This is a genomic window from Candidatus Binataceae bacterium, from assembly GCA_035650475.1.
In the GTDB taxonomy this organism is placed as follows: domain Bacteria; phylum Desulfobacterota; class Binatia; order Binatales; family Binataceae; genus JAKAVN01.
Map to the genome: position 1 here is coordinate 168,844 of DASRHP010000009.1, position 56,366 is coordinate 225,209.

Sequence of the window (56,366 nt, forward strand, 5' to 3'; positions counted from 1 at the left end):
TTGCCGGAAATGTCACGGTACCCATCACGCGCGCAATCGTTATCCGATGGTCCTCCAAGGGCTGGCGCAGGACCTCGAGCACGTTCTTGCGGAACTCGGGCAGTTCGTCGAGAAAGAGCACGCCGTGGTGGGCGAGGCTGACCTCGCCCGGACGCGGCACCGGCCCGCCGCCGATCAGACCGGCATCGGAAATCGTGTGATGCGGTGAGCGGAAAGGGCGCGTCGCGATCAGCGCCCGCCCGTCCATCAGCCCCGCCACGCTGTGTACCTTGGAGGTCTCGATAGCCTCCTCGAAGCTCATCGCGGGCAGGATCGTGGGCAGTCGCTTGGCCAGCATCGTCTTGCCCGAGCCCGGCGGACCCACCATCAGGACGTTGTGCCCGCCGGCGGCGGCGACTTCGAGCGCGCGCTTGGCCTGCTCCTGACCGCGCACCTCGCTGAAGTCGACGTCGTAGCGGCTGGCTTCGGTGAACAGTTGCTCGACGTTGGAGGAATAGGGCTCGAGCTGGCGTAGCCCCTCGCAGAAATCGACCGTTTCGCGCAGGCTTTCGACCCCGAGGATGGCCGTGCCGTCGCCCACCACCGAGGCTTCGGCGGCGTTCTGGCGCGGCAGGATGATCCCGGCGTAACGACGGGTGCGCGCGAGCAGCGCGCTGGGCAGCGCGCCCTTGACGCCCTTGATGCGACCGTCGAGCGCGAGCTCGCCCAGAATCAGGTAGTTGCGCATGCGCTCGACGCGGAGCGCGCCGGTGCCCGCGGCCAGGATGCCGAGCGCAATCGGGAGGTCGAACGACGAGCCCTCCTTGCGGGTGTCAGCAGGCGCGAGGTTGATAGTAATCTTGCGGTTAGGAAAGTCGTAGCCCGAGTTTTTGATCGCCGCCTTGACCCGCTCCTGGGCCTCGCGCACCGCGCCCTCGGCCAGCCCCACCGTCTTGAGCGCTGGCACGCCGCCGGCGATGTCGACCTCGACTTCGACAGGGAAGGCATCTACGCCGGCAAGAGCGCTGGACAGAACGCTGGCTGGCACGCGCGACTACGAGCCTCTGCTGCGGGCGGTTAGCCGCCGCGGGGTCGGGCAGCCCCGCGCTCATATTGATGCGCGCGGGGGTGGGGGAAAAGAGCGCTGGTGCGCGGTTCGGGTCGCCGAGTTGGCTAATTTGGACGCCTGCTGAGGTATTCGGGCGCCCGCTGCGCAGAAGCATCTAGGTCGTCGATCAGTTGAGCGCATGTCCGCTTCAGCCATAGGCGACCCACGTCAGGTGACGGCGCGCGTCGCACAGTGGACGTCTTGATTGATCCGTCGCCGGTCAGAACTGCCGCGGCGTCTTTTCGGTGCTACTCAGGAGCGGCTCCGCAGTGGGTCGGATTGCGCATACCGACCATGCCCGTGGCAGGCGCGGATCAGTTCCAGACGATGCCGTCGGCAACGAGCGCTGCGCGCTCGGCGCGGCTCAGCCCCAAAAGCTCGCCCAGGATGTAGTCGTTGTCCTCGCCGACGGTGGGCGCAGCCGTACGAATCGCGCCCGGCGTGGCCGAGAGCTTCATCGGTACGCCCGGCACGCGCGTTGTGCCGCCCTCGGGCAGTTTGACTTCGGCGAAGAAGCCGCGCGCGGCAAGCTGCGCGTCGCCGGTGCAGAGATCGGCGCCGTTGAGCGCGACGCCCGCGGCGACGCCCGCCGCCTGTAGCGCCGCCATCGCGGCTTCCGCGTCCTGGGAGGCGGCCCATCGCGCGACCTGCGCGTCGAGCTCCTCGCGATTGCGCAGCCTGAGGTACAGCGTGCGAAACTTGGGATCCGCGGCCCACGGCGGATTGCCAAGCGCGGCGCGGAAGCGCTCCCACTCTGCCTGCGAGCGCACCGCGATCACAAGCCAGCGATCGTGATCGGCGCCGCGTGGGCGGCATCGGTACACTCCGTGCGGCGCCGCGGGCGCCTCCTGCGAGCGCCATCCCGGCGGCTCCTGCGTGCGGCCATTGACCGCGATGTCAAGCAGGGCGGGGCCGACCAGACTCGCCAGCGCCTCGAACTGGGAGAGGTCGACGAACTGCCCGCGCCCGGTCCGTCGGCGATGCCAGAGGGCGATCAGCGCGGCCAGCGCGCCGCTGTAGCCGCCGGCCATGTCGGCGTACGAGTAGCCGTAGCCAGCAGGCTCGCCGCGCCCGTCGGTCATCAGGCGGGTGAAGCCGGCCAGCGCCTGGAGCGTCGGCCCGTAGCTGACGTAGTTGCAGCGCGGGCCGGTATGGCCCAGCCCCGACATGCTGATGCAGATGATGTCGGGCTTGACCTTGACCAAGCTCTCGTAATCCATCCCCCATCCGCGCATCACGCGCGCTGAAAAGTTGTCCATCACCAGGTCGCTGATTGCGGCGAGCCGGCGCGCCAGCTCGACGCCGCGCGGATGGGCCATGTTGATCGCGGCCGAGCGCTTGTTGCGATGCAGCTCGCCTTGGAGACCGACGCGCCGCGGCCCGAGCACGCTCATCGCCGCGATGTCGCCGCGCTCGACCTTGATCACCTCGGCGCCCTGGTCGGCGAGAATGCGGGTCGCGACGGGCCCCGCCACCACCCAGGTGAAGTCGAGGATGCGCACGCCCTCCAGCGCCATTCGCGTCATCTTCAGATCACTCCCTCGGCGGCGAGCGCGGCGAGTTCCTGCGCGTTCATCCCGAGCTCGCCGGCGAGAATTTCGCCGGTGTGCTCGCCGACCAGCGGCGGGCGGCGCCGGATACGCCACGGCGAGCCGTTGAAAAAGTACGGCGCGCCGGGGTAGCGGAAGCTGCGGCCGAGCTCCGGATGCTCGACCTCGTGGAAATAGCCGCGCGCCCTGAGCTGCTCGTCATCGAACAGCTCTTCGGGATTGCGTACCGAAGCGTAGGGCAGGCGCAGCATCTGCGCGCGTTCGAGCAGCTCGTCGCGCGCGTAGTCCTTGACCCATTCGTCGAGCACGTCGAACAGATGCTCGGCGTCGTCGCGCCGCTTGGCGACGTCGGTCCATTCGGCGCCAGTCAGATCCTGCGCCTTGCCGTCGCCGTTGACCCATTCGACCAGCGAGGTCCAGTCGCCCAGCGTGCAATGCATGACATAGCCGTCGCGGCAGCGCCCGACGCGAAAGAAGCGGCTCCAGTGCAGCGAGCCGCGCCGCGGCTCGACCTGTCCCGCGCCGAAGTAGCCCGCCGAGACGTGCTCGACCGCCGAGGCCGCCGCCTCCTGCATACTGAGGTCAATCCACTGGCCCTCGCCGATGGCGTCGCGCGCAAACAGCGCGCACATCGTCGCGATCGCGCCGTAGTAGGAGGCGGAGTGGTAGGCCTGCAAGCCGAGCGGACGCACCGGCGCGCCGTCGGGAAAGCCGTTGACGTAGAGCATCCCGCAGAGCGCGGTCAGCACGCTGTCGTCGGCCTGCCAGTCGCGATAGGGGCCGCTCTGCCCAAACGGCGCGATCGAGCACAGGACCAGCGCCGAGTTGAGCGCGTGCAGCGCGTCCCATCCGAGGCTCATCGCCGCGAGCGCCCCCGGTTTGAAGCTTTCAACCACGACGTCGGCGCCGGCCGCGAGCCGGCGGAAGACCGCCGCGCCCTCGGGATGGGTGAGGTCGAGCGTCAGTGAACGCTTGTTGAAGTTGTAGAACCAAAAGAACAGGCTGCGGTCGCGATGCGGCCGGTCGTCAACGAACGGGCCGACTCGGCGCGCGGCGTCGCCACCGGGCGGCTCGACCTTGATCACATCGGCGCCCATGTCGGCGAGCAGGCGCGCGCACAGATGGCCCTTGAGGTCGGTCAGGTCGAGCACGCGCAGGCCGGCCAGCGCGCCCGGCGCGTTCATTTGGCGCTCCTGGCGGGCGCCCGACCCAGCCTCTTGCGCTCGAACGGGCTCAGATCGCGCGTCGGCAGGACTTCCCTCAGCAGTTCGCCCCGGGGGCCGGTGAGTTTGCCGCCGCGCGCACGAATCGTCTCGAAGGTGTCAGCATTGACCCATCGGACGCCCAGCACGCAGGGCTTGGCCTGGCCATCTTCCTCGACCGGCTCGACAGCGACGCCCGGATGGTCGAACACGGTGACTTTACGCAGTGCCATGGTCAGAGAAGGTCCGTCCGCGAGCGATGATAGGGGAGCGCGGACGCGTTTTCAAATTGCGGTGTTCGGCTAATCCCTCCTATTTCGGTTGCGGGCATCAGGGAAGGGCGAGGCATTTGCTTGAGCAGCGTTACTGCCTATCGATTTGCCTATTGCACCGTCGATAGAATATCGGCAGCGCAGGGGGACGGATGTGGTAGATGTTGCCTCAGGTCCTGCGCCTTGGGGGGGCGGAGCGATGGTCGATGCTCTGATCGGCGTCGTGCAAAATCCGTGGGTCGGGATGTGGATGAGTCCGCGGGAGACGATCCGCAGAATCGTCGATCACGACCCGACCTATCACGTGCTCACGCTGGGCGCGCTCGCGGGTGGGCTGGCGATGCTCGACGCGGCGCTCGCCGCTTCGGTCGGCACGCCGCCGGTGGTGCTGCCGGGATGGTTCATTTCTTACCTGCCGATCTGCGCGCTGCTCAGCCCGTTCGTCGGCGGGGCGCTGGGAATCGCCGCAGTGTACCTGAGCGGGTTACTGTTCCTGTGGGCGGGACGCGCGCTGGGCGGCGTGGCCGACGCGCGCGAGGTGCGCGCGGCGGCGGCCTGGGCGGGGGTACCGCAGATCTGCTTTGGGGTCGCGATGCTCGCAGCGTTGCTGGGCAACGGCGTGATGCAGGCGTTGTTCCCCTCGTTACCGCCCGCCGATCCGCGCGTGGCCGCCGAGGCGGCGAGAGAGTTTACCGCGGGCAAGGGAGTCGCGGCGCTCGTCTCGCTATGGTCGCTGGTCGCCCTTGTGCACGCGCTCGCTGAGGTGCACGGCTTCTCCGCGTGGCGCGCTCTCGGCGCGTTCATCGCGGTGCTCGCGATCTTCGCGCTACTCGCGCTGGGCTTCCACGCGGCGATTGCCTAGCGGGCGCCAACGCGCGCTGGTTGATCGACCAGCGCGCGGGCGTACCTCGCGTTCGATTTGTGTGAGCCTCAGATTGAGCAAATTCGCCGTTGATCATTGATCCGGATGCTGTGTTGGCCCTTGCGTCGCGTGGGGCAGCCCAACTGTGCTCGGCGGCCGTTTGATCCCGCGCGCCGGATGGCGCTAAGAAAGCGCTGAATCCGAAAGTGGCGCGCGCGGGGCCCGACCATGGCGGACAACAAACGGCGCTGGGCGCTCGAAGGCGTCCGGGTAATCGACCTGACCTGGCTGCTCGCCGGACCCGGCGGCACGCGGATCCTCGCAAGCCTCGGTGCCCAGGTGATTCGGGTCGAATGCCGTGAGCCGCGCGCGGTCGATTTCCTGCGCTATACGCCGCCTTTCCCGCGCAAGGACAAAAGTGCGCCGGCGCAGGACCTCGGGATGCTCGCTGGCACGCCCGCCAACGGCTTCAACCGCAGCGGCAATTTCAACAATATCAACCCGGGCAAATTCGCGATCACGCTCAACCTTAACCATCCCAAGGGACGCGACCTGCTCAGACGCCTGGTCGCCCGCGCGCACGTGCTGTGCGAGAACTTCAGCCCCGAGCGGATGGACCAGTGGGGCGTGGGATACGCCGAGCTGCGCAGGGTCAATCCGTCCCTCATCTACGTGCAGACCACCGGGATGGGCAAGGCGGGAGTGTATCGCGACTATGCCGGCTACGGGCCGACCGCCCAGGCGCTTTCGGGGCTGACCGCGATGTCGGGCCTGCCTGAGCCGCGCGAGCCGGCCGGCTGGGGGTACTCATACCTCGATCATTCGCCGGGCTATTACAGCTCGATGCTGGTGATCGCGGCGATCATGCGCCGGCGCAAAACCGGCCAGGGATGCTACATCGACCTCTCGCAGACCGAGTGCGGAATCATGCTCTCGGGCACCGCCGCGCTGGCCCATCAACTGAGCGGGCAGCCGACCGCGCGCCACGGTAATCGGATGCCGTTCGCGCCGTGGGCGCCGCACGGGGCCTACCCCTGCCGCGCCGAGGGTGATCCGGGCGACGAGTGGATCGCGATCGCCGTGCAGAACGACGATCAATGGGCGGCCCTGGTGGCCGAAATGGGCTCGCCCGTATGGGCGGCCGAAGCGCGGTTTGCCGACGCCGCCGGGCGCAAGGCCAACGAGGACGAACTGGATCGCAAGCTCGCCGCATGGACATCGACGCAGGAGCGCTACGCGCTGATGGCGCGCCTGCAAGCGCGCGGGATTCCCGCCGGTGTGGTGCAGAAGTCGGTTGACCGCTTCACGCGCGACGACCAGCTCCGCGCGCGCGGCTTCTTCGTAGCGCTGCCGCAGAGCGAGATCGGCGAGTGGCCGGTCGATGGCTTTCCAGCGCGGATGACGGCCTCGCCAGCCTTCGTGGGCGGGCTGACCGCGCGCGGCGCGCCGATGCTTGGCGAGGACAACGAGCGGATCTATCGCGAAGTCCTCGGGATCGAGTCCGCCGAGCTCGAGGCGCTCAAGGCGGAGGGCGCGGTGTGAGCGCCGGGGCCGCGCCGCTGGGCGACGCGCTCGGCGGCTTCGTCGTGCTGGAGGTCGGTGACGAGCGCGGCGAGTTCGCCGGAGTGCTGCTGGCGGGGCTGGGCGCCGAGGTTATCCGCGTCGAGCCGCCCGGCGGCGCGCCGTCGCGCCGGCTCGGCCCGTTCGCCTCCGGCGCACCCCACCCCGAGCGCAGCCTCCATTTCTGGCGCTACAACCTCAATAAGAAGAGCGTCACGCTCGACCTCGGCAATTCGGCGGCGGCGCCGGTCCTCGCGCGTGTCGCCGCGCACGCCGACGTGATTATCGACTCGGGCGAAGCGGCGGCGGTGGCGCGCCGGATGGCGGCGTACCGCGAGCTGCGCGCGGCGAGTCCGCGGCTGATCGTTTGCGCGATCACGCCGTTCGGACTCGACGGCCCCTGGCGCGATTTCAAAATGACCGACCTTACGCAGCTCGCGATGGGCGGCATCATGGCGGTGTGCGGCTACGAGCCCGGCGCCGACGGCAAGTACGACACGGCGCCGATCGCGCCCGCCGCCTGGCACGCCTACCATCTCGGCTCCGAGTACGCGGCGGTTTCGATAGCCGCGGCGCTCAACTTCCGCGAGCTCAGCGGCGAAGGACAGGAGATCGACGTCTCGATCCACGAGGCGATCAACACCTGCACCGAGTTCACGATGCCGAGCTACATTTATGCCGGCGTGGTGGTGAAGCGACAAACCGCGCGCCATGCGAGCGCCTCAATCTCGCCGCCCTGGTTGCGGCGCGCCGCCGACGGCGTTTACGTCAACGCCATAATCGCGCCGACCGACCGCGAGTTCCGCGCCTTGGTGCGCCTGCTTGACGACTGCGGCGTAACGCACGATCTGAACTCCGAGGCCTTCTCCGATCCCACCCGGCGCGGCAGGCGCGAGGCGCAGCGCGAAATTTTCGCTGCCCTGGATCGCCTGGTGGCCTCGCGCCCGGCCGAGGAGATCTTCCGGCGCGCGCAGGCGCTGGGGCTCGCGTGGGCGCCGGTGCGCCGTCCCGAGGAAAATCTCGCCGACGAACATTTCCGCCGGCGCGGCAGCTTCGCCGCGATCGCCCATCCGGAGCTCGGAGGCGACCTCCTATATCCCGCGTCGGTGGCAACCGACGGCGAGCGCCCGCATTTCAACTACCGTCGGCGCGCGCCCCGCCTGAGCGAGCATACTGGGGAAATCCTCGCGCGCGCCGGCTACGCGGCGGACGAGATCGCCGCGCTGCGCGCCGCGCGGATTATATAGCGTCGATGCGAACCGCGGCGATGAAACCTGTGTGGGGCGTCCTGGTGATCTCGGCGGCCGCCTTCGTGCTCTCGGGCGCGGCGGCCGCGCTCGGCGCGATCAAAACCGAAACCGTCATCTACCAGGAAGGTCAGGTCGAGGCGCACAGCGTCCTCGCTTACGATCAGAGCGCGGCCGGCCGCCGTCCCGGCGTGCTGGTCGTGCCGGAATGGTGGGGGCTCAACGACTACGCAAAGCGCCGCGCAGAGATGCTGGCGAAGCTCGGCTACACAGCGATGGCGGTCGATATCTACGGCGACGGCAAGACCACCGTCGATCCTAAACAGGCTGGCGCATGGTCGCACGAGCTGCGCGCCGGCGATCGCCATGAGCTGCGCGCGCGAATCGCCGCCGCCCTGGCGAAGCTCAAGAGCGAGCCGATGGTCGACCCCACCCGCACCGCCGCGATCGGCTACTGCTTCGGCGGCACCACGGTGCTCGAACTCGCGCGCAGCGGCGCCGATGTCAACGGCGTGGTCAGCTTCCATGGCGGACTCGACACGCAGAAGCCGGCGCAGCCCGGCCAAATCAAGGCGAGGATTCTCGCCTGCCACGGCGCCGACGATCCCTTCGAGCCGCCCCTCCAGGTGCAGGCCTTCGAGGACGAGATGCGCAACGCCCGGGCCGACTGGCAGCTCAACATCTACAGCGGCGCCGAGCACAGCTTCACCAATCCCGCGGCCGACAGTTTCCATATCAAGGGCGTCACGTATAACGCCGAGGCCGACCGCCGCTCATGGCGGGCGATGCGCGATTTCTTCCGGGAGATTTTCAAACCAAGGCCGCGGTCAGACGGGGCTCACGACAAGCCCTGAATCGTTGCAAGCGGATTTTTACGTTCGCTGAGCAATGACCGCTTCGCTTTGGTGCGGAGCGCATCCTGAGCCAAGCGCGCGACGCGAACGCGCTCCACGCACTCGCGCGCGGCGATATGTTACGTTAATCTCTGTGCCCGACGCGCAATTAACCACGAGATGCGGAGGAACCGGCGGCGCGTCTCCTGCCGCCGACCGTCTTTAGCCAGTGGCCGAAACCGACTACAAAGCAACGCTCAAACTTCCCCGGACCGACTTCCCGATGAAGGCCAACTTGCCCAAGCGGGAGCCTGAGACGCTCAGGCGCTGGCAAGAGAGCAAGCTCTACGAGGAGCTGATGCGCGCGCGCAAGGACGCGCGGGTGTGGGTGCTCCACGACGGCCCGCCCTACGCCAACGGCCGCGTCCATATGGGCACCGCGCTCAACAAGGTGCTCAAAGACTTCGTTGTGCGCTCGCGTTCGATGATGGGCCTGCGCACGCCGTTCGTGCCGGGATGGGACTGTCACGGGATGCCGATCGAGTTCAAGGTCTCGCGCGAGCTGGGCGAACGGGCGCGCTCAATGCCGAAGCTGGAGCTGCGCAGGCTGTGCCGCGCGGAGGCCGAGAAGTGGATCGACATCCAGCGGCGCGATTTCATGCGTCTGGGATGTATCGGCGACTGGTTCAATCCGTACATCACGATGGACCCCGCCTACGACGCGGCCGAGATTGGCGTCCTGCGCAACCTGGTCGCGCGTGGCTACGTCTATCGCGGCCTGCGCCCGGTGCTCTGGTGCTTCTACGACCGTACGGCGCTTGCCGAGGCCGAGGTCGAGTACCGCGAGCACGTCTCACCGTCGATCTACGTCGCCTTTGCCTTCAACGCGAACCTGCCCGACGCTGGCGCGCTCGCGGTCGACCGGGCCGAGGGCGCCGAGCTTGCGGCGGCGCTGACAGCGGGCAGGCTCTTCGCGGTGATTTGGACCACCACGCCGTGGACGCTGCCGGCCAATCTCGGAATCAGTCTCAACCCGACTTTCGACTACGTCGCCCTGGTCGCGGGCGATCGCTACTACGTCGTCGCCGCGCGCCTGGCCGAGGCGGTCGAGCAGGCCTGCGGGTTGAAAGTGCAAAAGCGAATCGCGCTCAGCCGCGACGCGCTCAGGGCGCTCGACGGCCGCGACATCTTCCGCCATCCGTTCCTCGCCCGCGACGTCAAGCTGATGTACGGCGACCACGTCACCGCCGACGCCGGCACCGGCCTGGTGCATACCGCGCCCGGCCACGGTTACGAGGACTTCGTGGTCGGCGCGCAGTATGGGCTCAAGCCGTTTACCCCGGTCGATACCGCGGGCGCGTTCACCGCCGAGGGCGGCGAATGGGCCGGACGCAACGTCTTCGAGGCCAACCCGGCGATCGTCGCGCGGCTGCGCGAGCGCGGCGCGCTGCTCCAGGTCGAAAACTACTCGCACAGCTATCCACATTGCTGGCGCTGCAAGAATCCCCTGATCTTCCTCGCCGCCGAGCAATGGTTCATGCGGGTGGACCACGAGAAGCTGCGCGAGCGCGTGATCGCCGCGATCGACAGCGTGCAGTGGATTCCCCCGTGGTCGCGCGACCGCATTCGCAACATGACCGAGACGCGCCCCGACTGGTGCCTGTCGCGCCAGCGGGCCTGGGGCGTGCCGATTCCTGCGCTCAGGTGTCGCGGATGCGGCCACGTCGGGCTGTACGACGAGGTGATGCGCGCGGCCGAGGAGCTCTTCGCGCGCGAAGGCTCCGACGCCTGGTTCGCGCGGCCGGCCGCCGATTTTATCCCGGCGGGCGTCAAGTGCGCTGAATGCGGGCGCGCGGAGTTCGATAAGGAAGACGACGTGCTCGACGTCTGGTTCGACTCGGGCGTTTCCCAGGCCGCCGTGCTGGGCAAGCGCGCCGAGCTCACCTGGCCCGCCGACGCCTACCTCGAAGCGGTCGAGCAGGCGCGCGGATGGTTCGGCTCGTCGCTCGCGTGCGCGGTCGCCGAGCGCGGCAGCGCGCCGTTTCGCGCCGTTATTAGCCACGGGCTTACGGTCGACGAGCAGGGGCGCAAGATGTCGAAGTCGCTGGGCAACGCCGAAGACGCCGCCGACGCGGTCAATCGGCTCGGCGCCGACGTGCTGCGCCTGGTGTACGCTTCGCTCGACTACACCGGCGAGGTCACGCTTGGCGAGACAATCTACGCGGCGATCTCGGAGTCGTACCGCAAGATCCGCAACACCTGCCGCTACATCCTTGGCAACCTCGCCGATTTCGACCCCGCTCGCGACGCCCTGCCAACTGCGCGGATGGCCGAGTTTGACCGCTACATCCTGGCCCGCCTCGAGCGTCTGAAGGCTGAGGTGCGCCGCGCCTTCGAGGCCTACGACTTCCAGGCTGCCTATCACGCGATCATCAATTTCGTCGTCGTCGATCTGAGCTCGCTGTATATCGACGTCGCACGCGACCGGCTGTACTGCGCGGGAGCCGAGTCGCCCGCGCGCCGCTCGGTGCAGACCGCGCTCTGGACCGTGCTCGACACGCTGGTACGGATCCTCGCCCCGCTCATCCCGTTCACCGCCGAGGAGATCTACGCGCACATGCCCGGCGAGCGCGCCTCGAGCGTCCATTTGCTGACGCTTCATCCGGCGAATCCCGAATTCGCCGACGCCGCGCTCGAGGCGCGCTGGGAGCGCCTGCTCAAGGTGCGCACCGAGGTGCTCAAGCTGCTCGAAACGATGCGCCAGGAGGGAACGATCGGCGCCCCGCTGGAGGCGGCATTGCGAATCGGCGCGCTCGACGACGGCGCGCTGGCCGAGACGCTCGCGCGCAATCGAGAGGCGCTCAAGGAGCTGTTCATCGTTTCGGACGTTGCGATGCTTGACCGGCGCGAAGCGGAGGAGCTGCGCGGCCGCGCCGGCGGCGGCGACACGTTCAGCTTCGACGGCGCCTGGGGCCGCTTGTCGGCCGACCCGCCGATGGTTTTCGTCGGGCGGCGCGCGCCTGGGAACAAGTGCCAGCGCTGCTGGATGTACTACGACGACGGCGCCGATCCCGAGCTGTGTCCGCGATGCCGCACGGTGGTGCGGCGGCCGGCCGCGTGAAGGCCGTCGCGCCGATGGCGGCGCAGGCCGAAGCTCCCCAAGCGCAGCGCTGGAACCTGCGCCGGTTCGCCGCGATGGTGCTGGGAGTCGCACTGCCGGTCTTCGTGCTCGACCAACTGAGCAAGGTCCTCATCGAGCGCCATCTTCGCCCCTTCGAGCGGATCGATCTGATCCCGCATCTGCTCGCGATAACCTACACGCAGAATCCGGGCGCGGCCTTCAGCCTGTTCGCCGGCATGCCGCCGGCCGTGCGTAATCTGGCGCTCGGCGGACTGGCGGCGGGCGCCGTCGCGGTCCTGGGCGTGCTGCTCGCGCGCGGCTCGCGTCCGACCCTCGTTTCGGTCGCTTTCGCGCTGATCATGGGCGGTGCCGCGGGCAACCTGGTCGATCGCGTCCTGCGCGGGCGCGTCGTGGACTTCATCTACGTCCACTATTACGCCTGGAGCTACCCGGTCTTTAATTTCGCCGACAGCGCGATCACGATCGGCGTCGCGGTAATCCTGATCCATTCGCTTTTCGCCCACGACGCCTCCTGACCGCCGCGCGCGGGTCTGGCCGCCACGCTGCCATTTGACGGAAGCTGGAAACTGAGGCAACGTGGCGATGCGCACGCCGGTCTCAACCGGCGTCAGACGGGGAGCTTTGGTCATGAAGACGATCAACACCGTCACCGGAACCACCAGCAGCGACAAGCTCGGCACCACGCTGATGCACGAGCATCTGATGGTCGGCTGGGGCGGGTGGGAACTGGACTGCACGGCGCCGCGCTTTGAGCGCAAGGCCGCGCTGAAATTCGCCACCGACCGCCTCAAGGAGCTGCGCGACCTCGGCCTGGGCACGTTCGTCGATCCGTGCCCGATGGATATCGGCCGCGACATCAACTTCATGGCCGAGGTGGCGGACGGCGCCCAGGTCCAGGTCGTCTGCGCGACCGGCCTCTACAAGGAGGACCTCGGCAACACGGCCTATTTCAAGCAGCGCCCGATCGACGACATCGCCGCGGTGTACGTTGCCGAGCTGACCGAGGGAATCGCGCGCACCGGGATCAAGGCGGGGATAATCAAGTGCGCGACCTCCAAGGGCAAGATCACAGACTACGAGGAGAAGTGCTTGCGCGCCGCCGCCCGCGCCCATCTCAAGACTGGTGCGCCCATCACCACCCATACCGACGACGGCACGATGGGCCGCGAGCAACTCGACATCTTCGCTTCAGAGGGGGTCGATCTGAAGCGTGTGATCATCGGGCACAGCTGCGGCGCTTCGGACCTGCGCTACCATACCGACATGCTCGATCGCGGATGTTACCTAGGCTTTGACCGCTTCGGCCTCGACATCCTGCATCCCGACCGCCTGCGCCTGGCCGCGCTGATCGGGCTTTTGGGAATCGGCTTCGAGAAACAGCTCGTGATGTCGCACGACTCGGTGGCGTGCTGGCTCGGACGCGGCCTCGATCTGACGCCCGAGATGGAAGCCGGCATTCGCAACTGGCAGCCGACTCACATCTTCAAGAACATCCTGCCTGCGTTGCGCAGGGCCGGGGTGAGCGAAGAAAAGATTCAGACGATGATGGTGGAGAATCCCCGCCGTTACTTCAGCGAGTAGCTGGAGTGCGATCGAACTTCCGAGGGCGGGCCGCCGGCCCGCCTCTTTTTTGCTTTTGTCGTCCCCCCCCTTTTGCCCGAAATCGCCGCTCCGACCCTCTTAGCTCTTCGACAACACCTGGCCGCCGGCTTCCATCTGCGCGCGCCAGCGGTCGATCGCCTCGACGTTGAACCGCCAATCGCTGCCGACCCGGAACGCCGGCAGCTCGTTGCGCTTGAGCAACCGGTAAACCGTCGAAGGATGGACCCGCAGATAGGTGGAGACGTCCTGCACCGTCATCACGCGCGACTGAACGCTGTCGAAATCCATCAGCCCAACCCGCTCTTTCCCGTTATTGGTCATTTCCTCTCCCCTGGGAAATGAAGTGGTCCCCTGGCGAAGCTGACTGATGTGGGGCTGTTGTGGAAAAGAAGCGCTTCGTCCCACCACCGCGCCGCCTCGCCGCGCTCCTCGCTAACGCGCGCCATTCTAGCCTGCGTTTTGCTAATGTGAACCGAAAGGCAGCACAAATATCCACAAAAATCGTCGATCTGTGGATAAGCCTGGCGCATGGGCGAAAGTCCGCTTGCCTCGCTTCGCCCGGGATCGGAGTGCGCCCTGTCGGCGGACCCGCCTTGACTTGGATGACCGGGTTTGGTCGGATGGCTCGCCCACCTCGGCAAGGATCGGTCAATTCGTTCTATGGGATCGTTTGGTCAGAGGACCGCGGACTTTCTGCTCCGCTGGCGATGGTCGGTTCTGGCGCTTTACACCGTACTGACCGCCTTTTTCGCCATCGGCGTGGCGCGGATCGCGCGCAACTTTCAGGCTCAGACTTCGTTTGCCGACCTCATCCCGGGCCACAACCCGGTCACCGACGTCTTCAAGCAGTACCAAAACTTCAGCAAGCCGGCGACGGTCGAGATCCTGCTTAAGGTCAAGCACGGCACGATCTACACGCCCCAAACGCTCGCACGCATCTGGCGGCTGACGCGCGAGCTTGACCTCGTGCCCGGGATCGACCACGTCACCCTGACCTCGATCGCCTCCGAAAAAATCCGCGTGGTGCGGCCGACCCCGTGGGGCGCGGTTTCGATGCCGGTGATGACCGACGTGATCCCGCGCACCGAGGCCGAGGCGATGGCGGTGCGCGAGCGCGCGCGCCACGCTGCCGGCGTCACCGGAATTCTCGTCTCGCCCGACGAGCGGGCCGCGCTCATCGACGCCGCCTTCTTCGAAAACGTCCTCGATTACGGCGACGTCTTCGACCGCGTGCATCGCATGCTGGAGGCCGAGCACGACCCGAACGTGGAGTTTTATCCGGCCGGGCGCGTGATGCTGATCGGATGGATTTACCGCTACGGCCATCAGGCGATCTGGATCTTCCTGCTCTCGCTCGCCTTGGTCATCCTCGCCCACGTCGATTACATGCGCAGCCTCGCCGGCGCGCTCACGCCGATAATCGCGGCCGCGGTTTCGACCGTATGGGGGCTCGGCGCGGGCGGCTGGATGGGGCTTAACCTGGAGCCGTTGACCGTGGTGGTGCCGGTGCTGCTGATGGCGCGCGCGCTCAGCCACTCGCTCCAGATCACGCGCCGCTACTACGAGATCCTCTACGAGAGACACGAGCGGGTGGCCGGCGCGGCGGGCGCGCTGGCCTCGATGTTCGCGCCGGCCTGCCTCGGGATCATGTGCGACGTCGCCGGGCTCTATATGATCTGCCTTGCGCCGATCCCGATCATCCAGAAGCTCGGGCTCCTGTGCGGCACGTGGTCGCTGCTGCTGATTCCCTCGACCGTCATGCTCACACCGGTGCTGCTCGCGATCCTGCCGCCGCCGCGCGACGTGAGCGTATTCATCACGCACGAGGTTCCCTCGCTCAGCACGCGATTGATCGAACCCGTGCAGCGCGCGCTGGCCGCGCTGCTGACGCCGCGCACGCGGATGCTGAGCGCGATGGTTGCGCTGCCGATGGCGGCGCTGATCGCGTACCTGGCGATGAGCCGGCCGGTAGGCAACGTCTCGATTGGGAGCCCGCTGCTGTGGCACAACAACGAATACAACGTCGCCGAGCGCGAGATTAACCGCAACCTCGCCGGCACCTCCACGCTCAACGTGGTATGGGAGGGAAAGGTGCCGATGGCGCTGTTCCGGCCGCAGGTGTTCGACTCGATGCGCCGCTTCCAGCTTGCGATCGAGCGCGCCCACGGCGCCGAGGCGACGCTCTCGATTGCGGACTACATCCCGATAACCGGTCTCATCCTGCGCGGCGGCAATCCCAAATGGCTGCCGGTCGATCTGACCGGCCACGACGTCGGCGCCTACCTGTTCTGGACGCTCACCGGCCATTCGCTGGAGAACTTCAGCCAGCTGCTCGAGCCCAACGCGCGCAACGGCGACGTCGTCCTGTGGTACAAGGACCTGCGCGCAGGCACGGTCGAGCGCGCGATGGCCGAGGCGCGGCGCGCGGTCGCGGCGGTCCAGCCCGAGCCCTCGCCGATCTACAACATCCGCATCGGCACCGGCTTGGTCGCCCTGCAGTACGCGCTCGACCACGTGGTGCGCGCCGCCGACCTGCGCATCCTGGTCTACCTGCTGGCGACGATCTTCGTGATGTGCGTGATGACGTACTACTCGGCGGTGGCGGCCGCGATGCTGCTGGTGCCGCTGATTCTCGCCCAGTTCGCCACCGACTCGGTGATGTACCTGCGCGGGGTGGGACTCGACGTCAACACGCTGCCGGTGGTCGCGGTTGGCCTCGGCGTCGGCATCGACTACGGAATTTATCTGCTGAGCCGCATCTGCGAGGAGTTCCAGGGCGCCGCCGACGGCGACGTCCAGGGCGCGGTGACGCGCGCGCTGTTCACCACCGGCGAGGCGACCTTTTTCGTCGCTTTCACGATGGTCCTGGGTGTGCTGCCGTGGTACTTCCTGTCCGACCTGCGATTTCTGGCCGAGATGGGGCTGATGCTGGCGCTGGTGATGGCGTTCAACGGGCTGCTCGCGATGACCGTGCTGCCGTTGGAAACGGTGCTGCTTCGCCCGCGCTTTCTGGGTCGCGTCAAGTTGATGCGGCGCAAGGGATGAAGGAATTCCAGCAGGCGTGATGATTCACCCCGTCGAAGCCCGCCCGGCGGCATAACCGACTATGGGGCTTGCCGGCTTCCTCGGCTGTCATTCCCGCGCGCGTGCGAGGATTCTCAATCTGTGCGCCTGGGTCACATGCGGGCAGGGACGCCCGCCCCACTGAATGCGCGCGGGCCATCGCGCGCGGCGGCGACTTTCTCTAACCGAGCCCGCTGAGGATTTCGGCGAAGCTGAGCTTGCGGGTGAGCGCGTGGCCCAGACGGTCGAGCAGGATGAATTCGATCGCGTCGCCCGCGCGCTTCTTGTCCAGCCGCATCGCGCGGGCGAACTCCTCGCCGCCGCGCCATCCCGCGGGCATCGCCGTCGGCAGCCCCGCTCGCGAGAGCAGGCGCTCCAGACGCGCGGCATCGGCGGCGGCGAGCCCGGCAAAGGCCTGCGAGAGCCGCCCCGCCGCGACCATCCCGATCGCCACTGCCTCGCCGTGCAGCAGGCTGCCGTAGCCCGCCGACGCTTCCAGCGCATGGCCGACCGTGTGCCCGTAGTTGAGAATCCTGCGCAAGGATCCTTCGCGCTCGTCGCTCGCCACGACCGCCGCCTTGTGCCGCAGCGAGCGCTCGACGGCGTCTTCGAGCGCGGCCGGCTCGCGGCGCAGGATCGCATCCAGCCCGCGCTCGAGCGCATCGACCATCGCCGCGTCCATGATCGCGCCGTATTTGATCACCTCGGCCAGCCCCTCGCGGAACTCGCGCTCGGGAAGTGAGATGAGCGTGGAAACGTCGGCGACGACGAGCCGCGGCTGATAAAAGGCGCCGATCAGGTTTTTCGCCCGCGGATGGTTCACGGCGGTCTTGCCGCCGAGCGCCGAATCGACCTGCGCGACCACGGTGGTCGGAATCTGCACCAGAGCGATGCCGCGCATGTAGGTGGCGGCGGCAAAGCCGGCGAGGTCGCCGATTACGCCGCCGCCGAGCGCGAATACGGCGCTTGCGCGGTCGAGCTCGGCCTCGACCAGCGCGTCGTACACGCGCTCGAGCGTCGCGAGGGACTTGCTCTGCTCGCCGGCGGCGACCTCGACCATGCGCGGGATGAAGCCCGCGGCCCTGAGTGAGGCGGCCACGCGCTCGCCGTAGAGCCGCGCGACGTTGGAGTCGGTGACGAGCGCGGCGCGCCCGGGCGCCACTGCGGCCGCGCGCGCCAGCCGGCCGAGCTGTTCCAGCGCACCCGCGCCGACGTGCACCGGATGGGCGTTGGGGCCGAGCTCTACACGGAAGCTGCGCATTGATGGGCCCCTGCGGCGGCGCCGCCGTGCGCGGTGAAGATTTCGATCACGCGCTCAGCCGCCTCGGCGACGGTGAGATCGGAGGTATCGACGGTGAAGTCGGCGCGCGCGTAGGCGGTGCGCCGTTCTTCCATCAGCTCGGCGATCCGCTGCTCCAGCGGTTTGCCGCCTTCGAGCAGCTTGGGCCGCGTCTCGCGCGAGCGGCGCACGCGCGCGGCGACAACCTCGGGCCGCGCGGTCAGGCATACGATCACCCCGGCGCGCTTGAGCGCGGCGTGGTTGCGCTCATCAACCAGCGCGCCGCCGCCGGTCGAAATCACCGCCGCCCGCGCCGCGCCGCATCGCGGACAGCGCTCCGCGTCGGCGGCGAGCTCGGCGATCACCTCGCGCTCGAGCGCGCGGAAATGCGCCTCGCCGTCGCGCGCGAAGATCTCCTCGATCGGCCGCCCCGCGCGCGCGACCAGCTCGGCGTCGCTGTCGCGCAGCCGCAGCCCCAGGCGCGCCGCGACTGCCCGCCCCACCGCGCTTTTACCCGCGGCCATGAAGCCGGTCAGGATAAGCTTGGGCGCCATCGCGCTCGGCTCCCGGCCGCTCAAAAGTTGCGTACCTGTTCGAGGAAGCCCGCGTAGTTGCGCGCGATCTCGGCGCGCGAGTCGCCGCCGAATTTCTCCAGGAAGGCCGCCGCCAGCTCGAACGCCACCACCGCCTCGGCGATTACCGCGGCCGCCGGAATCGCGCACACGTCGGAGCGCTCGGTGTTGCCGACCGACTCCGCCTTGGTGCGGATATCGACCGAGCGCAGCGGACGCATCAGGGTGGACAGCGGTTTGAACGCGGCGCGCACACGCAGCGGCTCGCCCGTGCTCATCCCGCCCTCGGTGCCGCCGGAGTTGTTGGAGTTGCGAAGGAAGCGGCGCGCCTCGGCATCGTAGCCGATCTCGTCGTGCAGCGCCGAGCCGCGGGTCGCCGCCGCTCTGAAGCCCATCCCGACCTCGACTCCCTTGACCGCCTGCAGGCTCAGCAGCGCATGCGCGAGCCGCCCATCGAGCTTGCGATCCCACTGGACGTGGCTACCGAGCCCGACCGGCAGTCCGGTGGCGACGACCTCGACCACGCCGCCCAGCGTGTCGCCGGCCTTTTTGCACTCGTCGATCTCGGCGATAATTGCGCGTTCGGCCTCGGGGTCGGCGACACGCACCTGGGAGTCTTCGGTTACGCGGCGCAGCTCCGCGATACTGAGGTCGGCGGGCGTGCGCGCGACGGTCGCACCGATGCTGACAACGTAGCCGAGGACCGTTATCCCGAATGGCTCGAGGATCTGCCGGGTCAGCGCGCCAATCGCGACGCGCATCGTGGTCTCGCGCGCCGAGGCGCGTTCGAGCACGTCGCGGACGTCGTCGAGGTTGTACTTGAGCACGCCGGCGAGGTCGGCATGGCCGGGGCGCGGACGGGTGACCGGTTCGGCGGCTTCGCGGTCGCGCGGGTCGAGCGACATCCGCTTCTGCCAGTTCCTGAAGTCGCGGTTTTCGACGATGAGCGTAATCGGGCTGCCGAGCGAGCGGCCGAAGCGGATCCCGGAAACCACCCGCACCTCGTCGCGCTCGATCGCCATCCGCCCGCCGCGCCCGTAGCCCTTCTGGCGGCGCGCGAGATCGGCGTTGATCTTTGCGAGGTCAATATCGAAACCGGCCGGGAAGCCTTCGACTATCGCGACCAGTTCGGGGCCGTGCGATTCACCGGCTGTCAGAAAACGCAGCATCGTGGGATCATCCGCCGCCGGCGCGGCCTGTGTGCCGCATCCGCGTCTGAAGATTCAACCAGACTTGGCGGGGCGGGGAAAGCCGGTGCGCGGCGTCCCGCACCGACGGTTCAACCCAAAGAAATCTTGAAGTTGCGCCCGCGCAGCATCCGCTTGACCGTGCATTCCATCACCGTTTCCCCCTCCTGGTTGAGCACGGTATGGCGGAAGGTGACGAGGCCGCGGTCGCCCCGGCTGCTCGCGCGCGTCTCGATGACCTCGACCCGCACGCGCATCGTGTCGCCTGCGAACAGCGGGCGGCGAAAGGTCATGTTCTCGAGCGCCACCAGCGCAAGCCCCACGCCGTGGATACATCCGCTCAGGATGATCAGGCCCTCGGTGAAGGCGAAGATGAGCGCGCCGGGGGCGAAGCGCCGCGGGTAGAGCGAGGACTTCTTGACGTACTCCTCGTTCATGAAGAGCTCCTCGAACATCCCACTGAGCCCGACGAACTGCGAGATTTCCGCATCGCCCACGGTGCGGCCGAGGGTCTCGATGCGGTCGCCGACCTTCCAGTCCTCGAAGTAGCGCGTCTCCATCCGGTGATCCTTCCGCCTTTTGCGTTGCGCGGCGCCTCAGTCACACATCAGGCCGCCGTCCGCGTTGAACGACTGCCCGGTGATATTGTCCGACTCGGGCGAGGCGAGGAAGGCCGCCAAGTTGGCGCCCTCGCTGGCAAAGCGCGCGGCGATCGCGCGGCCCATCCCGCGCCCCGCGCCGGTGACGATTGCGACCTTGCCCTGAAGCTTCATCGCAGGATCCTCCGCCTGCGGTCGGGGCCCTGTAGCGCACCGACGCCGCCGATGTCATCGGGCGCGCGCGGACCGCCGAGCGCGCGCCGGGCGGTCGATTAGGAGAAGCGGTGCCGCAGCTGATCGAGCGGTTCGTCAACCACGATGCTCATGTCGGCGTCGAAACAGAGCCGGCTTTCCTTGCGCGTGCTGCCATCGGGTGCGACCGACTCGGCCGCTTCGAAATAGGCGACGCGATCGCTGTTGATAAAGATTGGTTGTCCGTCCCTGTTGAGCCTGATAAACGCCATCCCCCACTCCGCTCTCGATGGTTTTCGCGCCGCCTGGCGCGGCGCGGTCCGTCTCGTTTGGAAATCTGCGCGACGTGCCGCACGGAAATCCTTTACAGCTTGGCGGCGGGCTCGACCCATGCGCGCGCCGCCTCCTCGACCCGCTCGGCCGCTTCCTCAACCGTGCGCGGCGCGCGCACGTTGACGATTACGACCTCGTCCACCCCGGCGTCGCGGTAGCGCTTGAGATCGTCGGGTGAGACCGGCTTGGTGTAGGGCGAGACCGCCAGCTCGAGGTCGGAGCGTTTGCGGCGGCTTGCGCGCAGCAGCTCCTCGATACGCCTGACCTTGGCCGCCGCTTCGTCGGGCGAAAGATTGAAGCCGACCCATCCGTTGCCGTACTCGGCGACCCGGCGCAGCGCGGGACCGCTTTCGCCGCCGAAGAAGACCGGCAGCTCGGCGCCGCGCACGGGCTTGGGATAAGAGCGCACGCCATCAAAATTGACAAACTCGCCATGGTAGGAGCTGAGCGGCTCGCTCCACAGCCGGCGCATCGCCTCGATATACTCGCGGGTGCGCTGCGCGCGCCGTTCCCACGGGATCCCCAGCGCGCGGAACTCCTCTTCCAGCCATCCGATCCCGACGCCGAGGATCACGCGCCCCTGGCAGAGCGAGTCGAGCGTTGCCACCACTTTGGCCAGCACGAGCGGGTTATGCTCGGGCACCAGGCAGATGCCGGTGGCGAGGCGGATCCTTTCCGTCACCGAGCCCATCGTGCACAGCGCAAGGAACGGATCGGCGATCGGTTGATCGGTGGGCCCGGGAAGCCTGGCGTCGCTGCGATAGGGATAGTGCGAGGCGTACTGGTCGAGCAGCACCACGTGCTCGGGCACCCACAGGGTCGAGAAACCGCAGCGCTCCGCGCTCTGCGCGAACGCCTTCATCACCGCCATCCCGGTCACCCGTCCCGAAACCACTGCGAAGAGTCCAACTTTCATGCGTGTATAATCCCTGTGCAAAATAAAGGAGCGCTTCGACTGGGTTCGCGTTGCTCACTTCGCCCACGATGACAGCGAGGATGCTGCCAGCCCTACGACATCAAATCCTTCACCTTCTCGGTATCGACGTACTCGCGAATGCGCCGGATTTTGCCGTTCTCGATCTCGTAAATGAAACAGTGCTCGTTCTCGTAGTCGCGGCCGTTGCCGAGCTTGCCGCGGTTCGTCAGGTCGACGATCACAACGTCGCCCTCGCCGTAGACGCGCCGCACTTCGCTCTTAAGCCCGCTCGGAAACAGCTTCGCCGCGCTGCGCAAAAACTCCAGTATTCCGGCCTTGCCCTTCTTGAGCCCCGAGACCGGCAGGTTGCCCGGGATGAGCCAACTCACCCCGGACCAGCGCCTCCCAGGTCTGCCTCACCAGCGCCTTGTTCTGCTCGACGTTCATCACGATGGAGCCTCCTTGCGCGGCCTTGGTCTCGCCTTGCGGGCCGCCGTTCAGTAGGCGGCCTCCAGCAGCCGCAGCAGGTCGTCGCGGGTTATCGGTCGGCCGACGGTTTGCGCGCGTTCGACCTCGTCGAGCACGGTCGCCGCGATCGCGCCCAGCTCCTCGCGCGGGACGCCCGCGTCGCGCAGGCGATTGGGAACCTCGAAGTGGGCGATGAAGCGGGCAGTGCGCTCGGCGCACTCCAGCGCCGCCGGCTTCGGATTGGCAGGGTCGAAGCGCACGCCGAAGCCCTCGGCGATGGGGCCGAAGCGCTCGGGCGCGACGCCCGCCATGTAGCGCATTACGTGGGGCAGCGTGATGCATGAGGTGACGCCGTGCGGCACGTTCCACATCGGGCCGATCTGATGGCCGAGCGCATGCGAGATCCCAAAGCGCGTGTTCATTGCGCCGAAGATCGAGAACCACGCCGCGAGCTGGCATTGCCCGCGATGGGCGAGGGACTCCGCGCCGGTGGTCTTAAGCGAGGCCGTCAGATGCGTGGTCAGAAGCGCGATCGCACGCGCGGCGAGCGCGTCGGTCAGCGGCTGATGGCGCGTCGAGTAGCTTGCTTCGACCGCGTGATCGAGCGCGCGCATCCCGGTTGCCGCCCACAGCCAGGCCGGCGTCTCGACCGTAAGTTCGGGGTCGAGAAAGATCGTGCGCGGCTGAAGCCGTGGGTCGCTCACCCCGCCCTTGATGTGGCTCGCCTCGTCGGTAACGCCGCCCACCGGCGTGTACTCGCCGGCCGAGAGTGTTGTCGGCAGCGCGACATGGATCAGGTCCGGCCCGCCGGCCGCTCCGGCCATCGCGGACTCGAAGTCGATCGTATGCGCGTCGGCGCCCTTGGGCGGGGAGCCTTCGAGAATGCGCTTGGCGGCGACCTTGACCGTGTCGATTGGGCTGCCGCCGCCGAAGCTGACCATGCAGTCGGCGCCGCTGCGCTGATATTCCTCGACCAGCGCGCCCACGGTAGCCGACGGTACGTGCTGGCCGGCGCCCTTGAATACGCCGGCCAGCCGCGCGCCGGCGGCGCTCGTCACCTTGTCGAGCAGCGGCGAGCGGCCGAGCGTCTTGCCAGTCACAATCAGCGCGCGCTTAAGCCCGCGCCGCTCGAGCTCGCGGCCCAGACCCGCGACCTTGCCCGGGCCAAAGACGACCTTTTCCAGCCGCGTGAAGTTGAACTCGCCCGCCACTGGGTCCATCGCGCGCTCCTTCGCAATGCGGGTGGCGGGCGCGCCGCCGGATGCGTGGCGCCGTCCGCCTCAGGGTTTGATTACCACGAGCGCGCCCACGGGCAGAAGCGCTTCGAGTTCGTCGATCGCGCCGTTATCGACCGAAATGCACCCGGTAGTCCAGTTGATGTTGCCCGAGTTGAGAATCGGGACGTCGGTGCCGTGGATGCCCACGGCGCCCCCTTCGGGCGTTGCGCGCCCGTGGCTCTTGGGCACTTGGCCCTCAAGCAGCATCTCGTGATAGACCGCGCGGTCGTAGTCGTTGGGGTAATCGATTTGCAGGAAATAGCGCCATCGACGGTTGGGGCGCTTGCGAATTATCCGGTAAACGCCCTCGGGCGTGCGCCGGTCGCCCGACCATTCCTTGCCCCCCGCCTCCAGGCTGCGCCCGAACACCGCGTGATATTTCTTATAGAGGTGGCCCTCGAAATAGACCACCAACTCGTGGCGCGACTTATACGCCATCACCGCCCAGTTGCGGGGGTCGAGCACGACCGACTGATCCCTGGTGAGGCGCAGCGCCTCCTGCCCTGGTGTCGGCTGCTCAGCCGGGGGCGCTGCGGCCGAGCCATCGCTGGCGCCGGAGTGAGGAGGCGTGAGGCGGGTGGAGTCCTGAGTCGCGCCGCTCGAAGGAGAGCCGGGGGGAGAGAGGGCGGCGACCCGCGGGGCCGGGGCGCGCGCCGCAGACGATGTGGCCGGGGCCACCGAGACTGCCGCCGGCAGATTGGGAATCGTGTCCGCGCTTGGAGAAGGCGCCGGCTGCGCCGGCCTCAGCACGGTCCAGCTGCCGGGCTTCGGGACAGGCGCCGGGGGTTGCACTGTGGCAGCCGCGGCCGCGGACACCGGAGGCGTCATCGCGCCTGAAGCGACCGGCGCCGCGCTCGGCTGAGCGTCCATCGCCAAGGCGCCGGCCGAAAACGCCGAGCCGAGCATAACCACCCCTATCGCCGCCCCAACCAACCACCGCATCGGCTTCATCGCTTTTCTCCGCAAGATCTTCATCCTTGCGCGCCATTAATTGTGGAAGAGCTTGGCGGACGGGTCAATTGCTACTAGCTTCGCCATATGGTGCGGCCTGGAGGGCTTTGGATAACTAGTTGGAATAGGAGCCGCCTGTGATGGACACCGATTTGACCGCCGCATTCGCGTCGCTCACCACCGGAATCTACGTGCTTACGGTCGCCGACGGCGCGCAGCACCACGGGATGTCGTCATCGTGGGCGACGCAGGTTTCGGGCGAACCGCCGCTGTTCTCGGTCGCCGTGGATAACGGCCATTTCTCATCCAACGTGCTGATGCGCACGGGCTTATTCGGGCTCAACATCGTCGGGGCGCGCGGCAAGGCGCTGGAGGACTACTTCTACTCGGCGGCGGCACGGCGGCCCGACAATCTGGCAGGGATGGATTACGAACTGTCACCCAAGCTGGGCGTACCGTGGCTGGGCGCGGCGATGGTCTCAGTCGAGGCGCGGGTGGTCAACAGCGTACTCGCCGGAGATCACAGGATATTCATCGCCGAGCCGGTGGGAGTGCGGATTCGCGCCGCCGATCGGCCGCTCACCTCGCTCGACCTAGATTATGTGTATCTAGGCGGGCGTCAGGTGGTCGCGCGCGATCGCAGCGGATGGTGACGTGGCGTCCAAGAGGCGGAGCGGGTCGGCCGATTCAAATTTGACCGTCTACAAAGGCGTCTGATAGCATCCGGCGCGCGGAGAATTGCCGATGGCCATCGACAAGAACGAGCTGCGCCGCGTGATGGGACACTTCGCGACCGGCGTCACCGTGATCACTACCTGCTCCAAGGACGGCCAGCCTTACGGGCTGACCGCCAACGCCTTTACTTCGGTTTCCCTGACGCCGCCGCTGCTCCTGATCTGCGTGGACAAGAAGGCCGAGAGCTATCCCTACTTCGAACAGAGCAAAGTCTTCACGGTGAACATCCTGGCCGACGACCAGGAGGCGATTTCGCGGCGCTTTGCGGTTAGCGGCGGCCCGAAATTCGAAGGCGTCGCCTACCGCATGGGCGCGAACGGCGCGCCGATCCTCGAAGGCACCGTCGGCTATATCGAATGCACTCTTTATGCCACCTACGACGGGGGCGATCACACGATCTACCTCGGCGAAATTCAGCAGGCCGAAACCTCAGACCGCAAGCCCCTGCTCTTCTTCCGTGGCGGCTATCGCACGCTTGGCGACTGAACCCGCACGCCTTCCCGGCATTAGCGTTTTTCTCCCCTGCCATAACGAGGAGGGCAACGTCGAGCGGGTGGTGGCGGGGCTGGGCGCGCAGTTGCCCGCGCTGGCTGAGCGCTGGGAAATCGTCATCGTTGACGACGGCAGCCGCGACCGCACGGGCGCGCTGGCCGACGCGCTGGCTGCGCGCGACCCCCACGTGAGGGTCGTCCATCATCCGGTGAACCGCGGCTACGGGGCGGCAGTCATCTCCGGCATCCGCGCATGCACGCAGCCATGGGTGGTGCTGTGCGACGGCGACGGCCAGTTCGAGGCGGCCGACATCGGGCGGCTGGTTGCCGAGGCGGCGGCCAGCGATGTGGTTGTCGGGCATCGCGTGCGCCGCGCTGACCCGCTGATGCGGCGGATCAACGGCAAGGCATGGACAATACTGATGCGCCTAGTGTTGGGCGTCCGCGTGCGCGACATCGATTGCGGTCTGAAGCTGTTCAGGCGCGAACTGCTGGAAGGAATCGATCTTCAGGCCAAGGGTGCCATGATTTCGGCCGAGTTGATGGCGCAGTTGGCGGGGCGTGGCGCGTGCATTTCAGAGGTAGACGTGCGTCATCTGCCGCGCTTGAGCGGCGAGCAGTCTGGCGCCAATATCAGAGTTATCGCGCGCGCTTTCAAGGAGCTCTTCCTGCTCCACGGAAGGCTGCGCCGGGCGCGCCGCCTGGGCGAAGCCTCGCGCCACGGGACGGATTAGGCTTGGGGGCCGCTGGGGAGACTGGGGCTCCAGCCCTACCGCCTCTGGACGCAAAAGGGGTGACGAGTAGCCCAACTGCGTCGGGAAAAAGCATCGGATCGAGCAAAAGCAGCCACTTTGAACAGGTTCTGCGATGGCACGCCAATCGCACTTAATGTCAGCGAAAATGCGGCTGCACGGGTCAGCCGCCAAGTGAGGGGTAAAAGGAGAAAGGAACGAATATGAAACGGACTCTGACTATTCTGACGGCGGCACTGTTCGCGGGCGCGCTTGCGGCGCCGGTGGTGCATGCGGCGGACGCCAGTTCGCCAGCCGCGGCTCCCGCGGCGGCTGCTCCGGCTGCTCCGGCGGCTCCGGCCGCGGAAAGCGCGCCTAAGGCGGCCAAGAAGGCCACCCATCACGCCAAGCATCACGCCAAGAAGCACGCGGCCAAGAAGAAGACCACGGCGAAGGCCGAGAGCAGCACGGCCACCGACGCCGGCGGCACGGGCAACGCGAAGCAGTAAGCTCGCCCTTCCGTTCTGCCGACGTGCTCTGCGGCGCTCGAGCGGCTGTTTGGGGCCCTCGGACCACCGCAGCGGCCTTTTCTTCAAGCGCGCGGCGTCAATTTGATGCCGCGCGCTTTTTCTCACTTTCACTTTCCTGCTAAGGTCCTTGATGTCCGCGCACGTTTGACGTGCCGGCTTATGGCTCTGAGTAGTTATCGCGCGTCTGGGTTTTGGCTTGTGCTGCTGTTGTCGATAGCGGCGCTTGGGACGGACGTGATCCGCGCGCCGGCGGCCGCCGCCGACCAGCAGGTCTGCGACCCGGTGGCCGATTACTACCTCGGGATGGAGAATTACCCAGCCGCGATCCGGCGTCACCTTGTAGTCATCCGTGCTCATCCCGACAACGCGCTTGCCCATTACCATCTGGGCTTTGCGTATGGCTTAACCGGCCAGCACGCGCGTGAACTGAACGAGTATCGGCGGGCCGTCGCCCTTGGGTTCGGTGACTGGCAGCTTTTCCTCAACATGGGGCTGGCCTACGTCGAGGCCGGCCGGCTGAACGAAGGCATCGAGGTGCTGCGGTTGGCGACACTGCTGGCGCCGTACCAGAGCGAAGCGCACTTCAACCTGGGGTTGGCCTACGAACGGCGCGGGATGCTGTCGGCGGCGGAGCAGGAGGTTCTGCTTGCGCTGCGGCTGAAGCCGGGCGACCTCGACACGCGCAACACGCTCGGCTTGGTTTATGCCGAGGAAGGCCGTTACGGGTTGGCGCGCACGGAGTGGGCGGAGTTGCTCGGCGCGGATCCGGAATATACGCCGGCCCGCGAAAATCTGGCGATCCTGAGGCGGGCGGAGCAGCACGCGGGCGGCGAGGGCGCCGGCTCACATCCGGTGGCCATTTTCGCTCACAGGCGGTGAGGTTGAGGTGGTAACGATGGTGGCGAGGCCTGTGGCAGAAGGGGTGCAAAGGCGGACGGATAACGCAGCGATTCGCGGGTGGACGGCAGCGACATCCTGCACAAAATTATTGGTCCTTGTCCTCGTCGCCGTGCTGATAGCCCCCGGCGCGGCGCGTGCGACCTCTCATCGAGCTCGTCACAGACGGCACGCTACCCGCCATCATCGCAGCCACTACAGCACGCACGGCGCTCCTTACCATGCCCTGCTGCTGGAAGAGGCCGACACCGGCAAGATTCTCTACGACTACAATGGCGGCATCCAATGGCCGCCGGCGTCGATGGCCAAGATGATGCTGCTGTTGGTCGCCGAGGAGGCGATCCAGTCTGGCCGCGTTCATCTCAACGATCCGGTGACCATATCCGCCAACGCCGCGGTGACCGGCGGCTCGCGCCTTGGGCTGCTGCGCGCGGGCGAAGTCGTCCCGCTGGGCGAACTGATGAAGGCGGCGCTCATCCGCTCGGCCAACGACGCCGCCGTCGCGGTGGCCGAGAAGGTATGCGGTTCGACCGAGCGCTGCGTCGCGCTGATGAACGAGCAGGCCAAGGCGCTCGGCATGACCCACACCGTTTACCATACGGTCGAGGGGTTGCCGCCGCGCCCGCTGCACGACGTTGACACCACCAACGCCTATGACCTTGCGACCCTCGCCCGCGCGCTTATCCATCGCACCAACCTGCTCCAATGGTCGGGGATGGAGACCGCGTCCTTCGAGGACGGCCTAGTGATGCTCCATAACACCAATCATCTGGTGGGCCATTTCGAGGGCTGCGACGGGCTGAAGACCGGTTTCACGATCAGGGCCGGCTTCAATCTGACGGCGACCGCCGAGCGCGGCAACATGCGGCTGATTGCCGTGGTGCTCGGCGCGCCCAACAACTCCGCGCGCTTTGCCCAGGCGGCGCGCCTGATGGAGTGGGGGTTCGACAACTTTGCGAAAGTCACGGTGCTCAAGCGGGGCGAGTTGCTGCCGGTGCAGGTGCGGGTTGGAACGGACGAGGTGATGCAGCCGGTGGCGCAAAACACGGTTACCGTGATCGTGCCGAAGAAGGATGCCGCCTCAATTAAAATCGACTATGCGGTGCCGGCCAGCCAGTACGGGCCGCTGGTCTCGGATCAGACCGTGGGCCATGTTATCGTGCGCGACGGCGGCGAGGTGCTGGCCGAATGCAACGCGGTGTGCCCGTTTCCGGTCGGACAGCGGCCGGCGGTGCTCAACGCGATGAACGGCTCCGACCTCAACGCCCACAGCGCAACCATGCAGGTAGAGGCGCCCGCAAGGTGAATTGATGAAACCAGCTTCCCGTCAGCGCAATCGGCGCAACCGCAAACTGGCGCGTAAGCGCCGCAGCAATCCCGTCCAGGTGCGCGCGCGCAAGCGGCGGATGCGCCGCACGCGGATGCGCAAGGCGCGCACCTGAGCGCACTGCGGCCGAGCCGTCGTCAGCTAAAGTTCCGGCTCAGCGGGGCGGGCATCGTTGCCCGCCCTGTCCGCATTTGGCGGATGCGCGTCCACAGGCTGAGGGCTGTGGCGGAGTTTCTGCGCTCTGCTTGTGGAGCAAACGCGGACGGCCAAATTGACAGCCACCCGCGCGGCGGGTACCAATGATCGTGCCGTCCGGTTGCCCTTACCCCATCCCAGCGGAGGCTTCACGATGGGCGCGCCTGTGATTGTCGGCGTGATCCCGGCGCGCTATTCGTCAACCCGTTTGCCCGCCAAGGCGCTGGCAGATATCGAGGGCCTGCCGATGGTGGTGCGGGTGTGGCGTGCGGCCTCGCGAGCGCGCGCGCTCGGCCGCGTGCTGGTTGCGACCGACGACGCGCGAATCATGGACGCGGTGGCGGCGGCGGGAGGCGAGGCGATGATGACCGCGGCGACCCATCCGAGCGGCACCGACCGCATCGCCGAGGTCGCCGCCAAGGTCCCAGCCGACATCTACGTCAACGTGCAGGGCGACCTGCCGTTCATCGCGGCTGAAGACCTCGACGCGCTGGCGGCGCCGATGCGCGCCGATGAGGGGATCGCGATGGCGACGCTGGCGACGCCGATTGTCAGCCCCGAGGAGTGGTATAATCCCAACGTGGTGAAGGTCGTATGCGACGGACGCGGCGACGCGCTGTATTTCTCGCGCGCGCCGATCCCGCATCCGCGCGACGGCGCCGCGCCGCCGTCGGCGGCACGCCGGCATATCGGCGTGTACGCCTATCGGCGCGACTTCCTGCTGCGGTTCGCCGCGTTGGAGCCGGGCGTGCTCGAAGGGTTGGAGAAGCTGGAACAGTTGCGCGCGCTCGAGCGCGGCTACCGCATCCGCGTGGTTGCCTCGGTGGCGCCGTCGCTGGAGATAGACACCGCCGAAGACCTCGCGCGCGCGCGCGAGTATGCGCGGCGGATGGGTGGATGAGGGGGAAACCATGGAGCGCACCGGCAAGACCAAATTCATCTTCGTAAGCGGCGGCGTGGTTTCCTCGCTGGGCAAGGGACTGGCCGCGGCCTCGCTCGGCGCGCTGCTCGAGGGACGCGGGCTGCGGGTCACCCTGCTCAAGATGGACCCCTACATCAACGTGGATCCGGGGACGATGAGCCCGCTCCAGCACGGCGAGGTCTTTGTCACCGACGATGGCGCCGAGACCGATCTCGACCTCGGCCACTACGAGCGCTTTCTCGAAACCCGGATGAGCCGGCGCAACAACTGCACCACCGGCCAGATTTACGACACGGTGATCCAGAAGGAGCGCCGCGGCGACTATCTCGGCGCCACCGTGCAGGTCATCCCGCACATCACCGACGAGATCAAGCGGCGCATCCGCGAGGCCGCCGAGGGCTTCGACCTTGCGATTGTCGAGATCGGCGGCACCGTTGGCGATATCGAAAGCCTGCCGTTTTTCGAGGCGATCCGCGAGTTCCGATGGGACTTCGGGCGCGACAACGTGCTCTACGTCCATCTGACCTTGGTGCCGTTCATCCCCGCCGCGGGCGAGCTCAAGACCAAGCCCACCCAGCACAGCGTCAAGGAACTGACCAGCCTCGGCATCCAGCCCGACATCCTGCTCTGCCGCAGCGACCGTCCCCTCGACCGCAAGGTCAAGGCGAAGATCGCGCACTTCTGTAACGTCGAGGAGAACTGCGTGATCTCGGCGCGCGACGTCGCGTCGATCTACGAGGTGCCGCTGCACTTCCACGACGAAGGGCTGGACCAGCGCGTGGTCGAGAAGCTCAACATCTGGACGGGCGCGCCAAATCTCGGCAAGTGGCGCCGGATCGTCAAGACCGTCCAGAATCCGAGGGTGACCGTCCACGTCGCGGTGGTCGGCAAGTACGTCAACCTGGTCGATTCCTACAAGAGCCTGCACGAGGCGATCGCCCACGGCGCGATCGCCAACGAGGCGCGGGTCAATATTGACTACGTGGACGCCGAGGAGCTGGAGAAGGGCAATCCGGCGGCGCGGCTGCAGGGCGCCCACGCGATCATCATTCCGGGTGGCTTCGGCGAGCGCGGGATCGAGGGCAAGATCCGCGCAGTACGCTACGCGCGCGAGGCGGGCGTGCCAATTCTCGGCATTTGCCTGGGGCTCCAGGTAATGGTGATCGAGATCGCGCGCGACCTGGTGGGGCTCAAGCGCGCCAACTCGCGCGAATTCCAGGGCGACACGCCAGACCCGGTGATCGACATCATGGAGGAACAGAAGGCGGTCGAGCGCAAGGGCGGCACGATGCGCTTGGGCGCCTATCCGTGCGTCATCCGCCCGGGCTCGCTTGCCCAAGCGCTCTACCGCCGCAGCCGGATCGCCGAGCGCCATCGCCATCGCTACGAGGTCAACAACGCCTATCGCAAGGCGCTCGAGGAGGCCGGACTCAAGGCCACCGGCACCTCGCCCGACAACCACCTGGTCGAGATCATGGAGCTTGCGGGCCATCCGTGGTTCCTCGGCTGTCAGTTCCATCCCGAGCTACGCTCGCGGCCGTGGGACTGCCATCCGCTGTTTCGCGGACTTATCCGCGCGGCGGTCGCGCGCCGCGCGGCGCTCGCCCCGCAGCGCGCGGCCAAGGTGCGCGCGCTCAGATCGGTGTCGTGAGCACGACCCGCGTTGAGGCTGGCGGCGTCGTCTTCGGCGGCCCGCAGATCGTGCTGATCGCGGGGCCGTGCGTAATCGAAAGCCCCGGCGCGTGCCTGCGCCATGCCGAGCGGCTGGCGACGATTTCGCGCGAAAGCGGCGTGCCCATCGTCTTCAAGTCCTCCTTCGACAAGGCCAATCGCACCAGCCACAACTCCTTCCGCGGGCCCGGCCTGGAGGAAGGCCTGCGCGTGCTCGAGCGCGTGAAGGGCGAAACCGGACTGCCGATACTGACCGATATCCACGAGCCGGCGCAGGCGGCGCCCGCGGCCGAGGTCGTTGATGTTCTGCAGATTCCGGCACTGCTTTCGCGCCAGACCGATCTGGTGCGGGCGGCCGCGATGACCGGCGTGGCGGTCAATCTCAAAAAAGGGCAATTCCTTGCGCCATGGGACATGCGGGCGGTTGTCGCCAAGGCGGAAAGCTTCGGCAGCCGCCGGCTGCTGGTTACCGAGCGCGGCTTCTCCTTCGGCTACAACAACCTGGTGACCGACCTGCGCGCGCTCGTGATCATGCGCGGCTTCGGCTACCCGGTGGTGTTCGACGCGACCCATTCGGTGCAGCTGCCGGGCGCGGGGGGCGAGCGCTCGGGCGGCCAGCGCGAGTTTGTCGCGCCCTTGGTGCGCGCGGCGGTCGCCGCCGGAGTTGACGCGCTCTTCATGGAGGTGCACGAGGACCCCGACCGCGCGCTGAGCGACGGTCCCAATTCTTACCCGCTCGACCTGCTTCCCGCTTTGCTCGAAGATGTAAAACACCTCGACGCGATCGCGCGTCAAGCGCTGAGCCGCGGTTGAGCCGCGCGTGGTTGGCGCCCGCTGCGCGCGAGCTGCGCGCGCCGCTGTGGCGCGCCCGCGCGACAAAGTTCATTTACACCCCCACCGTGCGCTGATAGCCTCATCTGTTGGAAGCGCGATGAGTCCCCGGCGTGTAGCCAAAGCGATGGGGTTGTTCGGGGCTGCGGCACTGGCCGTGGTTTTCGTCGTCGCGGTTTGGGTCGTGCACCATCGCAGCTCCTCTTCCGCGGCCGCCTTGCGCCAGGCAGTGAATCTGGTGCCTGGAGCGCTGCTCCACGCGCACAACTTCAAGTGGACCCAGATGAAAGGCGGGCAGAGCCAGTGGCGGCTGAGCGCGCGCGATGCCAGCTACGCCAAGGACAAGACCTCGCTGATGCTGACTGACGCGGCGCTCTCGATGGTTGCCGCGGACGGCAAGGAGGTCGCGGTCAACGCGCCGCACGCCGAGATCTCGGTGACCGGCAATCACGTCAACAGCGCGCGCCTAAGCGGCGGGCTTACGATCAACTACGGCAATTTCGTGTTGAGCACTCCCGAAGCGACCTTCGTCCCCGACAAGGACATCCTGACCGCGCCCGGCGTGGTCAAGGTTGTGGGCGAAGGGCTGACCGTCACCGGCGTTGGGCTCAGCGGCCATCCCAAGGAACGCAGCTTCACCCTGCTTAACCAGACCAACACCGTGGTGGTTCCCAAAACGACCCGTGACAACAAATCCGGCAAGTTGTGATTGTGTACCCGCCCGGCGCCGCCGCGCACTTGCGGCCGCGTTGAACGGATTGTGCGCCGCCGCGCTGGTGCTTGCGCCAATAGGGCTTGTGCCGGGACGGGCGCGCGCCCAGGAGTCCGCGCCCGAGCCGCCGAGCACGGATGCCGGGCCCGGTTTCGCGAGCACGCTGCCCGAAGCCGGCGGCGGGCTGCCCGATGTCGGCAGCGTGACCTCCGCGTTCGCAGCGGATTCGTCCGCGACGTCCAGCCCGGCGCCGCCTGCCAACCTCGGCGACAGCGTGCGCAAGCCTGCCGGCGCGGCGGGCGCCGACGCATCGGCGTCCGCCGCGTCGGCGGCAGCCTCCACCCCGGCGGGCGCGGCTGGCTCCGTCGCTGGCGGCGGCGCCCCCGCGACCGGCTCAATCACGCAGGCGGCGGCCACGCCGCCTGCGCCTGCGACGGCGCAGAAGGGCGAACGCAGCCCCGGCGATCGGGCGCATCCCGTGGCCGCCGCCAGCGCGCCGTCCGCAGGGCAGGCCTCGAGCGCGGACGCCAAGGACGCCACGGCAGAGCAAGGCAATCCGTTCTCTGCCCTCCAGCTCTCGTCCGGCCACGGTCCCATCGACATCAAATCGGACACCCTGGAGCTCGACTATAAGGGCAACAGCGTTACCTTCCGCGGGCACGTGCGTGCGGTCCAGGCCGACGCGGTGCTCACCAGTGATTCGCTCAAGGTGCTCTACGGTAAGGATTTTCATGAAGTCAAAGAGATGTTCGCCGACGGCAATGTGCGGATGAGCCAAGGCACGCGCTGGGCAACCGGCGATCATGCGGTGCTCGACCAGACCGCGCATACAGTCGTCCTGACCGGCAACCCGGTCGTGCACGACGGCGAGGATCAGGTCGCCGGCACCCGGATTACGGTCCATCTTGACTCGGGCAAGAGCGAAGTTCAGGGCGCCCGCGCAGTCCTATTCCCTAAGCAGCAGCAAACCCGCGATAATAAGGGAGCGCCCGCCGCTCAGCAGCTTTAGGCGGGGCCTTCGCTATGCCTCCGGAGTTGAAACTCGGCCAGGATCTGCGGCTGCGCCAGCAGCTGGTGATGACGCCGCAGCTCCAGCAGGCGATCAAGATTCTTCAGCTCTCGCTGCCCGAGCTGGAGGCGGTCGTCCAGAGCGAGTTGGAATCCAACCCGCTGCTCGAGATGGTCGAGGAACGCAGCCCGACCGCCACTGCCGCCGACGACACGATGGCCGCCGCGCCGGAGGCCGCGCCCGCCGGCGAGCCGGACCTGCTGCCGCCTGAGCCCGAGGCGGGCGCGGCGGAAGTGGAGCCGGAATGGAACGGCAATGGCGACGAGCAGCCGGCGGTCGAGGGCTCGGCCAGCGAGGCACGCGACGCCGCGCTCGAGATCAAGGAGGATCGCCTCGACAATCTCGACTGGCGCGAGTACCTCGAAAATTACTCCAACAACTGGCAGGACACGCGCGAGGCCGAGGCCGACGACGAGCGGCGCCAGACGCTCGAGAACACGCTCACCCGCCGCACCTCGCTCGAAGAGCATCTGATGTGGCAGCTCAGGATGTCCTCGCTCGATCACGACGAGCAGCTCATCGCCGCCACCATCATCTACAACCTCAGCGACGACGGCTACCTCGAAACGCCGCTCGAGGAGCTGGCACGCCAGCTCGAAACCGAGCCCGCGCGAATCGAGCAGGTGCTGCGCCGGGTACAGCGCTTCGACCCGCCCGGAGTTGCGGCGCGCGACCTGCGCGAGTGCCTGTATCTGCAGCTGATCAACCTTGGGATGGAGGAGTCGCTAGCCGCGCGCATCGTGCTCAATCATCTCGAGCTGCTCGAAAAGCACCGCTACGCCGAGATCGCCAAGGCGCTCGGTGTGCCGCTGGAGGCGGTGGGGCAAGCGGCCAAGATCATCTCGCTGCTCGAGCCCAAGCCGGGGCGCGACTATGGCGGGCAGGAGCCGGCCTACATCGTGCCCGACGTCTTCATCCACAAGATGGGCGCCGACTACGTGGTGCTGCTCAACGAGGGGGCGGTGCCGCGGCTGCGGCTGGCGGGCTACTACCAGCGCGTGCTCAACGACGGCGCGGCGGGCGCCGAGGCCAAGGAATATCTCCAGGAGCGGCTGCGCTCGGCGCGCTGGCTGGTCAAGTCGATCTACCAGCGCCAGCAGACCATCTTCAAGGTCGCAAACTCGATCGTGAAGTTCCAGCGTGCCTTCTTCGACCACGGCATCACCCATCTGCGCCCGTTGGTGCTCAAGGACGTTGCCGAAGATATCGGGATGCATGAATCGACGATCAGCCGGGCGACCGCCAACAAGTACGCCCACACCCCGCAGGGCATTTTCGAGCTCAAATTCTTTTTTACCTCGGGCGTCAAGGCGGCCAGCGGCGAGGACGTGAGCGCCGAGACAGTCAAGGAGAAGATCCGTACGATGGTGGCGGGCGAGTCGCAGAACAATCCGCTCTCCGACCAGGCGATCGCGGAGATTCTCCGCCGCGACCAGATCAATATCGCTCGCCGCACCGTGGCCAAGTATCGTCAGGCCCTCGGCATCCTGCCCTCCGCTCGGCGCAAGAAGGTTAGCTGAGAAGCTTCTTCGATTGGTGTCCTTTTTGGGGCGGTGAGGCCGGCTATGAAAGCACGCACAGGCAAACGCAGTCGGACGGTCGAACGTCGGGCGCGCCGGCGCGCGCAACTCAACGCGCGCCCCCAGGCCGAGGTCACGGTCACTTTCCGTCACGTCGAACCGACCGCCGCCATCCGGTTGTATGCCGAACGCAAGCTCGCCCGCGTGGCGCAGTCACTCAAGCGCCCCTGCGCCGTGCACCTGATCCTGGAGGTCGACAAGTACCGCCAGCGCGGCGAAGTTACGGTAAAATCCGGCCGCCTTGCGGTGGTTGCGGCGCAGGGAGAAACCAAGGATCTCTACTCGGTCATCGACCTGCTCGCGGCCAAGGTCGGGCGCCAGCTCAAGGCCCATCTGGAGAAGATCCAGACGCGCAAATGGCGCGCTCCGTCAGCTCCGGAGCTGCTCAGCGCGGTGGAGGAGGCCGAGAGTAGCCCGCGCTCGTAGCGGTCGCGCAAGCAGTATCGCGGGGCTCGACCACCGGCCGCCGGCGGCGGGCATCGCGTTGCATCCGGCTCGCCCGAGCCGGCCTTCGATGCAATAATCAGCGGTGCTGATCAGGCCATGAAAATCACGGATATCCTCAACCCCGAGATGGTGTTGCCCGAGCTCAAGGGTGCGAATAAGGCCGACGTCCTGCGCGAGCTTGCCGCCTATCTCGTGAGCAAACACGGCGCGCTGGACGCCGAGATGCTCGCGGCCGTACTGGCCGAGCGCGAGCGGCTGGGCTCGACCGCGATCGGCGACGGCATTGCGATCCCACATGGCAAAATCGCCGGCATCGACCATATCATCGGCATCTTCGGGCGCCACCGCCGCGGCGTCGATTTCGACTCGCTCGATGGTCGCCCGACCCATCTGTTCTTTCTGCTGGTTGCGCCCGAAGATTCCGCCAGTCTCCATCTCAAGGCGCTGGCGCGCGTCTCGCGCCTGATGAAGGACGCGGGCTTCCGCACCCGCCTGATGAACGCCTCCGACGCGCCCGAGATCTTCCGCCTGATAAAGGAGGAAGACGCCCGGCACTGAGGCGGAGGTTGCCGGAGCGCCGCAGACTCCGATGGCCGCACGGCCAGCGCAGCCCCGCACAGGGGACGCCGATGCGTCCGCACCCCGCCGTCCGCGCCTGGTGATCGTGACCGGCGTCTCGGGCTCGGGCCGCGCCTCCGCGATGCGCGTGCTCGAAGATCTCGGCTTCTATTGCGTGGACAATCTGCCGGTCGCGCTGGCGTCTTCGGTGATGCGGCTTGCGACCGAGCGCGACCCCGGCCTGCGCGCAGTGGCGCTCGGCATCGACGCCCGCGAGCGGCTGTTTTTTCCGCAGTGGCCGCGCGTCTTCGCCGACCTCGAGCGCGACGGCTTCCATCCCGAGGTGCTCTTCCTCGACGCCTCCGACGAGGTCCTGGTGCGCCGCTACTCGGAAAGCCGCCGGCCCCATCCCTTCGTCACCGACAGCGGCGCCTCGGTCGTCGAGGGCATCCGGCGCGAGCGCCTGGCGCTGGCCGAGATGCGCGAGCGCGCCGATCGCGTGATCGACACCAGCGCGCTGAGCGTTCACGAGCTGCGGGCGGTGCTGACCGCGGCGATGATGGGCGCTGCGGGCGGCGCCGCTATGACCGTCGCGCTGGTCTCCTTCGGCTACAAGTATGGCCTCCCGGTCGGGATGGACCTGGTGATGGACGTGCGCTTCCTGCCCAATCCGTTCTTCGTCCCCGAGCTCAAGCCGCTGGACGGGACCGACTCGCGGGTGCGCGAATACGTGATGGGCCATCCGGAGGCTCGCCGCTTCATCGACGAATTTGCCCGTTTGCTCGGCTTTCTCATCCCGCTGTACCGGCGCGAGGGCAAGAGCTACCTGACGATCGGCCTTGGATGCACCGGCGGGCGCCATCGCTCGCCCACCCTGGCGCTGGAGCTGGCGCACCGGCTGGAAGGGGAGGGCACGGCGGTCCAGGTGCGCCACCAGGACATCACCCGCTAGGCGAGCCGCTCGATAATTGCGACCGCGCGCGCTTGTCAGCATACCGAGGCGCTCCGTATCATTCTTGACTGCCCGCCATCGCGGGCCTGCGATGGCCGCCATCAGTCCGATTCCAACGCCACAACCGCAACCCCGCCGCCTGCTTACCCCGATGGTGGTGGTCAGAATCGCGATCGTCGCGTTTCTGATCGTCGGTTCGGGCTTTCTGCTGTGGACGCACGCCGAGTGGTTCGAGAACCCCGAGCTGGTCAAAGTCGAGGTCCTGCGTTGGGGATTTTGGGGACCGCTCGCCTACATGCTGCTCTACGCCGTGGGGCCGTCGTTCCTGGTGCCGGGGGCGGTGATGACGATCGCGGGCGGACTGGCGTTTGGGACGCTGTGGGGCTCGATATATTCGCTCATCGGCGCCGACGCGGGCGCGCTGGTCGCCTTCGGCGCCGGGCGCTTCCTGGGGCGCTCGTTCGTGCGGCGAGTAGTCGGCGGGCGCTTCGAGAAACTGCTCGGACACATCGAGCGCTACGGCTTTCAGATCATTTTCTATCTGCGGCTGGTGCCGGTGATCCCGTACAACGCGCTCAACCTGCTTGCCGGCGCTTCGCCGATCACTTTTCGCGACTACTTGTGGGCGAGCGTGATCGGGATGGTACCGGGCACGATCCTGTTCGCCTTTCTGGGCGACGCGCTATGGCACCCGACCTCGCCCAAATTCTTCGTCGCGCTCGGGCTCATCGGGATCTGCTTCGCGGCGGGCGAGCTGGCGCGCCGGCGCGGCTGGCTGCCCGGCGGCCAGGCCGCGGAAGACGGCTGAGGCGCCTTGGGCATCCTTCGAGCATGCGACCCGCGCGTTGCTCGAAAGCGCGGCGCAAGGTCGCTCGAGCTGCGCGCGGCAACCTCGCTCGCCCGGCTTTTGAAGGATACCAGCCGCCGCTTACGAAAGGCGCGCGATGCTCGCCGAGAGCTGCAACTGATTCGCCGAAGGCATGCGGACTGGCGACGTCAAGGACGCAAGGGCGTGGCTCGACGAACCAGGGCATAGGCCTCTCGATTCCAGCGCCACGCCCGCGGGTGGACATCCGGCGGGCAGCCGACGTAAAGATCGCTCCGTGGCGCTCGCATCATCGCTGGTCGGTACGGCGTCGGAGATGGCGGTGACCGAAGTCGATACCGGATGGACGATGGCATACGCAGCCGGGCTCGGCGACGCCTGGCCGTGCTACCTCGATACGACCCGCGAGCGCGGCGTCGTCGCCCATCCGATGTTCAGCGTCGCGATCGAGTGGCCGGCGATGCTGCATATCATCCAGGCCCTGCGCGAGGCGGGTTTCTCGCGGGTTGAGATGCTGCGTCGGGTGCATGCCACCGACGACGTGATTGTGCATCGGTTGATCCGTCCGCCCGAGCGCCTGCTTACCCGCGCGACGCTGGCCGGGATCGAGCGTCGCGGCGCAGGTGCCTACCAGCTCACGCGCTTCGACACTTTCGACGAGAACGGCGCGCCGGTATGCACGACGTGGTACGGCAACCTGTACCGCGGGATCGACGTGGCGGGTCCCGACCGTCCGCCGCTCGACGCCCCCGCTGCGCTTGCGCCATCGACAATGAAGTCCGCGCCGCGTGCGAGCTTCGCGATTCCGATTACGCCGGTTGCCGCACTGGTCTATAACGCGGGCGCGCGGCTAGGCAACGCGATCAACATCCACACTGACGCGGCGACCGCCAAAAGCGCTGGGCTGCCCGGACCGATCCTGCATGGCACGGCGACACTCGCGATGGCGGTTTCGCGCGTGGTCGCGGCCGAGGCCTGCGGCGACCCGACGCGCGTCGCGCGGATCCATGCGCGCTTCGGCGCGATGGTGCTGATGCCGTCACAGCTCGAGTTGCGGATCACGGCGCGCGAACGAACCAGCGCCGGCGAGACGGTCTTTTTCGAAGTGATCAATGGCGAAGGCGGCCGTGCGATCCGCGACGGCTTCGTGGTCCTGCGCGTGTAGCGCTCGTTGGAAGGCCGAGGGAGAAGCGCTGTCCTCCGCTGCATTGCGCGCAGCGATCGCGTCTAGTTCGGCGACGTTATCCAGTCGTGCTTGCGCCAATGGGTCAGCAACGTGTTGAGATAGCTCTGCGCCGCCGCATCCATCCAGCCTCCGGAAAAATGCGAACTCAGGCAGCCGAACAGCATCCAGTCCTGATTCGTCGCAGGTTTAGCGGTGATTGGATTAAGAAAGTTGTGCGGCGATACCCCACCGGGATTCGACAGATAGGCCGAAACGTCGGCGCTGTAGGTATTGGGCAAATGATCAGCGCTGGCGAAATAAGGCGCTTGGTCGCCGTTCATGCAAGCGCGCTGGCTGGCGAAACGAAACTCGGCCGAGAAAGTGGTCGAGTATTCCATCATCGGCCACGTCATCGTTGCGTAGAAAACCTTGGTCTGAAAATCCCCCCACGACTGGTAGCAGCAGTTCTCGCAGATGTAACCGAAGAGATTAACATCACGGTTGCGGCACTCGGACAAAGTTGTGCGCCGATCGCCGCCCGAATGCCACTGGACCCAGGAGCCGTTTTCGCTCGTCGCCTGCGCGCGCACAGCGTCCTCGTCGATTCCGTACTTGCAGGCTGCGAGGCGAAAGATGTTCCAGGTCGATCCGGTGTACTGCCCGGTGATTTTGCGGAACCAGAAATCGTTGTTCCAACTCGAGTTTAGATCGAAAGTGTCGATGCCATTAATCAGCCGCTCCAGGTCCGCCGGCCGCGCCCGCGTCTGGTTGACCGGCGAAGTAATGCCGATATTTAGATCGTCCACGTGGGTGGCCTGGTTCGCGGGAATCGTTTCGTCGGCGTCGCTGAGCATTGCCGCGCATTCGGCGTCCGTGGGCACGCTCGTACTTCCGTCGGCGAAGCGTCCCGTGCCAGGCTCGGTGCCGAAATGCAGGCTCGGCGTCGGTGCCGGACTGGGGTTTTCGAACACGTAGCTGGTGCTGGTAGTGGCGAGAATCACCTCGTTGGGTTGGGCGGAATGGGCTTCGATTTTCACGGTGTGGCGGCCGTTTGGATAATCATCGGTCGATAGCAATTCCTGGCCGACGCCGAATTCAATCATCGGGCCGCCATCAACGAACATCGCTTCGTGGTTTACGCCGGCACAGGTATCCGAGGTGTGGATCGCAACGTCGCCGCTGAGCGTGCTGCCGGACGTGGGCGAGATAATGACCAGGCAGATTGGATTTGGCGTCGGCATGGCACTGGGCGTAGGTGTCGGACCATTCTGGACGTTCAATGTTTCGCTGGCGCTGCCCAACACGCGTGAACCGGGATTGCTAGATTGGCTCGTTACCGTGATCTGGTGGTTGCCATTGACCCATTCAACGGTCTGCCAGGTAACCGCGCCGGGAGCGAAGGCGCCAACGAACGTGTTGTCGACGAACAGCGTCTCGAACCACAGGCCCGTGCACGTATCCAACGTTGATATCGGGACTATGCCGCCGACTGCCTGTCCCGGCTGGGGCGCCGTTATCCTGATACAGGGCGTGGGCGTAGGCGTCGGGGTTGGCGTGGGAACAGGAGTTGGCTTGGGAGTCGGCGTCGCGGGTGCGATCAGGTACGCTTTGACCGACGCAGAGCCGAGCAGTCGTCCGCCGCTTCGGAACGACTTGACCGTGAGCGTGTACGTACCGAGCGCGAAATTGGAGGTCGGCCAGATGAACTGCTGCGGATTCGGTGTCGCGCATCCCAGTCCGGTCTGATTAACGTATGCGCACTCGTACCAGCGGTTCGTGCAACGATCGGAAAACACGATCGGAACCGACGGTCCTTTAAGAATCAGCGCGCCGTTGGTCGGAGAGGTGATGCGAATACACTGGCCGTGAGCTGGCGCAGTGCACGTGATCACCATCGCCACGATCGCGATGGCCTGCGAAATACGCTGCAGGGCAGAGAAGAGGAGAGCCGAATGCTTTGATCCTCCGTGCCCAAAGCCTACGCGCCGAGCGGCGCCGACAGCGCCAGGGCGAAAGTCACCATAATTCGACTGCGCGGATCGCCAGACAGGACGGGATGGGCCGGCCGACCGTATTTCGAATGGGAACACCTGCTGTCGCCCGCGAATATTGAGCACTTCCGGTGCCATCGATACCCTCAGCGAAAGCCTTGGAGCAATGCGGGCAATAAAACTAGTTCCTTCCTTGTGGTGTGCGGAAATTGAGACGCCTCTTTGACGAACAGTTACGTGCGGATTGAAACAGTCTGTCGTTCGGCGATTCAGACGTGAACTGTCGCGGGTGCCCTTGCGGCTCCGACAACAAGGTTGTGGTTCTGACCTATGCACGGCATGGGCAATACGACACTGGGCACGCTGCGATAGACAACTGGTGGCGGGCTGGCTAGATATAGCCCATGCCACTGGACTCATCGCTGGTTGGAACCACGGTTGGACCGGTTGAGGCCGAAGTCGACGCGCGCTGGGCGATGGCCTACGCGGCGGGAATCGAAGACTACCTGCCGTGCTACCTCGACACGCGCCGCCCGCACGGGATCGTCACCCATCCCGTCTTTCCGGTCTGTTTCGAATGGCCGGCGACGTATGCGCTGAGCGCCAGGCTGCGCCAATCCAGCCTGGCGCCGGCCGAGGCGGCGCGCGGCGTGCATGCGACTTACGACCTGACGCTCCATCGCCCGATTCGCCCGCCCGAGCGCTTGACCACTATGCTCACGCTGGCGGGTGTGCAGCGCCTGCGGCCGGGTGCGTACCAGCTAATGCGTTTCGAAACAGTGGACGCCGGGGGCAGGCCGGTATGCACGACTTGGTACGGCAGCATCTATCGTGGCGTCGAGGTGGCGGGTCCGGACCGCCCTGCCGTTGACACCCCCGCTCTCCCTCCTGCCGGCCTTGCGGGCGACACGCCCCGTGCGGAGATTCCGCTTGCGATTTCGCCCGGCGCCGCTCACGTCTATACCGAGTGCGCGCGCATCTGGAACCCGGTTCATACCGACGCAGCGGTTGCTGCGGCCGCCGGGTTGCCGGCGATCATCCTGCATGGCACGGCCACGATGGCGATGGCGGTGTCCAAGATCGTCACCGCCGAGGCCGCCTGCAATCCCGAGCGCGTGCGACGCGTGCGCGGGCGCTTCGCCGCGATGGTCCTGATGCCGTCGCTATTGACGGTGCGGATCAACTCGCGCATCGCGTTTGCAGGCGGCGAGTCGATCACCTTCGAAGTGTTCAACGCCGACGGCAGCCGTGCGATCCGCGACGGCTTCGTGGTCCTCGGCGATTGACAGGCGCCGCCGCGGACGGCTCATTCGGCAAGGGAGGATTTGTGCGCCGGAATGATCCGCTCTGCGATCATGGCGCACAGCGAGGCGAGCGCCCAGGCCGCCGCCGGCGCGGCGAGCGCGCCCGCCGCGGTGCCGAGGAACACCAGCCAATCCATGCTGAATGAGGGCTGGTCCGCACCGAAGCCAAAGGCGTCCACCGCGCTCAGTAACGGCACCGCCCACCATATGGCCTCGGCGATCAGAACCGCGCCGACTCCGCGGCGCAGGCCCGGCCGCAGCATCACCGCCGCGACGGCCGCGAACATGACGGCCAGCATGAACGTGCCGGCGAAGGTGCCCAGCCACAGATACGGCGGCGGCCACATCACGGACGCGATCCCGCTGGTGGCCGAGAATTGCAAAAGCGCACCGATCCCGAGCGCGCCGAGCGCGGCAAGGCCGGCCCCGAACGCTCCGCGCCGTCTCCGCAGCAGTGCGGCGATAACCAGGACGAGCAGCACCGCGCCGCCGACGGCGAACGTCTCGGCGTACTGGCGATGGCGCAGGATGAGAAAATCGCTCAGCGGCGCCTGGGTGGCGACGCGCTCAATAGCGGCAGCCGCAGGCGCATATCGCAGCGCCACGGCTGTCGCTGCGGCCAGCGCTATTGCCGCCAGCCTTGGGCCGCCGCGCGTCATAGCCAGCAACTATCCGCTTCCACCGCGGCACGGGCAATGCCCCCGCATGGACCGGCCTCGGACCGGGGTGTAGTTGTTTGTGAGGGCGGCGCAACGGCCGTCCGCAGAGTGTTATGGTTCGGATCAGGGCTGAGTGGCGGCGGCGATCAGGAATGCTGGCGGCGCGTGTGCGGTCGTGGATTGCCGCCGCCGTCGCGACGGGCCTTGCGGCCGGCATGCTCGCCGGATGCTCGTCGCAGAGCCACCAGGAAGCTTTGGGACCGCCCGCCCAGCAGCAATACTTCGACGCGCTGAAGCTCGGCAACGCCGCGGAGGCGAGCCAGATCTGGCTTCGGATGACGCCGGAGGAGCGGCTGAAGTTCGAGCGCGGGCAGGACATCCGACCCAGCGTCGCCCCCCAGCAAGTACAGCGCGCGATTGCGGAGCACTACGCCAACCAGGAAGACGACGAAGGCGACTCTGCGCCCAAGCAGATCGAGCTGGGGCCGCATGGCGGCGGCTTGCAAGACCTGCCCGCCTACCTTCAGCAATACGGCGGCTCATCCGGCGGCGCGCCGCAGTCTGCGCCCGTTGCCCCCGCCAATCACTGACGGGCGCACTGCCGCAGCTAACGGCCAAGGTGCTGGCGGACGGCGCTTCGGCACGCCAAAATCACCAAGCACCTGAATCATCGACACGGCGCTGGCGTCAACAACCTCTGACGCGCCGAGGAAGCGGAGCTACGATGGATTTCGCCTTCAGTCCCGAACAGGAGATGCTGCGCCGCACGCTGGCCGAGTTCGCCGCGCGCGAACTCGCCCCCGGGTACGCCGGACGCGATGTTGACGAGGACCTGCCGCGCTCGCTGGTACGCAAGCTCGGCGAGCTGGGGCTGCTCGCCCCGATGGCGGAGACGCGCCATGGCGGCCAAGGGCTCGACTACGTCTCGCTGGGCATCGCGCACGAGGAGATCGGCCGCGCCGACTTCAACGCCGCTTACATCCTGCTGCTCGCCGCGCTGGTCGGCGCGATCGTCAGCGCCCATGGCGACGAGCGCCAGCGCGCCGAGTTCCTGCCGCCGATCTGTCGTGGCGACGCAGTCGTCGCGCTCGGGGTGACCGAACCCGCAGGCGGCTCCGACGCCGCGCACGTCCGCCTCCAGGCGCGCCGCGACGGCGACGGCTATGTGCTCAACGGCGAAAAGACGTCGATCTCTTTCGCTTCGTGGGCCGACACGGCGCTGGTGATGGCGCGCACGGGTACGCTCGCGCAAGGCGCGCGCGGGGTCAGCGCGTTCTACGTCGATCTGCATTCACCCGGCGTCAGCCGCGCGCGCTTTCGCGACCTCGGTACCCGCGCGATCGGCCGCGGCCAGCTCTTCTTCGATTCGGTGCGCGTGCCCGCCGCCAACCGCGTCGGCGCAGAGGGCGCGGGTTTCGTCCAAGTGATGCAGGGTTTCGACTTCAGCCGTTCGCTGATCGGCCTGATGTGTATCGGGGCGGCCGAGCAGAGCGTGGACGAGACTGTCAAGTACGTCGCCGAGCGCCAGGCCTTCGGCGCGCCGCTCGCGCGCTTCGAGGGAGTGTCGTTCCCGCTTGCCGAGGCGGCGGTCAAGCTGCGCGCGGCGCGCCTGCTCTGCTACGAGGCGCTGTGGATGCGCGATCGCAATCTGCCGCACGGATGGCTGGCGGCGGGATGCAAATGGTGGGCGCCTGAGCTCGCCGTGCAGGTCATCCATCAGTGCCTGCTCCTGCACGGCCATTTGGGCTTCAGCCTCGACCTGCCCCATCAGCAGCGCCTGCGCGACGTTATCGGGCTGGAGATCGGCGACGGCACCGCCCAGATCATGAAGACGCTCGTCGCGCGCGAGATTGTCGGCAAGAGTGCCCGCCCGTACTGAGCGGTTGCCTCAGCGTACCAGACGGGCGCTAAACCGCAGACGCATGTAGTCGGCGGTCCAACGCCCGGCGCCGTCGCATAGCACGGGCCTGAGCAACTCCACCACCTCGTCGCGCGCGCCGGCGCGGCTCTGCTCGGGCAGGTGGCGGAAGAACGGCTCGCCGAACGTTTCCAGCCACCCCTCCAGCGCCGTCGGCAGCGGCGTGGGCCGCGGAATCAGCGCGATGTAATCGACTTCGAACCCGCCGCGCTCGAGCCGCCCGCGATAGTCCTCGACGGTTGGGAAATACCACGGGATCACCGCGCGGCCGTCCACGCCGTGGCGCCCGAGCACTGCGACCAGCGCCACCGTGATCGCCGCGACGCATCCATGGCCCCCCATCTCGCCGACGAAGCGTCCGCCGGGCTTCAGCGCGCGCGTCACGCCAGCGATCACCGCGTCGGGATCGTCTTTCATCCAGTGCAGCGCGGCGTTGGAAAACACGGCGTCGAACTCGGCGTCGAACGTCAGGCGCGCGCCATCCATCACGCGCGCGTCGAGTCCGCGCCGTTGCGCCGCCGCGACCATGTCTCCGGCTGCGTCGACGGCCACCACCGCTGCGCCGGCGGCCGTGATCTTCTCGGTCAGCACGCCATCACCGCATCCGAGGTCAAGAATTCGCTCTCCGGGCTGCGGCTTGAGCAGCTCGAGTACCGGCTGGCCGAGCGCGGGGACGAAATGGGCGTTGCGCGCGTAGCGCTCCGCCGTCCAGGTTTGGGCCATTTGTGATTCCGCCATCGTATAAACAATACTGGGAAGCGGGGCGCAGTGGCCACACCCGACAGCAACAGGGCCCCGAAAGAGACCCGGGTGTCCCGCGTATGGCGAGGGCTGGCCGTCCTTGCGGCAGCGATCGCGTTGGCCTGTGCCGTGGCCGCCGGCAGGTTCGCCGCCGCCCTGCGCTACGCCCGGGTCCGCGATTCCGCACAGATCGCCGCGCTGAGCGACCGGATCACCGGCCTTGAACACGACGTTGAGAACCGGCAGGACGAGGTCGCGCAGCTGCGCGAGCAAGTGAATCTCGGCGCCGAGCTTCTTGGCGCGGCGCTGGCACCGGACAGCCGGATAATCCGGATGAGCGGACTCGCGCCGGTGCCGCAGGCGAGCGCCGTGATCGTCCTCAGCAGCCGCGCGGATCACGCGATGATGCGTGTCAGCGGGCTGCCCGCGCCGCCGCCGGGAAGGATTTATGCCCTGTGGTGGATTGCGGAGGCCGGTGGCGCGCCGACGCGTGGCGCGCTGTTCCGCACCGCCTCCGACGGCACGGCGATCGTCGCCGCGACCCTGCCGCCCCCCGGCACCCGCATCGCCGCCAGCGCGATCACTCTCGAAGCGCTCAAGGGCGGCGACCGCCCAAACGGCGCGACGTATCTCAAGGGCGCCGCCAACGGACGCTAACGCGGCGCTGCGAACGCTTGCGGGGCTGTACAGCGCCTTCTACTAATTGAGTGAGGCGACGCAGGAGCGGCCACGATGCTCAAGGGAATCGACCATGTGGTGATCGCAGTTGCGGACCTGGAGCGTGCGGTCGCAGGTTTCAGCGAGCTCGGCTTCACCGTCGTCCGCGGCGGGCGCCATCCGGCCCTCGCCACCCACAACGCTCTGATCGCGTTCGCCGACGGCGCTTACTTCGAACTCATCGCCTTCCAGGCCGAATACTCGCCCCATCCATGGTTCAACGCGGTGCGCCGCGGCGGCGGGCTTACCGACTTCTGTATGCAGACCGACGACCTTGATGCGGATGTCGCAGCGTTGCGGCGCGCGGGGGCGCATATCGGCGAGCCGTTGGCGATGGAGCGCGAGCGGCCCGACGGCTACACGCTCAAGTGGGTACTGGCCGTCGCGCAGCCGCCGAGCGCCGGAAGCGTCCCGTTTCTGATCCGCGATCTCACGCCGCGCGACGAGCGCGTGCCGCGCGCGCGCAGTCATCTCAACGGTGCGGCCGCGATCCGCACGCTTACCGTCGCCGTCCGCGATGCGCGCGCCGCCGGCGCCTTCTACGCGAGCGTGCTCGGTACCCGGCACAGAGCGATTCGTCGCGACGACCTCGGCGCGGCCGGCGTGAGCGTCGCCGCCGGACCACACGAGCTGCAGTTGGTCGAGCCGGCTACCGGGCATGGGATCGTCGCACGATGGATTCGCGGCCGCGGGCCGTCGCCTGTCGAGGTCACGCTGCGCGGACGTTCGCCGCGCCCGACCCTCCTTGACCCGGCGCGGGCGCAGGGCGCCCGGATCCGGCTCTAGCGCGGCGCTCCGCGATGGCCTCAACGCCTGCAATTCCGCGCGTGCTCCTCGCCGCCACCGGCAGCGGCGCGGGCAAGACTACGGCGGTCATCGCGCTTATCGGGGCGCTGCGCGCGCGCGGGATGCGGGTGGCGGCGTTCAAGTGCGGCCCCGATTATCTCGATCCGACCTACCATCGCCGCGCCGCCGGCGCGCCCTCGCACAACCTCGACGGTTGGATGATGGGGCGCGAGGCGGTCCTCAGCACCTTTGCGCGTGCCGCCGACGGCGCCGACATCGCCGTGATCGAGGGCATGATGGGGCTGTTCGACGGCGTCGCGCCCGAGCGCGACGAAGGCTCGACGGCGGAAATCGCCAAATGGCTCGACGCGCCGGTGCTGCTGGTCGTGGACGCGTCGGGGATGGCGCGCACGGTGGCGGCGCTCGCCGCCGGCTTCAAACGCTTCGATCCGCGGCTCAACCTGGCGGGCCTGCTCTGCAACCGCGTCGGCGGTCGCGGCCATCTGGATCTCCTGCGCACGGCGTCAGCCGAGCTGCCGGTGTTGGGCGGCTTTCCGGCCGAGCCCCGCGCGGCGTTTCCCGAGCGCCATCTCGGACTGCTCAGCGCCGACGACAAGTCGGTTGCGCCGGCGCTGTTCGCGGCGTGGACGGTGCTTGCCGCCGAGTGGCTCGATCTCGACGCGATCGTCGAGCTCGCGCGCGCCGCGCCGCCGCTTGCGGCCGGCGCGGAGGAGTTATGGCCCCGGCGCGGCGCCGACGCCCCGCGATGCCGGATCGGCGTGGCCCACGATGCCGCGTTCCATTTCTACTATGAGGACAATCTGCGACGGCTCGAGCTTGCGGGCGCGGAGCTGGTGCGCTTTGCGCCCACGCGCGATCGCGAGCTGCCGCAAGTCGACGGACTTTACTTCGGCGGCGGCTATCCGGAAGCCTGTGCGCGCGAGCTTTCCGGCAATCAGGCGATGCTCGACGCGGTGCGCGGCTTTGTGCGGCGCGGCGGGCCAATCTACGCCGAGTGCGGCGGCCTGATGTACCTGGCCGACGCGATCCGCACGCTCGACGGCCGACGCTGGCCGATGGCGGGAATCGTCGGCGGCGAGGCCGTGATGGCGGATAGACTCCAGGCGCTGGGCTATGTCGAGGTCGAAACGCGCGCGGATTCGATCGTCGGACCGGCCGGGATGCGCCTGCGGGGCCATCAGTTCCGTTACTCCACACTTAAGCCAGCCCCGCCGGCGAGGTTCGCGCGCGTGTACTCGGTGAGCCCGCGATGGGGCGGCGCGACGTTCGACGAAGGCTACCGCACGGGCGGCGTGCTCGCCTCTTACGTGCATGTGCATTGGGCGTCGAATCCGCAGGCGGCCGGGCATTTCGTCGATTCCTGCGCGCGCTGGCGTGCGAATCGGATGGGCGAGCACGGAGGCCTGCCCCGCTGAGGCGGTGAGACGCGTCACCGCCAGCGAGACATCGGCGGAGCGAAAACATACAATTGACGGTATGAGCGACTCTCGTTCGGATGACCTCGCACGTCAGTTGGCGCACGCAGTGCCCAATACGCTCGAAGGATGGGGCGTGCTCCATCAGATGTTCCGCGTGCGGCGCGACGCGCTCGACGCGGCGTGGCGCGCGCGAGCTGCGCGCGAAGCGGCGGACGCGTTCGCTGCGATGGCGCGGCGCGAGGATGGCGAGAGCGCGCTGTTTTCGATCCTCGGCCACAAGGGAGACCTGCTGGCGCTCCATTTCCGCCGCTCCTTTGACGATCTCGGCCGCGCGCAGGGGGAGGTCGCGGCGCTCGGTCTGAGCGCGATGCTCGAGCAGACGTGGTCGTACGTCTCGATGGTCGAAATCGGACTGTACGAGGCGACCGTGGCGCTCAACACGCGGCTTGCGCAGCAGGGCCTGCGGCCGCATTCGCCCGAGTGGAAAATGGCGGTCGAAGAGGAGCTCGCCGCCCAGCGCCACAAGCTCAGCGAGCGCCTGTGGCCGAAGATTCCCGCGCGCCGCTTTCTATGCTTCTACCCGATGAACAAGCGGCGCAGCGACCCCGACAACTGGTACATGCTGCCGATCGACGAGCGCCGCCGCCTGATGCACGAGCACGGGATGATCGGCCGGCGCTACGCCGGTCAGGTAACGCAGATCATCTCGGGCTCGATCGGCTTTGACGACTGGGAATGGGGCGTCGACCTGTTTGCCGACGACCCGCTGGTATTCAAGAAGCTGGTGTACGAGATGCGCTTCGACGAATCGAGCGCGCGCTACGCCGAGTTCGGCCCCTTCGTCGTCGCGATCCGCCTGGGCCCCGACGAACTGCCGAAGTTCATTCTCGACCGTTCCTGAGCCGCTGAAAGTTGCGGTTGCCGGCTACGATTTGGAGGAGGGCGCGCCCGGCTTGAGCGCGGCGAACAGGCCTTCCACCTCGCCCTCGACCGGGAAGCGCCCGCTCCTGGCTTTGGAGAAGATGAGTTTGCCGTCAACCACGACGTCGAACTGGCCGGTCTTGCCGACCTTGATTTCGGCCTTTTCGCCGAAGCGTTTGCTGAGCGAGGCGGCCAGACTGGCCGCGCGCGACTTGTAGCCTCAGGCGGAGCAGTAGAAGATCTCGATAGCCATAAGCTCAGGCTATCACTTGCTCTCCGGCAGATCGACGAAGACTGCCGCCGCCACCACCGAGGTCCACAGCCCGTCGCGGTCGCCGATCGCCGACTGGGTCACGTTGCGGGTGGTGACGATCTTGTCCGACACCCGCCAGACGTCCTTGCGCTCGTCGTAGCTGGCGTTGGGGTCGAAGTCCACCCCGAGAATCGTCGCCAGCATCATCGCGGCGAGATCCTCGGCGTAGTCGCCCGCCTTCTGGTCGGTTTCGCCAAAACTATGATGCTCGGAGAGGTAGCCGTAGTGGCTGGGGTTGGCCGGGATTGCGACGCCGACCGAGGCGGCGATGAGGCGATGCGGCTCGTCGGTCGCGTTATCGCTCATCACGGCGAATACGATCTGCCCCGGCGTCAGCCGCTTGAGACCCTCCTGCGGCGTGATGAGCTTGCAATAGGGCGGAAAGATCGACTTGACGCGAACGAGGTTGAACTCCGCGATGCCGGCCGAGCGCAGGGCGAGCTCGAACGAGTTCAACTTCTCGCGGTGCTTGCCTACGCCCTTGGTCAGAAACACACCTTTCGGAAAAGGCCCCATCGCATCTCTCCCGCTTGGACTCCTCCCGGCGTGTCGGGTCGGGGATCAACCGTCAACCTTAGCAGGAGCCGCCCGCGTGTTACATGGGGGGCGGCGGCTCGCCGCAAGATTTTGACGACGACAGTTAACGATCGCCTAGCGGGCGGTGGGGGTGCCAAAGCAGCGGGGCCGTTCTCGAACAGCCCTACAGCACGTTGACTGGCCGGTATTCGCCGAACACCCGCCGCATCGCGTCCGAGATCTCGCCCAGGGTCGCCCGCTTGCGCACCGCGTCGATAATCGGCGGCATCAGGTTGCTGCCGTCGCGCGCCGCCCTCTCGACCTTCCCGAGCGCCGCGCGTGCGGCTTCCGCGTCGCGCTCGGCACGCAGGCGAGCCAGGCGTTCGCGCTGACGCTCCTCGAGCTGCGGGTTGAGGCGGAGAATATCGGTCGGAGGTTCTTCCTCGGCGGTGAATTGGTTGACGCCGACGATGATGCGCTGTTTGGTTTCGATTTCGCGCTGGTAGGCGTAGGCCGCCGACTGGATCTCGCGCTGCATGTAGCCGCGCTCGATCGCAGCCACCGCGCCGCCGAGGTCGTCGATACGGCCCAGGTATTCCGTAGCCTTGGTCTCGAGCTCGCGCGTGAGGGTCTCGAGGAAGTAGGAGCCGCCCAGCGGATCGACCGTATCGGCGACGTCGGACTCGTGCGCGATGATCTGCTGGGTGCGCAGCGCGAGCAGGGCCGAGTTCTCAGTCGGCAATGCCAGCGCCTCGTCGCGCGAGTTGGTGTGGAGCGACTGCGCGCCGCCGAGGACCGCGGCCAGCGCCTGGAGCGTAACCCGCACCACGTTGTTGTCCACCTGCTGCGCCGTCAGCGTCGAGCCCGCGGTCTGCGCATGGAAGCGCATCATCATCGAGCGCTCGTCGGTGGCGCCGAAGCGCTCTTTCATGATCCGCGCCCACAGCCGGCGCGCTGCGCGGAACTTGGCGATCTCCTCGAAGAAGCCGTTGTGGACGTTGAAGAAGAACGACAGCCGGCTGGCGAAGGCGTCCACCTTGAGCCCCGCCTTGATCGCCGCTTCGACGTAGGCGATGCCGTCGGCGAGGGTGAAGGCGAGCTCCTGGGCGGCGGTCGAGCCGGCCTCGCGGATGTGGTAGCCGGAGATCGAGATCGTGTTCCAGTTGGGGACTTCGCTGGTCGCGAACTCGAAGATGTCGGTGATAATCCGCATCGAGTCGCGCGGCGGATAGATGTAGGTCCCGCGCGCGACGTACTCCTTGAGCACGTCGTTCTGGATCGTGCCGTTGAGCTTGTCCCATCCCACCCCGCGCCGCTCGGCCACCGCCAGGTAGAGCGCAAGCAGGATCGCGGCGGTGGCGTTGATCGTCATCGAGGTCGAGATCTTTTCCAGCGGTAAGGCCTCGAGCAGGGTCTCCATGTCGTCGATCGAGCAGATCGACACGCCCACCCGCCCGACCTCGCCGCGGGCCAGCGGATGATCCGGGTCGCGGCCCATTTGGGTCGGCAGGTCGAAGGCGACCGACAGCCCGGTCTGCCCATGTTCGAAGAGATAGCGATAGCGGCGGTTGGACTCCTCCGCGGTGCCGAAGCCCGCGTACTGGCGCATCGTCCACAGCCGCCCGCGGTACATCGTCGGCTGCACGCCGCGGGTGAACGGATACTCGCCGGCGAAGCCGAGGTCGCGCAGGTAGTCAAAATCGTCAAGATCGGTGGGGTCGTACTGGCGCTTGATCTCGATGCCCGAGGTGGTGGCGAACTTCGCGCGCCGCTCGCCGCCGCGCTTGAGCGCGGGCGCGACCTTGCGCTGCTCCCAGGCTTTGCGTGCGTCCTCGATTCCGCCGTTCGACATAAGCGCCTTGGCCTCCGATCCGGCGCTACTCGATAATCGCCAGGATCTCGCCCTTCTCGACCGTCTGGCCCGCGGTCACCCGCACCTCTACCACCCGTCCGGCCTTGGGCGTCTTGATCTCGTTCTCCATCTTCATCGCTTCAACGGTCAAGACGCCCTCACCGACTTCGACCTGCTGGTCGGGTTTGACCAGCACGTTGACCACCCGCCCGGGCATCATCGCCTTGAGTTCGACACGGCCGCTGACCTGGCGGCCGAGACGCGCCTCCACCTGGCGTATCGCGCGCTGGCGCTCGTCAACCAGGGCGACGCGCCATGCGCCGGCGCGCGAGGCGACGATGAGCTCCTCGCCGTCAGGCGTGACGTCGAAATCGAAGGAGCGGTGGCCAATGAGGACTGAAAACGAACTTGCGCCGACGCGGCGCAGATCGACCTCGAAGCGCCGCTCGCCCATCCGGACCGCATAGGAATGGGCGCCGAGCTCTTCGAACTCGAAATCGTGCTCCGCACCCTGCATCGTCGCCAGGTATCGCATGGCTGCCGTCGTCCCTTTCACTAGCGCCTGAGCACGTCGAGCCGGCCCAGCGTCTTCCACGCCGAGCCGCTGCTGCGCGCCGCGCTCACGCGCGGGACGCCCGCCCGGGCAGCACGATGGTTGTTGAGATGTTGCGCGGCGGCGGCCGCGGCGGCCAGCAACGCCGCCGTCCACTCGCCGTCGGGCGCCGCGCCGTTGGCCACCGGACGGTACTCCTGGGCGACGAAGTTGGTGTCGTAATCGCCGCCGAGGAACCTCGGATGGTTCATGAGCCAGCGATGGAAGTCGAGATTGGTCGTCAGATCGCCGGCTATCACGAACTCGCTCAGCGCGCGGCGCATCCGATCGATCGCCTCGGTGCGGTCGCGGCCCCATACCGCCAGCTTCGAGATGATCGGGTCGTAATAGACCGGCACCTCGGCGCCCGCGTACACACCGATGTCGTTGCGCACGCCGGGGCCCGTTGGCAGGCGCAGCGCGTCGATCCGGCCGGGCGCGGGCACGAAGCCGGCCGCGGGATCTTCGGCGTAGATGCGGCACTCGACCGCCCATCCGCGCTGGGCAAGCTCCTCCTGCCGAAACGGCAGGCGGCCGCCAGCGGCTACCTCGATCTGCGCCTTGACCAGGTCGACGCCGGTGACGAGCTCGGTGATCGGATGCTCGACCTGGATGCGCGTGTTCATCTCGAGGAAGTAGAAGTTGCGATCGGCATCGACGAGGAACTCGATCGTGCCTGCGCTGAAATAGCCCACCGCCCGCGCAGCGCGGATCGCGACCTCCCCCATCGCACGACGCATCTCAGGCGTCAGGAAGGGCGAGGGCGACTCCTCGACGACCTTCTGATGGCGGCGCTGGATCGAGCACTCGCGATCGAAAACGTGCACGGTATTGCCGGCATGGTCGCCGAAAACCTGGAACTCGATGTGCCGCGGACGGCTGAGCGCTTTTTCGACGTACAGCCGGGCGTCGCCGAAGGATGACTTGGCCTCGCCGCCGACGCTGCGCATCGCCGAGGCCAGGTCGGCGTCGTTTTCGACCAGGCGCAGGCCCTTGCCGCCGCCGCCTGCGGCCGCTTTGACCATTACTGGATAGCCGATCTTCTTGGCATAGGAGCGCACTTCGTCCTCGCCGCTGAGCGTGTCGGGCGAGCCGGGCACCACCGGCACGCCCGCCGCCGACATCAGCTTGCGCGACTCGACCTTGTCGCCCATTGCCTGGATCGCCTCGGGCGAGGGTCCGATGAAGACCAGCCCGGCATCGGCGACCGCGCGCGCGAAGCCGGCGTTCTCGGAAAAGAAGCCGTAACCCGGATGGACCGCGTCGGCTCCGGCCTTCTTTGCCGCCTCGATGATGCGCGGGGTGTTGAGGTAACTCTCGGCCGCGGGCGCGGGGCCGACCCCGACCGCGTAGTCAGCTTCGCGCACGTGGAGGGCGGCGCGGTCGACGTCGGAGTAGATCGCAACCGATTCGATTCCCAGTTCGCGGCAGGCGCGGATCACGCGAACCGCGATCTCACCGCGGTTGGCTATCAGGATGCGTTTGAACATCGTCTATAGAAACGAGGCGCGCCGCTCCGAGGCGGAGGGGCCGCTCGTGCTCCAGTCTATCGCGTTCGCGCCGGTGCGGGCGAGGCGGTGCGGCGCCGCACGCATGCCGCCGCGGCTCGAGGTCGCGCCGCCGCTCACAGCGGGATATTGCCGTGCTTGCGCGGCGGATTGCGCTCGCGCTTGTTTTCCAGCGCCCTCAGCGCGCCGATAATTCGCGGGCGCGTCTCCCGCGGCATCATTACTTCGTCGATATAGCCCAGCTCGGCGGCCTTGAACGGATTGGCGAAGGTCCTGCGGTACTCCTCGACCAGACGGTTCTTCTCGGACGCCGGGTCTTTGGCTTTTTCGATCTGGTTGCGAAAAACAATGTTGACCGCGCCCTCGGGACCCATCACGGCGATCTCGGCGCTTGGATAGGCGAAGTTGAAGTCGCCGCGAATGTGCTTGGACGACATCACGTCGTACGCCCCGCCGTACGCCTTGCGCGTGATGACGGTTACCTTGGGCACTGTCGCTTCGCAGTAGGCGTACAGCAGCTTGGCGCCGTGGCGGATGATCCCGCCGAACTCCTGCGCGGTGCCGGGCAGAAAGCCCGGAACGTCAACGAAGGTCACCAGTGGGAGGTTGAACGCGTCGCAGAAGCGCACGAAGCGCGCCGCCTTGACCGAGGCGTCGATATCAAGGCATCCGGCGAGATAGGCGGGCTGGTTGGCGACCACGCCGACCGGGTAACCGCCCAACCGGGCGAAACCGATCACGATGTTCTGAGCATAGTCCTTCTGGATTTCCAGCAGATGGCCGCTATCGACGACGCGGTTGAGGATGTCGCGGATGTCGTAGGGTTTGTTGGGGTTCTCGGGCACGATCGAGTCGAGCGTCTCGTCGATGCGCTCGGCGGGGTCGTCGCTTTCGACAAAGGGCGGATCGTCAACGTTGTTCGAGGGCAGGTACGAGAGCAGATCGCGCACGGCGAGCAGCGCGCCATGATCGTCGGGGGCCTCGAGGTGGCAGACTCCCGAACGCGTCGCGTGCGTGTCGGCGCCGCCAAGGTCCTGCATCGAGACTTCCTCGTGCGTGGTCGCCTTGATGACGTCGGGGCCGGTGATGAACATGTACGAGGTGTCGCGCACCATCACGATGAAGTCGGTCATCGCGGGCGAGTACACGGCGCCGCCGGCGCAGGGGCCCATGATGCACGAGATCTGCGGCACCACCCCGGAGCTCATCACGTTGCGCAGGAAGATGTCGGCGTAGCCGGCGAGCGAGACAACGCCCTCCTGGATGCGCGCCCCGC

The 56,366-nt window shown here is 67.3% G+C and carries 56 protein-coding genes and 1 pseudogene (2 of these 57 only partly in view); 33 read left to right on the top strand and 24 right to left on the bottom strand.

Annotated features, from left to right (window positions below; all coding sequences use genetic code 11):
- The 4 genes from VFB33_07030 to VFB33_07045 form a co-directional block, all read right to left on the bottom strand.
- Positions 1–1,027: the 5' portion of a YifB family Mg chelatase-like AAA ATPase gene (locus tag VFB33_07030; GenBank protein HZO81434.1), read on the bottom strand. Its footprint begins 506 nt before the window's first position; only the first 1,027 of its 1,533 coding nucleotides appear in the window; the start codon lies at positions 1,025–1,027; its stop codon lies off the left edge, out of view.
- 374 nt (positions 1,028–1,401) lie between these two features.
- Complete coding sequence (locus VFB33_07035; protein ID HZO81435.1) at positions 1,402–2,604, bottom strand: CoA transferase; 1,203 nt, start codon at positions 2,602–2,604, stop codon at positions 1,402–1,404.
- Between the two features lie 11 nt (positions 2,605–2,615).
- Positions 2,616–3,821 carry a CoA transferase gene (locus tag VFB33_07040; GenBank protein ID HZO81436.1) on the bottom strand — a complete coding sequence of 402 codons (1,206 nt, stop codon included), beginning with the start codon at positions 3,819–3,821 and terminating at the stop codon, positions 2,616–2,618.
- A complete protein-coding gene (locus tag VFB33_07045) occupies positions 3,818–4,072 on the bottom strand; it encodes a hypothetical protein (GenBank protein HZO81437.1) in 255 nt (84 codons plus the stop codon). Before VFB33_07045 ends, VFB33_07040 begins: the two co-directional genes overlap by 4 nt.
- A 238-nt stretch (positions 4,073–4,310) precedes the next feature.
- Between VFB33_07045 and VFB33_07050 the strand changes: the two genes are divergently transcribed.
- From VFB33_07050 to VFB33_07080, 7 genes are all read left to right on the top strand, one after another.
- Complete coding sequence (locus tag VFB33_07050) at positions 4,311–4,973, top strand: YIP1 family protein (GenBank protein ID HZO81438.1); 663 nt, start codon at positions 4,311–4,313, stop codon at positions 4,971–4,973.
- 228 nt (positions 4,974–5,201) lie between these two features.
- The gene (locus VFB33_07055) at positions 5,202–6,515 is read left to right on the top strand and encodes a CoA transferase (GenBank protein ID HZO81439.1); all 1,314 of its coding nucleotides are present in this window, start codon (positions 5,202–5,204) and stop codon (positions 6,513–6,515) included.
- Positions 6,512–7,780, top strand: a complete 1,269-nt coding sequence (locus tag VFB33_07060; GenBank protein HZO81440.1) for a CoA transferase — start codon at positions 6,512–6,514, stop codon at positions 7,778–7,780. Before VFB33_07055 ends, VFB33_07060 begins: the two co-directional genes overlap by 4 nt.
- 20 nt (positions 7,781–7,800) lie before the next feature.
- The gene (locus VFB33_07065; GenBank protein HZO81441.1) at positions 7,801–8,634 is read left to right on the top strand and encodes a dienelactone hydrolase family protein; all 834 of its coding nucleotides are present in this window, start codon (positions 7,801–7,803) and stop codon (positions 8,632–8,634) included.
- Positions 8,635–8,896: 262 nt separating this feature from the next.
- Complete coding sequence (ileS, locus tag VFB33_07070) at positions 8,897–11,734, top strand: isoleucine--tRNA ligase (GenBank protein ID HZO81442.1); 2,838 nt, start codon at positions 8,897–8,899, stop codon at positions 11,732–11,734.
- Positions 11,731–12,270 carry a signal peptidase II gene (gene lspA / locus VFB33_07075; GenBank protein HZO81443.1) on the top strand — a complete coding sequence of 180 codons (540 nt, stop codon included), beginning with the start codon at positions 11,731–11,733 and terminating at the stop codon, positions 12,268–12,270. Before ileS ends, lspA begins: the two co-directional genes overlap by 4 nt.
- A gap of 112 nt (positions 12,271–12,382) precedes the next feature.
- On the top strand, positions 12,383–13,336 hold the full coding sequence (locus VFB33_07080; GenBank protein ID HZO81444.1) for a hypothetical protein: 954 nt from the start codon (positions 12,383–12,385) through the stop codon (positions 13,334–13,336).
- A gap of 99 nt (positions 13,337–13,435) precedes the next feature.
- Here VFB33_07080 and VFB33_07085 read toward each other — a convergent pair whose 3' ends face one another.
- Positions 13,436–13,678, bottom strand: coding sequence for a helix-turn-helix domain-containing protein (locus tag VFB33_07085; protein HZO81445.1), 243 nt, complete (start codon positions 13,676–13,678; stop codon positions 13,436–13,438).
- 339 nt (positions 13,679–14,017) lie between these two features.
- Here VFB33_07085 and VFB33_07090 point away from each other — a divergent pair, with 339 nt between their 5' ends.
- Positions 14,018–16,402, top strand: coding sequence for an MMPL family transporter (locus VFB33_07090; GenBank protein HZO81446.1), 2,385 nt, complete (start codon positions 14,018–14,020; stop codon positions 16,400–16,402).
- A gap of 199 nt (positions 16,403–16,601) precedes the next feature.
- On the opposite strand, the gene aroB is transcribed toward VFB33_07090, so the two are convergent.
- From aroB to VFB33_07140, 10 genes are all read right to left on the bottom strand, one after another.
- On the bottom strand, positions 16,602–17,681 hold the full coding sequence (gene aroB, locus VFB33_07095; protein ID HZO81447.1) for a 3-dehydroquinate synthase: 1,080 nt from the start codon (positions 17,679–17,681) through the stop codon (positions 16,602–16,604).
- A complete protein-coding gene (locus VFB33_07100) occupies positions 17,663–18,253 on the bottom strand; it encodes a shikimate kinase (protein HZO81448.1) in 591 nt (196 codons plus the stop codon). Before VFB33_07100 ends, aroB begins: the two co-directional genes overlap by 19 nt.
- A gap of 20 nt (positions 18,254–18,273) precedes the next feature.
- The gene (aroC, locus tag VFB33_07105) at positions 18,274–19,440 is read right to left on the bottom strand and encodes a chorismate synthase (protein HZO81449.1); all 1,167 of its coding nucleotides are present in this window, start codon (positions 19,438–19,440) and stop codon (positions 18,274–18,276) included.
- Between the two features lie 110 nt (positions 19,441–19,550).
- Positions 19,551–20,018 carry a MaoC family dehydratase N-terminal domain-containing protein gene (locus VFB33_07110; GenBank protein ID HZO81450.1) on the bottom strand — a complete coding sequence of 156 codons (468 nt, stop codon included), beginning with the start codon at positions 20,016–20,018 and terminating at the stop codon, positions 19,551–19,553.
- Positions 20,019–20,054: 36 nt separating this feature from the next.
- On the bottom strand, positions 20,055–20,231 hold the full coding sequence (locus VFB33_07115; protein HZO81451.1) for an SDR family NAD(P)-dependent oxidoreductase: 177 nt from the start codon (positions 20,229–20,231) through the stop codon (positions 20,055–20,057).
- 98 nt (positions 20,232–20,329) lie between these two features.
- A complete protein-coding gene (locus tag VFB33_07120) occupies positions 20,330–20,521 on the bottom strand; it encodes a hypothetical protein (protein HZO81452.1) in 192 nt (63 codons plus the stop codon).
- 92 nt (positions 20,522–20,613) lie between these two features.
- Positions 20,614–21,498, bottom strand: a complete 885-nt coding sequence (locus tag VFB33_07125; protein HZO81453.1) for an LLM class F420-dependent oxidoreductase — start codon at positions 21,496–21,498, stop codon at positions 20,614–20,616.
- A 92-nt stretch (positions 21,499–21,590) separates the two neighbouring features.
- Positions 21,591–21,887: a nuclear transport factor 2 family protein gene (locus tag VFB33_07130; protein HZO81454.1), complete on the bottom strand. Its 297-nt coding sequence runs from the start codon at positions 21,885–21,887 to the stop codon at positions 21,591–21,593.
- Between the two features lie 108 nt (positions 21,888–21,995).
- The gene (locus VFB33_07135) at positions 21,996–23,186 is read right to left on the bottom strand and encodes an iron-containing alcohol dehydrogenase (GenBank protein HZO81455.1); all 1,191 of its coding nucleotides are present in this window, start codon (positions 23,184–23,186) and stop codon (positions 21,996–21,998) included.
- Positions 23,187–23,246: 60 nt separating this feature from the next.
- Positions 23,247–23,708: a L,D-transpeptidase gene (locus VFB33_07140; GenBank protein HZO81456.1), complete on the bottom strand. Its 462-nt coding sequence runs from the start codon at positions 23,706–23,708 to the stop codon at positions 23,247–23,249.
- Positions 23,709–24,334: 626 nt separating this feature from the next.
- Here VFB33_07140 and VFB33_07145 point away from each other — a divergent pair.
- The 18 genes from VFB33_07145 (at position 24,335) to VFB33_07230 (ending at position 39,833) form a co-directional block, all read left to right on the top strand.
- Positions 24,335–24,847, top strand: a complete 513-nt coding sequence (locus VFB33_07145) for a flavin reductase family protein (GenBank protein HZO81457.1) — start codon at positions 24,335–24,337, stop codon at positions 24,845–24,847.
- A 91-nt stretch (positions 24,848–24,938) separates the two neighbouring features.
- Entirely contained in the window at positions 24,939–25,415 is a 477-nt protein-coding gene (locus VFB33_07150) for a flavin reductase family protein (protein HZO81458.1), read from the top strand.
- Positions 25,405–26,154, top strand: coding sequence for a glycosyltransferase family 2 protein (locus tag VFB33_07155; protein ID HZO81459.1), 750 nt, complete (start codon positions 25,405–25,407; stop codon positions 26,152–26,154). Before VFB33_07150 ends, VFB33_07155 begins: the two co-directional genes overlap by 11 nt.
- A gap of 221 nt (positions 26,155–26,375) precedes the next feature.
- Positions 26,376–26,660: a hypothetical protein gene (locus VFB33_07160; GenBank protein HZO81460.1), complete on the top strand. Its 285-nt coding sequence runs from the start codon at positions 26,376–26,378 to the stop codon at positions 26,658–26,660.
- A 219-nt stretch (positions 26,661–26,879) separates the two neighbouring features.
- Positions 26,880–27,560 carry a tetratricopeptide repeat protein gene (locus tag VFB33_07165; GenBank protein ID HZO81461.1) on the top strand — a complete coding sequence of 227 codons (681 nt, stop codon included), beginning with the start codon at positions 26,880–26,882 and terminating at the stop codon, positions 27,558–27,560.
- 109 nt (positions 27,561–27,669) lie between these two features.
- Positions 27,670–28,884, top strand: a complete 1,215-nt coding sequence (locus VFB33_07170; GenBank protein ID HZO81462.1) for a D-alanyl-D-alanine carboxypeptidase family protein — start codon at positions 27,670–27,672, stop codon at positions 28,882–28,884.
- A gap of 4 nt (positions 28,885–28,888) precedes the next feature.
- Positions 28,889–29,020: a hypothetical protein gene (locus VFB33_07175; GenBank protein ID HZO81463.1), complete on the top strand. Its 132-nt coding sequence runs from the start codon at positions 28,889–28,891 to the stop codon at positions 29,018–29,020.
- A gap of 234 nt (positions 29,021–29,254) precedes the next feature.
- A complete protein-coding gene (kdsB, locus tag VFB33_07180) occupies positions 29,255–30,001 on the top strand; it encodes a 3-deoxy-manno-octulosonate cytidylyltransferase (protein ID HZO81464.1) in 747 nt (248 codons plus the stop codon).
- On the top strand, positions 29,994–31,673 hold the full coding sequence (locus tag VFB33_07185; GenBank protein HZO81465.1) for a CTP synthase: 1,680 nt from the start codon (positions 29,994–29,996) through the stop codon (positions 31,671–31,673). The genes kdsB and VFB33_07185 overlap by 8 nt, the downstream gene beginning before the upstream one ends.
- Entirely contained in the window at positions 31,670–32,506 is an 837-nt protein-coding gene (gene kdsA / locus VFB33_07190) for a 3-deoxy-8-phosphooctulonate synthase (protein HZO81466.1), read from the top strand. The genes VFB33_07185 and kdsA overlap by 4 nt, the downstream gene beginning before the upstream one ends.
- Positions 32,507–32,624: 118 nt before the next feature.
- Entirely contained in the window at positions 32,625–33,233 is a 609-nt protein-coding gene (gene lptC, locus VFB33_07195; protein HZO81467.1) for an LPS export ABC transporter periplasmic protein LptC, read from the top strand.
- Between the two features lie 49 nt (positions 33,234–33,282).
- The gene (locus VFB33_07200) at positions 33,283–34,245 is read left to right on the top strand and encodes an LptA/OstA family protein (GenBank protein ID HZO81468.1); all 963 of its coding nucleotides are present in this window, start codon (positions 33,283–33,285) and stop codon (positions 34,243–34,245) included.
- Positions 34,246–34,259: 14 nt separating this feature from the next.
- Positions 34,260–35,825, top strand: coding sequence for an RNA polymerase factor sigma-54 (gene rpoN, locus VFB33_07205; protein ID HZO81469.1), 1,566 nt, complete (start codon positions 34,260–34,262; stop codon positions 35,823–35,825).
- A 45-nt stretch (positions 35,826–35,870) separates the two neighbouring features.
- Positions 35,871–36,311 (top strand): ribosome-associated translation inhibitor RaiA, encoded by a 441-nt coding sequence (gene raiA, locus VFB33_07210; GenBank protein HZO81470.1) that lies wholly within the window; start codon positions 35,871–35,873, stop codon positions 36,309–36,311.
- A gap of 117 nt (positions 36,312–36,428) precedes the next feature.
- Positions 36,429–36,890 carry a PTS sugar transporter subunit IIA gene (locus VFB33_07215; protein ID HZO81471.1) on the top strand — a complete coding sequence of 154 codons (462 nt, stop codon included), beginning with the start codon at positions 36,429–36,431 and terminating at the stop codon, positions 36,888–36,890.
- A 31-nt stretch (positions 36,891–36,921) separates the two neighbouring features.
- On the top strand, positions 36,922–37,842 hold the full coding sequence (gene rapZ / locus VFB33_07220) for an RNase adapter RapZ (protein ID HZO81472.1): 921 nt from the start codon (positions 36,922–36,924) through the stop codon (positions 37,840–37,842).
- Between the two features lie 91 nt (positions 37,843–37,933).
- On the top strand, positions 37,934–38,650 hold the full coding sequence (locus VFB33_07225) for a TVP38/TMEM64 family protein (protein HZO81473.1): 717 nt from the start codon (positions 37,934–37,936) through the stop codon (positions 38,648–38,650).
- A gap of 295 nt (positions 38,651–38,945) precedes the next feature.
- On the top strand, positions 38,946–39,833 hold the full coding sequence (locus VFB33_07230; protein ID HZO81474.1) for a MaoC/PaaZ C-terminal domain-containing protein: 888 nt from the start codon (positions 38,946–38,948) through the stop codon (positions 39,831–39,833).
- A gap of 62 nt (positions 39,834–39,895) precedes the next feature.
- Here the strand turns inward: VFB33_07230 and VFB33_07235 are convergent, their stop codons facing one another.
- A complete protein-coding gene (locus VFB33_07235) occupies positions 39,896–41,962 on the bottom strand; it encodes a hypothetical protein (protein HZO81475.1) in 2,067 nt (688 codons plus the stop codon).
- A gap of 266 nt (positions 41,963–42,228) precedes the next feature.
- On the opposite strand from VFB33_07235, the gene VFB33_07240 reads away from it, so the two are divergent.
- The gene (locus tag VFB33_07240) at positions 42,229–43,110 is read left to right on the top strand and encodes a MaoC/PaaZ C-terminal domain-containing protein (GenBank protein ID HZO81476.1); all 882 of its coding nucleotides are present in this window, start codon (positions 42,229–42,231) and stop codon (positions 43,108–43,110) included.
- Positions 43,111–43,130: 20 nt separating this feature from the next.
- Here the strand turns inward: VFB33_07240 and VFB33_07245 are convergent, their stop codons facing one another.
- The gene (locus VFB33_07245; protein HZO81477.1) at positions 43,131–43,733 is read right to left on the bottom strand and encodes a hypothetical protein; all 603 of its coding nucleotides are present in this window, start codon (positions 43,731–43,733) and stop codon (positions 43,131–43,133) included.
- 206 nt (positions 43,734–43,939) lie between these two features.
- Between VFB33_07245 and VFB33_07250 the strand changes: the two genes are divergently transcribed.
- Complete coding sequence (locus VFB33_07250; protein HZO81478.1) at positions 43,940–44,377, top strand: hypothetical protein; 438 nt, start codon at positions 43,940–43,942, stop codon at positions 44,375–44,377.
- A 134-nt stretch (positions 44,378–44,511) separates the two neighbouring features.
- Positions 44,512–45,666 carry an acyl-CoA dehydrogenase family protein gene (locus VFB33_07255; GenBank protein ID HZO81479.1) on the top strand — a complete coding sequence of 385 codons (1,155 nt, stop codon included), beginning with the start codon at positions 44,512–44,514 and terminating at the stop codon, positions 45,664–45,666.
- A 9-nt stretch (positions 45,667–45,675) separates the two neighbouring features.
- Here VFB33_07255 and VFB33_07260 read toward each other — a convergent pair whose 3' ends face one another.
- On the bottom strand, positions 45,676–46,428 hold the full coding sequence (locus VFB33_07260) for a methyltransferase domain-containing protein (protein ID HZO81480.1): 753 nt from the start codon (positions 46,426–46,428) through the stop codon (positions 45,676–45,678).
- An 18-nt stretch (positions 46,429–46,446) separates the two neighbouring features.
- Between VFB33_07260 and VFB33_07265 the strand changes: the two genes are divergently transcribed.
- From VFB33_07265 to hemQ, 4 genes are all read left to right on the top strand, one after another.
- A complete protein-coding gene (locus VFB33_07265; protein HZO81481.1) occupies positions 46,447–47,103 on the top strand; it encodes an anti-sigma factor in 657 nt (218 codons plus the stop codon).
- A 75-nt stretch (positions 47,104–47,178) separates the two neighbouring features.
- Entirely contained in the window at positions 47,179–47,949 is a 771-nt protein-coding gene (locus tag VFB33_07270) for a VOC family protein (GenBank protein ID HZO81482.1), read from the top strand.
- A gap of 14 nt (positions 47,950–47,963) precedes the next feature.
- Entirely contained in the window at positions 47,964–49,385 is a 1,422-nt protein-coding gene (locus VFB33_07275; protein HZO81483.1) for a cobyrinate a,c-diamide synthase, read from the top strand.
- Between the two features lie 61 nt (positions 49,386–49,446).
- The gene (hemQ, locus tag VFB33_07280) at positions 49,447–50,289 is read left to right on the top strand and encodes a hydrogen peroxide-dependent heme synthase (GenBank protein HZO81484.1); all 843 of its coding nucleotides are present in this window, start codon (positions 49,447–49,449) and stop codon (positions 50,287–50,289) included.
- 24 nt (positions 50,290–50,313) lie between these two features.
- Here the strand turns inward: hemQ and VFB33_07285 are convergent.
- From VFB33_07285 to VFB33_07310, 6 genes and pseudogenes are all read right to left on the bottom strand, one after another.
- Positions 50,314–50,517: pseudogene (locus tag VFB33_07285) on the bottom strand (Rdx family protein).
- 57 nt (positions 50,518–50,574) lie between these two features.
- Positions 50,575–51,138 (bottom strand): arginine decarboxylase, pyruvoyl-dependent, encoded by a 564-nt coding sequence (locus tag VFB33_07290; GenBank protein HZO81485.1) that lies wholly within the window; start codon positions 51,136–51,138, stop codon positions 50,575–50,577.
- A gap of 184 nt (positions 51,139–51,322) precedes the next feature.
- Positions 51,323–52,990 (bottom strand): methylmalonyl-CoA mutase family protein, encoded by a 1,668-nt coding sequence (locus VFB33_07295; protein HZO81486.1) that lies wholly within the window; start codon positions 52,988–52,990, stop codon positions 51,323–51,325.
- Positions 52,991–53,015: 25 nt separating this feature from the next.
- Complete coding sequence (locus VFB33_07300; GenBank protein HZO81487.1) at positions 53,016–53,525, bottom strand: biotin/lipoyl-containing protein; 510 nt, start codon at positions 53,523–53,525, stop codon at positions 53,016–53,018.
- 20 nt (positions 53,526–53,545) lie between these two features.
- Positions 53,546–55,072 carry an acetyl-CoA carboxylase biotin carboxylase subunit gene (gene accC, locus VFB33_07305; protein ID HZO81488.1) on the bottom strand — a complete coding sequence of 509 codons (1,527 nt, stop codon included), beginning with the start codon at positions 55,070–55,072 and terminating at the stop codon, positions 53,546–53,548.
- A gap of 134 nt (positions 55,073–55,206) precedes the next feature.
- A protein-coding gene (locus tag VFB33_07310) for an acyl-CoA carboxylase subunit beta (protein HZO81489.1) crosses the window boundary here: on the bottom strand, positions 55,207–56,366 show its 3' portion. 391 nt of this gene lie beyond the right edge of the window; the window shows 1,160 of its 1,551 coding nt (coding positions 392–1,551); its start codon lies beyond the right edge, outside the window; its stop codon occupies positions 55,207–55,209.

Excerpts from the sequence above, each read along its gene's own strand:
- VFB33_07255 (HZO81479.1), top strand. The coding sequence starts at position 44,512 with ATGGATTTCGCCTTCAGTCCCGAACAGGAGATGCTGCGCCGCACGCTG.
- aroB (HZO81447.1), bottom strand. The coding sequence starts at position 17,681 with ATGCGCAGCTTCCGTGTAGAGCTCGGCCCCAACGCCCATCCGGTGCAC.
- kdsB (HZO81464.1), top strand. The coding sequence starts at position 29,255 with ATGGGCGCGCCTGTGATTGTCGGCGTGATCCCGGCGCGCTATTCGTCA.
- VFB33_07055 (HZO81439.1), top strand. The coding sequence starts at position 5,202 with ATGGCGGACAACAAACGGCGCTGGGCGCTCGAAGGCGTCCGGGTAATC.
- VFB33_07225 (HZO81473.1), top strand. The coding sequence starts at position 37,934 with ATGGCCGCCATCAGTCCGATTCCAACGCCACAACCGCAACCCCGCCGC.
- ileS (HZO81442.1), top strand. The coding sequence starts at position 8,897 with ATGAAGGCCAACTTGCCCAAGCGGGAGCCTGAGACGCTCAGGCGCTGG.
- aroC (HZO81449.1), bottom strand. The coding sequence starts at position 19,440 with ATGCTGCGTTTTCTGACAGCCGGTGAATCGCACGGCCCCGAACTGGTC.
- hemQ (HZO81484.1), top strand. The coding sequence starts at position 49,447 with ATGAGCGACTCTCGTTCGGATGACCTCGCACGTCAGTTGGCGCACGCA.
- VFB33_07125 (HZO81453.1), bottom strand. The coding sequence starts at position 21,498 with ATGAAAGTTGGACTCTTCGCAGTGGTTTCGGGACGGGTGACCGGGATG.
- VFB33_07300 (HZO81487.1), bottom strand. The coding sequence starts at position 53,525 with ATGCGATACCTGGCGACGATGCAGGGTGCGGAGCACGATTTCGAGTTC.
- VFB33_07260 (HZO81480.1), bottom strand. The coding sequence starts at position 46,428 with ATGGCCCAAACCTGGACGGCGGAGCGCTACGCGCGCAACGCCCATTTC.
- VFB33_07290 (HZO81485.1), bottom strand. The coding sequence starts at position 51,138 with ATGGGGCCTTTTCCGAAAGGTGTGTTTCTGACCAAGGGCGTAGGCAAG.
- VFB33_07120 (HZO81452.1), bottom strand. The coding sequence starts at position 20,521 with ATGGCGTTTATCAGGCTCAACAGGGACGGACAACCAATCTTTATCAAC.
- VFB33_07110 (HZO81450.1), bottom strand. The coding sequence starts at position 20,018 with ATGGAGACGCGCTACTTCGAGGACTGGAAGGTCGGCGACCGCATCGAG.
- rapZ (HZO81472.1), top strand. The coding sequence starts at position 36,922 with ATGGCCGCACGGCCAGCGCAGCCCCGCACAGGGGACGCCGATGCGTCC.
- VFB33_07215 (HZO81471.1), top strand. The coding sequence starts at position 36,429 with ATGAAAATCACGGATATCCTCAACCCCGAGATGGTGTTGCCCGAGCTC.
- raiA (HZO81470.1), top strand. The coding sequence starts at position 35,871 with ATGAAAGCACGCACAGGCAAACGCAGTCGGACGGTCGAACGTCGGGCG.
- VFB33_07145 (HZO81457.1), top strand. The coding sequence starts at position 24,335 with ATGGACACCGATTTGACCGCCGCATTCGCGTCGCTCACCACCGGAATC.
- VFB33_07085 (HZO81445.1), bottom strand. The coding sequence starts at position 13,678 with ATGACCAATAACGGGAAAGAGCGGGTTGGGCTGATGGATTTCGACAGC.
- VFB33_07295 (HZO81486.1), bottom strand. The coding sequence starts at position 52,990 with ATGTCGAACGGCGGAATCGAGGACGCACGCAAAGCCTGGGAGCAGCGC.
- VFB33_07175 (HZO81463.1), top strand. The coding sequence starts at position 28,889 with ATGAAACCAGCTTCCCGTCAGCGCAATCGGCGCAACCGCAAACTGGCG.
- VFB33_07090 (HZO81446.1), top strand. The coding sequence starts at position 14,018 with ATGGGATCGTTTGGTCAGAGGACCGCGGACTTTCTGCTCCGCTGGCGA.
- VFB33_07115 (HZO81451.1), bottom strand. The coding sequence starts at position 20,231 with ATGAAGCTTCAGGGCAAGGTCGCAATCGTCACCGGCGCGGGGCGCGGG.
- VFB33_07235 (HZO81475.1), bottom strand. The coding sequence starts at position 41,962 with ATGGCACCGGAAGTGCTCAATATTCGCGGGCGACAGCAGGTGTTCCCA.
- VFB33_07160 (HZO81460.1), top strand. The coding sequence starts at position 26,376 with ATGAAACGGACTCTGACTATTCTGACGGCGGCACTGTTCGCGGGCGCG.
- lptC (HZO81467.1), top strand. The coding sequence starts at position 32,625 with ATGAGTCCCCGGCGTGTAGCCAAAGCGATGGGGTTGTTCGGGGCTGCG.
- VFB33_07135 (HZO81455.1), bottom strand. The coding sequence starts at position 23,186 with ATGGACCCAGTGGCGGGCGAGTTCAACTTCACGCGGCTGGAAAAGGTC.
- VFB33_07270 (HZO81482.1), top strand. The coding sequence starts at position 47,179 with ATGCTCAAGGGAATCGACCATGTGGTGATCGCAGTTGCGGACCTGGAG.
- VFB33_07080 (HZO81444.1), top strand. The coding sequence starts at position 12,383 with ATGAAGACGATCAACACCGTCACCGGAACCACCAGCAGCGACAAGCTC.
- accC (HZO81488.1), bottom strand. The coding sequence starts at position 55,072 with ATGTTCAAACGCATCCTGATAGCCAACCGCGGTGAGATCGCGGTTCGC.
- VFB33_07240 (HZO81476.1), top strand. The coding sequence starts at position 42,229 with ATGCCACTGGACTCATCGCTGGTTGGAACCACGGTTGGACCGGTTGAG.
- VFB33_07040 (HZO81436.1), bottom strand. The coding sequence starts at position 3,821 with ATGAACGCGCCGGGCGCGCTGGCCGGCCTGCGCGTGCTCGACCTGACC.
- VFB33_07150 (HZO81458.1), top strand. The coding sequence starts at position 24,939 with ATGGCCATCGACAAGAACGAGCTGCGCCGCGTGATGGGACACTTCGCG.
- VFB33_07275 (HZO81483.1), top strand. The coding sequence starts at position 47,964 with ATGGCCTCAACGCCTGCAATTCCGCGCGTGCTCCTCGCCGCCACCGGC.
- VFB33_07050 (HZO81438.1), top strand. The coding sequence starts at position 4,311 with ATGGTCGATGCTCTGATCGGCGTCGTGCAAAATCCGTGGGTCGGGATG.
- VFB33_07035 (HZO81435.1), bottom strand. The coding sequence starts at position 2,604 with ATGGCGCTGGAGGGCGTGCGCATCCTCGACTTCACCTGGGTGGTGGCG.
- VFB33_07100 (HZO81448.1), bottom strand. The coding sequence starts at position 18,253 with ATGGCGCCCAAGCTTATCCTGACCGGCTTCATGGCCGCGGGTAAAAGC.
- rpoN (HZO81469.1), top strand. The coding sequence starts at position 34,260 with ATGCCTCCGGAGTTGAAACTCGGCCAGGATCTGCGGCTGCGCCAGCAG.
- VFB33_07250 (HZO81478.1), top strand. The coding sequence starts at position 43,940 with ATGCTGGCGGCGCGTGTGCGGTCGTGGATTGCCGCCGCCGTCGCGACG.
- VFB33_07045 (HZO81437.1), bottom strand. The coding sequence starts at position 4,072 with ATGGCACTGCGTAAAGTCACCGTGTTCGACCATCCGGGCGTCGCTGTC.
- VFB33_07065 (HZO81441.1), top strand. The coding sequence starts at position 7,801 with ATGAAACCTGTGTGGGGCGTCCTGGTGATCTCGGCGGCCGCCTTCGTG.